Origin of the sequence: Parabacteroides sp. AF19-14, from assembly GCF_003635485.1 — a bacterium.
GTDB classification, from domain to species: Bacteria; Bacteroidota; Bacteroidia; order Bacteroidales; family Tannerellaceae; genus Parabacteroides; species Parabacteroides distasonis.
This window is the reverse complement of the sequence record NZ_QTMJ01000003.1, coordinates 230,686-288,356: the sequence shown is the minus strand read 5'-3', so window position 1 is coordinate 288,356 and position 57,671 is coordinate 230,686. Positions and strand designations below refer to the sequence as shown.

55 protein-coding genes (2 of these 55 only partly in view) are annotated in these 57,671 nt (G+C 47.9%); 21 read left to right on the top strand and 34 right to left on the bottom strand.

The window, feature by feature from the left end; translation table 11 throughout:
• Positions 1 to 315, top strand: the final stretch of a protein-coding gene (bioC, locus tag DWX33_RS04590; RefSeq protein ID WP_122379919.1) for a malonyl-ACP O-methyltransferase BioC. The gene continues 447 nt to the left of window position 1, outside the view; only the last 315 of its 762 coding nucleotides appear in the window; its start codon lies off the left edge, out of view; the stop codon is at positions 313 to 315.
• Positions 316 to 534: 219 nt separating this feature from the next.
• Positions 535 to 1,215 carry a dethiobiotin synthase gene (gene bioD, locus DWX33_RS04585; protein WP_121961814.1) on the top strand — a complete coding sequence of 227 codons (681 nt, stop codon included), beginning with the start codon at positions 535 to 537 and terminating at the stop codon, positions 1,213 to 1,215.
• 7 nt (positions 1,216 to 1,222) lie between these two features.
• Here bioD and DWX33_RS04580 read toward each other — a convergent pair whose 3' ends face one another.
• Positions 1,223 to 1,615 (bottom strand): YkvA family protein, encoded by a 393-nt coding sequence (locus DWX33_RS04580; protein WP_005854762.1) that lies wholly within the window; start codon positions 1,613 to 1,615, stop codon positions 1,223 to 1,225.
• A 237-nt stretch (positions 1,616 to 1,852) separates the two neighbouring features.
• Between DWX33_RS04580 and DWX33_RS04575 the strand changes: the two genes are divergently transcribed.
• Complete coding sequence (locus tag DWX33_RS04575; protein WP_121961815.1) at positions 1,853 to 4,939, top strand: TonB-dependent receptor; 3,087 nt, start codon at positions 1,853 to 1,855, stop codon at positions 4,937 to 4,939.
• Between the two features lie 33 nt (positions 4,940 to 4,972).
• The gene (locus DWX33_RS04570) at positions 4,973 to 6,460 is read left to right on the top strand and encodes a RagB/SusD family nutrient uptake outer membrane protein (protein ID WP_121961816.1); all 1,488 of its coding nucleotides are present in this window, start codon (positions 4,973 to 4,975) and stop codon (positions 6,458 to 6,460) included.
• Positions 6,461 to 6,514: 54 nt separating this feature from the next.
• On the opposite strand, the gene DWX33_RS04565 is transcribed toward DWX33_RS04570, so the two are convergent.
• The 3 genes from DWX33_RS04565 to trxA all read right to left on the bottom strand — a co-directional run bounded on the left by DWX33_RS04565 (position 6,515) and on the right by trxA (position 8,616).
• Positions 6,515 to 7,096 (bottom strand): DUF417 family protein, encoded by a 582-nt coding sequence (locus tag DWX33_RS04565; protein ID WP_005854756.1) that lies wholly within the window; start codon positions 7,094 to 7,096, stop codon positions 6,515 to 6,517.
• Positions 7,097 to 7,189: 93 nt separating this feature from the next.
• Positions 7,190 to 8,026 (bottom strand): helix-turn-helix domain-containing protein, encoded by an 837-nt coding sequence (locus DWX33_RS04560; RefSeq protein ID WP_005864844.1) that lies wholly within the window; start codon positions 8,024 to 8,026, stop codon positions 7,190 to 7,192.
• 119 nt (positions 8,027 to 8,145) lie between these two features.
• Positions 8,146 to 8,616: a thioredoxin gene (trxA, locus tag DWX33_RS04555; RefSeq protein WP_005864842.1), complete on the bottom strand. Its 471-nt coding sequence runs from the start codon at positions 8,614 to 8,616 to the stop codon at positions 8,146 to 8,148.
• 191 nt (positions 8,617 to 8,807) lie between these two features.
• Between trxA and DWX33_RS04550 the strand changes: the two genes are divergently transcribed.
• A complete protein-coding gene (locus DWX33_RS04550) occupies positions 8,808 to 9,860 on the top strand; it encodes a hypothetical protein (protein ID WP_008778167.1) in 1,053 nt (350 codons plus the stop codon).
• A 47-nt stretch (positions 9,861 to 9,907) separates the two neighbouring features.
• Here the strand turns inward: DWX33_RS04550 and DWX33_RS04545 are convergent, their stop codons facing one another.
• The 4 genes from DWX33_RS04545 to DWX33_RS04530 are packed head-to-tail and all read right to left on the bottom strand — an operon-like array spanning position 9,908 to position 12,400.
• Positions 9,908 to 10,813, bottom strand: a complete 906-nt coding sequence (locus DWX33_RS04545; protein ID WP_008773404.1) for an outer membrane beta-barrel protein — start codon at positions 10,811 to 10,813, stop codon at positions 9,908 to 9,910.
• Positions 10,814 to 10,834: 21 nt separating this feature from the next.
• Entirely contained in the window at positions 10,835 to 11,299 is a 465-nt protein-coding gene (locus DWX33_RS04540) for a hypothetical protein (protein ID WP_122144844.1), read from the bottom strand.
• Positions 11,300 to 11,312: 13 nt separating this feature from the next.
• Entirely contained in the window at positions 11,313 to 11,858 is a 546-nt protein-coding gene (locus DWX33_RS04535; protein WP_057326681.1) for a hypothetical protein, read from the bottom strand.
• Positions 11,849 to 12,400 (bottom strand): RNA polymerase sigma factor, encoded by a 552-nt coding sequence (locus DWX33_RS04530; RefSeq protein WP_081024228.1) that lies wholly within the window; start codon positions 12,398 to 12,400, stop codon positions 11,849 to 11,851. Before DWX33_RS04530 ends, DWX33_RS04535 begins: the two co-directional genes overlap by 10 nt.
• A 69-nt stretch (positions 12,401 to 12,469) precedes the next feature.
• On the opposite strand from DWX33_RS04530, the gene DWX33_RS04525 reads away from it, so the two are divergent.
• From DWX33_RS04525 to DWX33_RS04505, 5 genes are all read left to right on the top strand, one after another.
• Positions 12,470 to 12,922 (top strand): PepSY-like domain-containing protein, encoded by a 453-nt coding sequence (locus DWX33_RS04525; RefSeq protein WP_121961817.1) that lies wholly within the window; start codon positions 12,470 to 12,472, stop codon positions 12,920 to 12,922.
• A 77-nt stretch (positions 12,923 to 12,999) separates the two neighbouring features.
• Positions 13,000 to 13,680: a response regulator transcription factor gene (locus DWX33_RS04520; RefSeq protein WP_121961818.1), complete on the top strand. Its 681-nt coding sequence runs from the start codon at positions 13,000 to 13,002 to the stop codon at positions 13,678 to 13,680.
• 2 nt (positions 13,681 to 13,682) lie between these two features.
• A complete protein-coding gene (locus DWX33_RS04515) occupies positions 13,683 to 14,954 on the top strand; it encodes a HAMP domain-containing sensor histidine kinase (RefSeq protein ID WP_008780170.1) in 1,272 nt (423 codons plus the stop codon).
• Between the two features lie 67 nt (positions 14,955 to 15,021).
• The gene (locus DWX33_RS04510) at positions 15,022 to 15,465 is read left to right on the top strand and encodes a PepSY-like domain-containing protein (protein ID WP_005864826.1); all 444 of its coding nucleotides are present in this window, start codon (positions 15,022 to 15,024) and stop codon (positions 15,463 to 15,465) included.
• 49 nt (positions 15,466 to 15,514) lie between these two features.
• On the top strand, positions 15,515 to 16,357 hold the full coding sequence (locus DWX33_RS04505; protein ID WP_005864824.1) for a PepSY-like domain-containing protein: 843 nt from the start codon (positions 15,515 to 15,517) through the stop codon (positions 16,355 to 16,357).
• Positions 16,358 to 16,466: 109 nt separating this feature from the next.
• On the opposite strand, the gene DWX33_RS04500 is transcribed toward DWX33_RS04505, so the two are convergent.
• The 3 genes from DWX33_RS04500 to truA are packed head-to-tail and all read right to left on the bottom strand — an operon-like array spanning position 16,467 to position 18,766.
• Positions 16,467 to 17,096, bottom strand: a complete 630-nt coding sequence (locus tag DWX33_RS04500; RefSeq protein WP_005864822.1) for a DUF3256 family protein — start codon at positions 17,094 to 17,096, stop codon at positions 16,467 to 16,469.
• Between the two features lie 11 nt (positions 17,097 to 17,107).
• The gene (locus DWX33_RS04495; protein ID WP_005854727.1) at positions 17,108 to 18,004 is read right to left on the bottom strand and encodes a DMT family transporter; all 897 of its coding nucleotides are present in this window, start codon (positions 18,002 to 18,004) and stop codon (positions 17,108 to 17,110) included.
• Positions 18,005 to 18,007: 3 nt separating this feature from the next.
• Positions 18,008 to 18,766 carry a tRNA pseudouridine(38-40) synthase TruA gene (gene truA, locus DWX33_RS04490; RefSeq protein WP_122379942.1) on the bottom strand — a complete coding sequence of 253 codons (759 nt, stop codon included), beginning with the start codon at positions 18,764 to 18,766 and terminating at the stop codon, positions 18,008 to 18,010.
• A 130-nt stretch (positions 18,767 to 18,896) separates the two neighbouring features.
• Here truA and DWX33_RS04485 point away from each other — a divergent pair, with 130 nt between their 5' ends.
• The 4 genes from DWX33_RS04485 (at position 18,897) to DWX33_RS04470 (ending at position 25,111) form a co-directional block, all read left to right on the top strand.
• Positions 18,897 to 20,495: an aspartate:alanine exchanger family transporter gene (locus tag DWX33_RS04485; RefSeq protein ID WP_122379918.1), complete on the top strand. Its 1,599-nt coding sequence runs from the start codon at positions 18,897 to 18,899 to the stop codon at positions 20,493 to 20,495.
• Between the two features lie 27 nt (positions 20,496 to 20,522).
• Complete coding sequence (locus DWX33_RS04480; RefSeq protein ID WP_122379917.1) at positions 20,523 to 22,490, top strand: alpha-L-arabinofuranosidase C-terminal domain-containing protein; 1,968 nt, start codon at positions 20,523 to 20,525, stop codon at positions 22,488 to 22,490.
• Positions 22,491 to 22,511: 21 nt separating this feature from the next.
• Positions 22,512 to 22,874 carry an MmcQ/YjbR family DNA-binding protein gene (locus DWX33_RS04475; protein WP_008773413.1) on the top strand — a complete coding sequence of 121 codons (363 nt, stop codon included), beginning with the start codon at positions 22,512 to 22,514 and terminating at the stop codon, positions 22,872 to 22,874.
• A gap of 92 nt (positions 22,875 to 22,966) precedes the next feature.
• The gene (locus DWX33_RS04470) at positions 22,967 to 25,111 is read left to right on the top strand and encodes an HRDC domain-containing protein (protein ID WP_122379916.1); all 2,145 of its coding nucleotides are present in this window, start codon (positions 22,967 to 22,969) and stop codon (positions 25,109 to 25,111) included.
• Here the strand turns inward: DWX33_RS04470 and DWX33_RS04465 are convergent.
• Complete coding sequence (locus DWX33_RS04465; RefSeq protein WP_057326676.1) at positions 25,082 to 26,449, bottom strand: MFS transporter; 1,368 nt, start codon at positions 26,447 to 26,449, stop codon at positions 25,082 to 25,084. The genes DWX33_RS04470 and DWX33_RS04465 overlap by 30 nt on opposite strands.
• Before the next feature lie 6 nt (positions 26,450 to 26,455).
• Positions 26,456 to 27,079: a DUF4923 family protein gene (locus DWX33_RS04460; protein ID WP_008780164.1), complete on the bottom strand. Its 624-nt coding sequence runs from the start codon at positions 27,077 to 27,079 to the stop codon at positions 26,456 to 26,458.
• 89 nt (positions 27,080 to 27,168) lie between these two features.
• On the opposite strand from DWX33_RS04460, the gene DWX33_RS04455 reads away from it, so the two are divergent.
• Positions 27,169 to 29,175, top strand: a complete 2,007-nt coding sequence (locus tag DWX33_RS04455) for a hypothetical protein (protein ID WP_122379915.1) — start codon at positions 27,169 to 27,171, stop codon at positions 29,173 to 29,175.
• Between the two features lie 70 nt (positions 29,176 to 29,245).
• Here the strand turns inward: DWX33_RS04455 and DWX33_RS04450 are convergent, their stop codons facing one another.
• Positions 29,246 to 30,244 carry a class II fructose-bisphosphate aldolase gene (locus DWX33_RS04450; protein WP_005854709.1) on the bottom strand — a complete coding sequence of 333 codons (999 nt, stop codon included), beginning with the start codon at positions 30,242 to 30,244 and terminating at the stop codon, positions 29,246 to 29,248.
• Between the two features lie 223 nt (positions 30,245 to 30,467).
• On the opposite strand from DWX33_RS04450, the gene DWX33_RS04445 reads away from it, so the two are divergent.
• A complete protein-coding gene (locus DWX33_RS04445) occupies positions 30,468 to 30,722 on the top strand; it encodes a type B 50S ribosomal protein L31 (protein WP_005854707.1) in 255 nt (84 codons plus the stop codon).
• Positions 30,723 to 30,811: 89 nt separating this feature from the next.
• Positions 30,812 to 31,909: a phosphotransferase enzyme family protein gene (locus DWX33_RS04440; RefSeq protein WP_005854705.1), complete on the top strand. Its 1,098-nt coding sequence runs from the start codon at positions 30,812 to 30,814 to the stop codon at positions 31,907 to 31,909.
• Positions 31,910 to 31,974: 65 nt separating this feature from the next.
• Here the strand turns inward: DWX33_RS04440 and DWX33_RS04435 are convergent, their stop codons facing one another.
• From DWX33_RS04435 to DWX33_RS04410, 6 genes are all read right to left on the bottom strand, one after another.
• Complete coding sequence (locus tag DWX33_RS04435; RefSeq protein WP_057319801.1) at positions 31,975 to 32,367, bottom strand: Dabb family protein; 393 nt, start codon at positions 32,365 to 32,367, stop codon at positions 31,975 to 31,977.
• Positions 32,368 to 32,680: 313 nt separating this feature from the next.
• Positions 32,681 to 33,982 carry a PAS domain-containing sensor histidine kinase gene (locus DWX33_RS04430; RefSeq protein ID WP_057319800.1) on the bottom strand — a complete coding sequence of 434 codons (1,302 nt, stop codon included), beginning with the start codon at positions 33,980 to 33,982 and terminating at the stop codon, positions 32,681 to 32,683.
• A 12-nt stretch (positions 33,983 to 33,994) separates the two neighbouring features.
• Entirely contained in the window at positions 33,995 to 35,365 is a 1,371-nt protein-coding gene (locus tag DWX33_RS04425; RefSeq protein ID WP_122379914.1) for a sigma-54 dependent transcriptional regulator, read from the bottom strand.
• A 9-nt stretch (positions 35,366 to 35,374) separates the two neighbouring features.
• On the bottom strand, positions 35,375 to 36,859 hold the full coding sequence (locus tag DWX33_RS04420) for a TolC family protein (protein ID WP_048927625.1): 1,485 nt from the start codon (positions 36,857 to 36,859) through the stop codon (positions 35,375 to 35,377).
• Positions 36,860 to 36,984: 125 nt separating this feature from the next.
• The gene (locus tag DWX33_RS04415; protein ID WP_121772327.1) at positions 36,985 to 37,689 is read right to left on the bottom strand and encodes a LytTR family DNA-binding domain-containing protein; all 705 of its coding nucleotides are present in this window, start codon (positions 37,687 to 37,689) and stop codon (positions 36,985 to 36,987) included.
• Between the two features lies 1 nt (position 37,690).
• On the bottom strand, positions 37,691 to 38,731 hold the full coding sequence (locus DWX33_RS04410) for a sensor histidine kinase (protein WP_122379913.1): 1,041 nt from the start codon (positions 38,729 to 38,731) through the stop codon (positions 37,691 to 37,693).
• A 218-nt stretch (positions 38,732 to 38,949) separates the two neighbouring features.
• Between DWX33_RS04410 and DWX33_RS04405 the strand changes: the two genes are divergently transcribed.
• Positions 38,950 to 39,327 (top strand): diacylglycerol kinase family protein, encoded by a 378-nt coding sequence (locus DWX33_RS04405; RefSeq protein WP_005854690.1) that lies wholly within the window; start codon positions 38,950 to 38,952, stop codon positions 39,325 to 39,327.
• Between the two features lie 4 nt (positions 39,328 to 39,331).
• Positions 39,332 to 39,889 (top strand): phosphatase PAP2 family protein, encoded by a 558-nt coding sequence (locus DWX33_RS04400; RefSeq protein ID WP_005854688.1) that lies wholly within the window; start codon positions 39,332 to 39,334, stop codon positions 39,887 to 39,889.
• A 98-nt stretch (positions 39,890 to 39,987) separates the two neighbouring features.
• Here the strand turns inward: DWX33_RS04400 and DWX33_RS04395 are convergent, their stop codons facing one another.
• From DWX33_RS04395 to DWX33_RS04370, 6 genes are all read right to left on the bottom strand, one after another.
• Positions 39,988 to 41,250, bottom strand: a complete 1,263-nt coding sequence (locus DWX33_RS04395; RefSeq protein ID WP_057326916.1) for an ABC transporter permease — start codon at positions 41,248 to 41,250, stop codon at positions 39,988 to 39,990.
• A 43-nt stretch (positions 41,251 to 41,293) separates the two neighbouring features.
• On the bottom strand, positions 41,294 to 42,583 hold the full coding sequence (locus DWX33_RS04390) for an ABC transporter permease (protein ID WP_122379912.1): 1,290 nt from the start codon (positions 42,581 to 42,583) through the stop codon (positions 41,294 to 41,296).
• A 75-nt stretch (positions 42,584 to 42,658) separates the two neighbouring features.
• A complete protein-coding gene (locus DWX33_RS04385; RefSeq protein WP_122379911.1) occupies positions 42,659 to 43,957 on the bottom strand; it encodes an ABC transporter permease in 1,299 nt (432 codons plus the stop codon).
• Between the two features lie 17 nt (positions 43,958 to 43,974).
• On the bottom strand, positions 43,975 to 45,294 hold the full coding sequence (locus tag DWX33_RS04380) for an ABC transporter permease (protein ID WP_122379910.1): 1,320 nt from the start codon (positions 45,292 to 45,294) through the stop codon (positions 43,975 to 43,977).
• Between the two features lie 76 nt (positions 45,295 to 45,370).
• The gene (locus DWX33_RS04375; RefSeq protein ID WP_122379909.1) at positions 45,371 to 46,639 is read right to left on the bottom strand and encodes an ABC transporter permease; all 1,269 of its coding nucleotides are present in this window, start codon (positions 46,637 to 46,639) and stop codon (positions 45,371 to 45,373) included.
• 9 nt (positions 46,640 to 46,648) lie between these two features.
• The gene (locus DWX33_RS04370) at positions 46,649 to 47,950 is read right to left on the bottom strand and encodes an ABC transporter permease (protein WP_122379908.1); all 1,302 of its coding nucleotides are present in this window, start codon (positions 47,948 to 47,950) and stop codon (positions 46,649 to 46,651) included.
• A 141-nt stretch (positions 47,951 to 48,091) separates the two neighbouring features.
• Here DWX33_RS04370 and DWX33_RS04365 point away from each other — a divergent pair, with 141 nt between their 5' ends.
• Positions 48,092 to 48,877 carry a DNA-binding domain-containing protein gene (locus DWX33_RS04365; RefSeq protein ID WP_122379907.1) on the top strand — a complete coding sequence of 262 codons (786 nt, stop codon included), beginning with the start codon at positions 48,092 to 48,094 and terminating at the stop codon, positions 48,875 to 48,877.
• Between the two features lie 167 nt (positions 48,878 to 49,044).
• On the opposite strand, the gene DWX33_RS04360 is transcribed toward DWX33_RS04365, so the two are convergent.
• The 8 genes from DWX33_RS04360 to DWX33_RS04325 form a co-directional block, all read right to left on the bottom strand.
• On the bottom strand, positions 49,045 to 49,710 hold the full coding sequence (locus DWX33_RS04360; RefSeq protein ID WP_005854666.1) for an ABC transporter ATP-binding protein: 666 nt from the start codon (positions 49,708 to 49,710) through the stop codon (positions 49,045 to 49,047).
• A 227-nt stretch (positions 49,711 to 49,937) separates the two neighbouring features.
• Complete coding sequence (locus DWX33_RS04355; protein ID WP_122379941.1) at positions 49,938 to 51,209, bottom strand: ABC transporter permease; 1,272 nt, start codon at positions 51,207 to 51,209, stop codon at positions 49,938 to 49,940.
• Between the two features lie 4 nt (positions 51,210 to 51,213).
• The gene (locus tag DWX33_RS04350) at positions 51,214 to 52,476 is read right to left on the bottom strand and encodes an ABC transporter permease (RefSeq protein ID WP_005864764.1); all 1,263 of its coding nucleotides are present in this window, start codon (positions 52,474 to 52,476) and stop codon (positions 51,214 to 51,216) included.
• Positions 52,477 to 52,674: 198 nt separating this feature from the next.
• Positions 52,675 to 53,025: an addiction module toxin RelE gene (locus tag DWX33_RS04345; protein WP_121961829.1), complete on the bottom strand. Its 351-nt coding sequence runs from the start codon at positions 53,023 to 53,025 to the stop codon at positions 52,675 to 52,677.
• Positions 53,015 to 53,296 (bottom strand): hypothetical protein, encoded by a 282-nt coding sequence (locus DWX33_RS04340; RefSeq protein WP_005854659.1) that lies wholly within the window; start codon positions 53,294 to 53,296, stop codon positions 53,015 to 53,017. Before DWX33_RS04340 ends, DWX33_RS04345 begins: the two co-directional genes overlap by 11 nt.
• Positions 53,297 to 53,346: 50 nt before the next feature.
• On the bottom strand, positions 53,347 to 54,615 hold the full coding sequence (locus tag DWX33_RS04335; protein WP_122379940.1) for an ABC transporter permease: 1,269 nt from the start codon (positions 54,613 to 54,615) through the stop codon (positions 53,347 to 53,349).
• 55 nt (positions 54,616 to 54,670) lie between these two features.
• Entirely contained in the window at positions 54,671 to 55,942 is a 1,272-nt protein-coding gene (locus DWX33_RS04330; RefSeq protein ID WP_122379906.1) for an ABC transporter permease, read from the bottom strand.
• Between the two features lie 11 nt (positions 55,943 to 55,953).
• Positions 55,954 to 57,198, bottom strand: coding sequence for an efflux RND transporter periplasmic adaptor subunit (locus tag DWX33_RS04325; RefSeq protein ID WP_005854652.1), 1,245 nt, complete (start codon positions 57,196 to 57,198; stop codon positions 55,954 to 55,956).
• Between the two features lie 280 nt (positions 57,199 to 57,478).
• On the opposite strand from DWX33_RS04325, the gene DWX33_RS04320 reads away from it, so the two are divergent.
• Positions 57,479 to 57,671 carry the start of a hypothetical protein gene (locus DWX33_RS04320; RefSeq protein WP_005854650.1) on the top strand. 536 nt of this gene lie beyond the right edge of the window, so 193 of the gene's 729 nt are visible here — the first part of the coding sequence; its start codon is at positions 57,479 to 57,481; its stop codon lies off the right edge, out of view.

Here is a 57,671-nt window from a genome sequence, read left to right as displayed (position 1 = left end):
GACAACCTTCACGAGATCAAGGAACTGACCGGAGAAGGGCTCACCTATCCTACCGCCGGACAATTAAGGGAGTGGTTATCCACCTACTTCCGGATCGTCCATGAAGAGGAAGGAAATATCGCCCTGACCTTCCAGCATCCGCTGGAGGTGCTGAGACATCTAAAGTACACGGGTGTCACGGCCAACGCCTCTCGCGTCTGGACACGGGGAAAACAGGAACGTTTCTGCCGGGATTATCAAGAGAGATTCCCCTCGGCGGATGGTGGAGTCACATTAACTTACCGTCCACTCTATATCTTAGTGGTCAAAAGATAAAGGTGAGGTAGATCGCCTCTTCCGAGGTATTGATCCTTTCACCTATATGATATGATCGTATCACAAGGGTGAAACGATCTTTTCACCTAGGTGATACGTTCTTTTCACAAGGGTGAAAAGATCAATAGCACAGAAGAAAAGGAATAAATCTCTTAGAGACAAGGGGGAATATCCATAGAGACAAAAGATTAATCAAGCAACTATTTAAACAACAGAACAATGAGCCATCAAACGAAAGAAAATGTATTATTTATCTCCGGCATAGACACGAACGTCGGAAAGACCGTAGCCACCGGAATGATCGCCAAGGCATTGGCGAAAGCCGGAAAGAAAGTGATCACCCAAAAGATGATACAGACCGGATGCGAGCACGTATCAGAGGATATAGAGGCACACCGCCAAATCCAAGGGATACCCTTTACCGACGAGGATACGCAAGGACTGACTTGTCCTTATATCTTCACCTATCCTTGCTCTCCCCATATGGCGGCGGCGAAAGATGGAAGACGTATCGATTTAGACACGATCACCCAATCCACCCGGCGATTGCGAGAGACCTACGAGTATGTATTACTGGAAGGAGCCGGAGGACTGATGGTGCCGAACGACATGGAATCCCTTACGATCGATTATGTGAAGGAACAGGCGTATCCCCTGATACTAGTCACGTCCGGCAAGCTGGGAAGTATCAATCATACTTTGCTCAGCCTGTACGCCTGCGAACGATACGGCATCGAGGTAAAAGCCATCGTCTATAACCAATATCCAAGCATCGACCCGCTGATCGAGGCGAATACCTTGGAGTATCTAAAGGTCAAATTCCCGGAAATCCCCTTAATCCTCCTTCCGGAAATGAAAAAGGGAAACGAGGAGCTTCCCGATATTCGCCCGTTGCTATAACGCCCTATCAAGCAGGATCAGGAAATAGATCCAGTATTTTCTGATCCGCTTTTCTCCGGATCTCCGGTGTAATGCTATCCTTCACCATTTTCAATACGAAAGTCATCACCGCTACATCGTCCGTGAAGCCGATAATGGGGAGCACACTCTCCGGGATCAAGTCGAAAGGCAGTATAAAGTACCCTAAAGCCCCGATTATATAAGCCTTATGTTGAAGAGGCACCTTTTCATCCTGCAACATATAATACAGCGTGAAGACAGGACGCAATACCGTAGCCCCCACTTTCTTCGCTACCCGCTCTATCTTCTTCCAGAAACTCTTCTCCGAGAAATAAGTCCCATATCTTTGTATCTCATGTACTTCCTCGAAAGGAACATCCTCAATCTTTCTTGTGTCCATAAACGAATCCTATTAAATCATCTTTCACAAAGATAACAAGTAGTGTAGAAAAATTGCACATCAAATGAGGAAATATTACACAATGCCACCTCCACACCCGTATTCAAAGCTTTTCGTAATAATCTCATAAGAAAACAATTATAAAGAAACCTACAGGATTTATCACATCTGGCACGCCTTTTTCAGATAATCCTTTAGTTAGTATAGGTATTAATAAGACGTTTTAAACAAAAAGAGATGAGAAATGTAAAAACATGGGGCATACTATTCCTATGTCTACTTCTATTGCCCGGGGTAGCGTATGCCCAAAAAAGACAGATCGAAGGAACGGTGATTTCCCAAGAGGACAAGGAGCCTCTGATCGGAGCGACCGTTATCGTAAAAGGGAGCCTGTCGGGAGCGGAGACCGATCTCGACGGGCATTTCACGCTGGAAGTTGATCCTGACGCCAAATTCATTATTGTCGATTACATCGGCATGAAGCAGACCCAAGTACCTATCCCGAAAAACGGTATCTTAAACGTGGCTTTACAACCGGAGGCGATGAACCTCGATGAGGTCGTGGTAACCGGTTACGGTAACTTCTCACGTTCTTCCTTTACCGGTTCCGCCAACACTTTACGGGCTGACCTGCTGAAAGAGATGCCGGTGGTTTCCATAGAACAGAAACTACAAGGCATGACCTCCGGTGTCAATATCACGGGAAGCTCCGGGCAACCGGGAGCGAACGCATCCATCCGCATCCGTGGTATGGGCTCGTTCAACGCATCGAACGAACCTTTGTTTGTGATAGACGGAGTTCCCGTCACCTCGGGAAACCTAAGTACCGGAAGCGGTTCGGAGGCCTCCTACATGAACAATGCCAAGACCAACATCATGAGTACGATCAATCCTTCCGATATCGAGAATATCACGGTTATAAAGGATGCCGCCGCCGCCTCCCTTTACGGTTCCCGTGCGGCCAACGGTGTTATCTTGATCACGACCAAACAAGGATCGAAAGGACGTACCCGGGTCACGTTGAACGCTAGCGCCGGATTCTCGGACGCCGCGGTAGACTTCCGCCCGACCCTCAACGGAGAGCAACGCCGGGAACTACTTTATGAAGGCTTGGTTAATTACGCACAAGACCAGATCGCCAAAGATCCCGCATCTTTCACCCAGACTCCGGAAGAGTACGCCAACGCCAATATCGGGGCATACACCTCTGTTCCTGCTTTAGGCTATACCGATTGGAAAGACGTGTTGATGAGACAGGCCGTACATCAAAATTATGAGGCTTCCATTTCCGGCGGTTCCGAGAACACGACGGTCTACAGCTCCTTGGGTTATCAAAAACAAGAGGGTCTGGTGGAGAACTCATCGATGGAACGGTACTCCGGACGCTTTAACGTGCAACAAAAGATCGGCAAACGAGGCGAGGCCGGAGCGAACCTCATGTTCTCGCAAGTGAATCAAGAGATGAACGAGGAACGTACATCCAGTATCAATCCTTTCTATTGCATGGCGGTAGCCACTCCTCCCTCCTACCCGGTATTTAACGAGGATGGTTCCTACGCCAATACCTATCCCGGAACGAACGTAAATCCTTTGCGGGATATGCGTACCGACTATAACCGGGTTCGTATGACCCGTATCTTCGGTACGGCGCACGGTGCGGTAGAGATTATCAAAGGACTTAAATTAAAGGAAGTACTCAGCTATGATTATAGCATCCAAAAGGATGCCCGCTATTTCAACGCATTAAGCGGGGCGGGTCCCAAGAGCGGTAGCGATGCCCAATCGTCCAAAGGTTTTATCGAATACGGGAAATTGATCTCTTCTACCTCGTTGAACTACGTGAAGACATTCGCCAACAAACATCATCTGGATGTACTAGCCGCTTATGAGGCGGAAAGTTTCCAGACGGATAAAGCCGCCGGTGAGAAAAGCAAGATGCCGTCCGACCAATTATTCGAGCCGGACAACGCCGCCGTTATAAACAGTTTCGTATCCTCTACACAGGATTATCGGTTGCTTTCTTATCTAACCCGCTTGAATTATGATTACGACAACCGGTATTATATCGCCGGAAGTTTCCGCCGGGATGGTAGTTCCCGATTGGCGCCGGAACATCGCTGGGGTAATTTCTGGTCGGTCTCAGGCATGTGGCATCTGGGAGCCGAGGATTTCATGAAAGCCGTAAAGCCGGTGTTGAGCGATGTCAAGATCCGTGCCTCTTATGGCGTGAACGGTAATCAGCCGGGATCTTATTACGGTTATATGGGCTTATATAGTTACGGAAAGAACTATATGGATAACCCCGGTTCGTATGAAAGCACACAAGCCAATCCCAATCTAAAATGGGAGAAGAACTATAATATGAACCTCGGACTAGACCTCGCGTTTATCGATCGCATCTTCGTAACGCTCGAGTATTACAATCGTGACACCAAGGATTTGCTTTACAACCGTCCGATCAGCGCCACGACCGGATTCCTGAACTATCTGGGTAATCTGGGGCAGTTAAACAATAAAGGTGTCGAGCTGGAGGTTCGTTCCTTGAATATCTCGAACGCAGATTTTAATTGGACTACGGTATTGAACTTGACACATAACAAGAATAAGATCGTGGCCCTTGATGGTAATCTCGATCAAGTGGTGGAAAGTAGTTGGTTTATCCGGAAAATAGGATTGCCATTCAATACATTCTATGTAAAGGAATTCGCCGGGGTAGATCCCTCGAGCGGAAATGCGCTGTATTATAAAAATACGGAAGACGAGAATGGCAATCTAGACCGCACCTTGACCCAAGATGTCAATGAGGCGCAAGCGGTTCCTTATAAACAAGTAGATCCGAAGATATCCGGAGGCCTTACCAATATCCTTTCTTATAAATGGTTCGACTTGGCCTTTACGCTCTCTTATTCATTGGGCGGCTATTCTTTCGACAAGACCGGTACGTATATCGAGACAGACGGAGCCAGCGAAGGAAACCGCAACCTGCCCATCTATGAGTTAGACCGTTGGCAAAAGCCCGGTGATATCACCGACATTCCCCGTTTCGTATTGGGACGCTCCGACAAAGTGAGCGGTGGTTCCTCTCGCTTCGTACATAGTACGGATCACTTGCGGTTAAAGAACCTGACGTTCGGGTTTACCCTGCCTCATAACTGGACCGATAAAGTCTTGCTGGATAAAGTCCGTGTCTATTTCTCCGGCAGCAACTTGCTGACTTGGGCGAAATGGAAGCAATATGATCCGGAAGTGCCCGTATCCGGCGAGGTATTCTGCGAGACACCGCCCATGCGAACCTTTAGCTTCGGCGTGGAAGTTAATTTCTAAACACAACAATTCATTCGATAAAAAAGAAATACAATGAAATGGTCAATTAAATATATCGTAAGCGCTCTTCCTTTCTTATTCACGGCTTGTTCCGGAGATTGGCTGGATCTGGATCCCTCCACTTCCGTGACCAGCGATAACGCTATTCAGTCACTGGAAGACGCTAAAACCGCATTAAATGGAATCTATCGCATAGCATCCGAGCATAGTTATTATGGAGACAACTACCTCTATTATGCCGACTGCCGTGGCGAAGACGTACAAGCTCGTATTGACAAAGGTCCCGGCAGACGTGTATCTCCGTACTATCTGTTCAACGTAGCCGCCGACGACGCTTTTAATATCACGAGAGTATGGAACCAACCCTATATCGTGATTCATCAAGCGAACAGCTTAATCGAGAAAATAGACAACGGTAACGTCCAAACCTCCGACACGCAAGAAATCGCCCGTATAAAAGCAGAGGCGTTGGCTATGCGTGGCTTAGCCTTATTCGATTTAACCCGCCTCTTTGGCATGCCTTATACACTGGATAATGGGGCGTCCTTGGGTGTGCCCATCGAGATCAAGACGGAGTTGCCGACTCACCAACCGTCTCGCAACACGGTAGCCGAATGCTACAACCAAGTGATCAAAGACCTGACCGAAGCCTTACCCAACCTTGTTACAACCAAATCCGACGGTCACCAAAATGTATGGAGCGTGAAAGCACTTCTATCTCGTATCTATTTATATATGAACGACAACGAGAACGCCCTTAAATACGCTCAAGAAGTAATCAATAACGGAGGTCTTTATACCTTGTTCACGCACGATGAGTATACCTCCGTATGGGGAAAAGACTTCAATTCCGAATCCCTGTTCGAGTTCTACTTTACGCTTACCGAGCCTTCCGGCGGTAGTGGCGGAGAGGGCGCTCCCATGGTATATGCCGATAACGTGAAAGATTGGAACAATTTGGTCTTGACGAAAGATTTCTTGGATTTACTGGGTGAAGACCCGGATGATGTTCGCCATGCCTTATGCCGCTTACCTCAAAAACCGGACGAGGATATCCTTCCAACCGGTTCGACCGGACATCCTAAATATCTGGCGAAGTATCCCGGAAAAACAGGAGATGTATTGACCGGCAATCCGCAAGACAATGACCTATGCATCATCCGTCTGTCCGAGATATACTTAAATGCGGCCGAGGCGGCTTTCAAGCTAGGAAAACGTAGCGAGGCGTTAGGCTACCTGAATCAAATCGTAAGCCGAGCCAACCCCAATAAATCCGTTAGCGACTCCGAGCTTTCCCTAGAGAGAATCCTTAAAGAACGCCGCAAAGAATTGGTTGGCGAAGGACATGCGTTCTTTGATTACATGCGTAACAATATTCCGGTAATCCGCAAGGGCGGTTGGCATTTGCCGCAATTACCTACCGACGTACAGGTGATCAACGCTTCCGATCCCCGGGTAGCACTCCCGATTCCGCAAAGCGAGATCGACGCAAACCCGAATATCGTACAGAATAAACGGTAACCAACAAGAAAAAGGGGAATGGCATTAAAACCATTCCCCTTTTTCTTGTTTCGCTTATTTCTTTTTCAAGATCCGTTGCGCCGAATCCGACAGCACCACGATCGCACCGGCCAGTATCGCCGTATCTTTTATCACCAATCGCCCGGCCCCCGATAATAACGGGAAACCAAATTCCCCGCTGCCAAGATTAGGTACCCAGACCTCCGGAGTCGTGACCAAGAAGGACAACGTCCCGAACGTCATGATTATAGCCAACCCCGCTCCTACCAAACCGATCTTCGGCGAGAAAATGCCGAGGAAAGTCAAGATACCGATCGCCATGATCAAGATTCCCAAGCCACGAGAGAAGCCATACGTGTTATTCTCTTGATGCCACTCATGCTTCGCTTGATCGAACTCACCCTCTTTTAATTTATACGTCTTATATTCGGGAGCGCTTTTCGTATAGAAGAAACTCATGAAAGGGCTGTTCGCCACAAACGGAACGATGCCTTCCGCTTCATAATTCCAGAACTTCAAACCGCCGATCCACACAAATATGATCAAGATCGATATACGGATCAAATTAATACCTAGCTTCTGAGTAGAGGCCGCCACTTGCAAAAACGAGTAAAACAGGTCATTCAACTTTTTCATCTTATTATTTGTTTTATAGTATTGAACTTATACCGCAAAGATCGGTAGAAACACCTATCCCGTAAATGGCGATTTTACCGGATGAGTTAGCAATTATTCCCGTTTCTCTCTTTTCCGGTACTCAGAGACGCTTTCTCCCGTCATTTTCTTGAAAAAACGGCTGAATGTGGCTTGATCCTCGAAGCCCAAGATCTCCGTGATTTCCTTCGCGCTCTTCTGGCTATATAATAGCAATCGTTTGGCCTCAGCCTCAATTCGTTCGTGAATGATCCGTAACGGAGAAGGTAATCCGCAAGTCGTAAAAAGGTTGGATAGGGTTTTTGGGGAGCGATGCAGCATATCCGCATAATCTTGGACCATCTTCTTTTCCTTAAAATGGTTATCTACCAATACATAGAACTGGCGAACCATATCGAACGCCTTTTCCCGTTCCGGGCTTACCGAAAACTTCTCACGTGCGATTCGGGTGCACAAAATAATGAAACGTTTCAGTAAGATACGCAGCATCTCCTCTTGCAAATTATCCTTTATGGCGTACTCACTCGTTAGGCTGTCGGTGATATCGCGCAAAGAGGCAACTTGGGATTCGCTCAATTTCAATTGCATCACATTGGAAGTCCCGTTAAAAAGAAAACCATTACACGACACCTCATTGTCATGTCCGAAAATACAATAGAAGTTACTGTTAAACAGAAGGGTCAAGTACTCGCCATTGATCGCCTTGAACTCGATATGGTGCAAAGGAGTCAAGGGAATAATCTCACCTTTCACTAAGGTAGTCGGTACGTGATCGATCTCCAGTTGCAACGAACCGCTTTGTACCCAAATAAACTTGTAAAGCGTATTATCTTTCTGCAAAGCAAGGTTCGTGTGATACGAATCGGTCAACGCTATATTACCTCTTAAGCGAGTATTAAAAATATATTCCATAGATTTCTTCCGGATTTTAAGACGGATAAAGATAACAATATTATATAAACAAAAAGCGGAAGTTCACTTTATTCCCAGCAAACTTCCGCGTCACTAATCCCCAAAACACACTATACGAGTTATTTCGACTCTAATAAAATATCATCAACCAATTTCTTCAACTCATTCTTCTGCATAGCCCCTTGAACCATACTCGGTTCTTTCTTCATCGGTACAAACAATAAAGAAGGAATACTACGGATACCGAAAACACTCGCTAAATCCGCCTCTTTATCGACATTCACCTTATATATGTTGATTTTACCCTCGTACTCTTTGCTGATCTCATCCAAGATAGGAGACATCATCTTACAAGGGCCACACCAAGTGGCATAGAAATCGATAACCGCAGGTTTATCACCCTCGAACTTCCATGCGTTCGGGTTTGTCTCAAAGTCATACACTTTCTTTACGAAATCTTCTTGTGTTAATTCTGTTACTGTCATTTTATTTTCTGTTTTATTGTTATTATTCTTATTTCCATTACTAGCGTTCGCCATTCCTACCAAAAGACTTGCGAACAATACGGCACCGACCTTAATAAAACCCATCTTGAACCTCCTTTTTATTTATTACTTTGTCTTCTATTTATATTGCAAAGTTCATCTTATTTCCACGATTAAGAAATGGCCATATCGCCGGATAAGTTTGCAATACTTCCCGATCCCCATCAAAAAAGTATAAAATAAGTTTTTTCAAGATAAATGCCGTACCTTTGCGACGTTTTCCCAAAGAACACATTATGAGCAATAAACAATTATTCAACGACCCTGTTCAACGTAAACGATATATTTGCGCTTTATTAATGATCTTATTAATGGTGGGTGTCTCTGAGCTTATGGGAGAGAAAGAGATTATCTTCCCGGAGATGGCGGCGCTCACGATCGGAATGTGGATCGTAGATAAAAAAGTATGGACCGTAAGTCGTCTTAAATTAGTTCTGTTAATGTCGATCGGGGCCATCGTCGGTGTCTGTATCGTACGCTATTCTCCTTTTCCCTTGATCGTAAATCTATGTATCTCGTTCGCGTTCTCGGCGATATGCCTACAAGTCTCCCGGACCACATTGATTCCACAGATATCAGCCTGTATGCTCCCGATCCTTTTAGGGACGGAGAGTTGGGTATATCCGATAGCCGTGACGGTTATGTCGTTGGTGGTCGTTGGCGGACAAAAGTGGATGGAGAAAAATAAGTATAGAAAAGAGATTACCTATACCCCGGTTCAACGAGACCCGAAGAAGAATTGCCTCAAATGGGGAACCTTGCTGGCAACGATACCTCTTATCGCCGCAATTCCCATTCATACCGGTTATTTGTATTGTATCCTTCCCCCGTTAATCGTAACGTACGTGGAATTCTCCACCTCGAAGGCCGGATTCCGAGGACGTCCCTTGGGAACTTTCCTGCTGCTGGCAATAGCGGCTGTCTTAGGAAGTACCTCCCAATTGATCGGACATATTTATTTGCATTTACCGGAGACGGTCGTAGCCCTCTTCCTTTTCATCTGCTTATTTATCCTATTCGAGTGGTGGGGGAAATTTTTCGCTCCGGCCGGGGCGATCGCGTTAGTCCCGATGATCATTTCTCCCCAAGGGCTGATAGGGTATCCATTGCAAGTAATGATAGGTGCTGCCCTGCTCATCTTCATCGCCATGGTTCTTTTTTTAAAATGTTACAAATGGCCTAAATCACATCTGATTTATTGCTTAGTCCCCGCCCCCATACGTACTTCCCATAGATACCGATCCTATTTACGCCAACAAGAAAGAAAAACGATGCCGAACCTTGGTTAACAAGATCCGGCATATCGTACATTCTTTTTCCGTAAAACCTCAACGATCTACAAATGCAACTGCAAGCCGATAGAAACCGGATGCACCTTCGGACCTTTCCCATTTTCAAAGAGGTCGATCGGTGAGTACTTGGCGTAAAGACCGATCCAATCCCAACCGGCTTGAAATAAGAAATCCATAGTTACCGGACGGATATTCATACCGGAATCCATTTTCTCTTTGTGCTTTTTACCGGAAGCGTCATTATATACGATCTTCGAGGAAGAACAAGTCTTGATCACACCGACTACACCCGCAGACAAGAAGAATTCACTCGAACGCTTTTTAGGTTGCCATTCCAATAACAACGGAATGGTCAGACTCGTGATATTCAACTTACTCGCTTTCAACGTAACACCCTCAGGAGCCGGACGTAAAGCCGTAACACCGTCTATCTCCTTGAAATACTCATTCGAATCTATACGGTAACGGCTCCAACGCATACCGGCACCGATCACCACCGCCCAACGATACCGAGAGAACGGGAACGCTTTTTCCAATACATTCAAATTATATTCCAATGAGTTTCCACTACGAAGGGAGACTCCGTCTACATCATTTACATGTAAACTCCCATCCGCGAAGTTCGCGAAGCCCATTCCAAAACCGGCCCAATGCGGATTGAAGTCTTTATCCCAAGTAGGCACAGGGATATTGATAGACTTCACGTGTTTACGGCGTTCATAGCTTTGTCCGTCCCGGTAATGCCCTTCGAAGATCAACTCGTCGTCCACGGAATCACCATCCTCGTCTACCTCATACACCCTGACTTTCATGCGATCGCCATTATCTTTCACCTCGATACGTTTTCTCTCAAGGGTGATAATCGTATCCCCAGCCAAAGGCTCAACCTCAGCGGCCATCAACCCGATTACCGGGAAGCAAGCCATTAAGACTAAAAGTATTCTTTTCATCTTCCTATCTGTTTTGTTTGTTTATAAATCTTTCTTCGTAAATAATAGCGTGATTAAATCATCACTATCCAAATCTCCCTCAATGTACACCAAGGTTATTACCCCTTTCTTGCTGACCTTAAAAAGGACAAAACGGTTGATATCTGCTTCTACGCCCTTCAACTGGTAATAAGCGGAGACTACCCCTCCATCGTCCGTCACCTCTTTGATCTTCCGGGCCCCTTTCTGGTCCGCTTCCAGACATTGGCGGGTAAACCGCAGGGCTTCCGGATCATCTTTGATCGTAATACTCTTATAACGAGTCATGCCATACGTTTCCAACATCTCGTTAGACAACTCCACCATCGTGACATTACGTTTTTTGCCATATCGTTGAAAGACTTCCTGAATCTTCAAGTCTTTCTGTGTCTCGGCAGCCGAGACACTACAAGGCATTAAGCAAAATACCGCCACCAGCAACCATAACATGTATTCGAACCGTCTCATATTTACAGTATTTTTATTCATTATCATCAAATAAAGAACGAAGCTCGTCCAATTGGTTATCTATAATCATACGGTCGGCCTCATCACGATCCACTTCCGGAAAGTACTCGTCCGCAGGTGTGGCCACCTCCTGCAAAGCTTCCAGCGCCATGGAGCGAACTTTATGAATATCCGTATAACAACGACCGTTTATAACGACATAATTATCCGAGCAGAAGCAAGGATCTACCGGATTCAACAGATGGTTAAGCCCCAAAAGCAGCAAGAAACTGGCGGCGATACCGGATACCAAATACAACACGGATCGTAAAGTAAACGTCTTCTTTTCCTCCACCTTTTCCGCATCCAGCATAAAAAGGATATCCTCATCAATCGGAATCAATGCCTCATCCGGCTGTCGCTCCTTCCGGCTCTCTTCCTCCAAATAGGCAAACATAGGCGTATAGACCGCCAACCTGTCCGGAACATTCCCGGAAGTAAAGAAGGCTCGAAGTTCCCGCTCTTCTTCCGAAGAGGTTTCTCCTTCAAAATATCGGTTTAATAACTCGTCTATGTCCATTTCTCTTGTTTATTTAATTGTAAAAACTGTTCCCGTATCTTTTTCCGAGCCCTTGAGAGATTCACCCGGACATTCTCGACCGGTGTAGCCGTGATCTCCGCAATCTCGGCTAACTCATAGCCCTCTACATCCTTCATCCGGATAATGGTTTGCTGCAAAGCGGGCAACTGGGCGATCAAGTGCCGTATGCATTCGGCGGCATCCCTTTGCTCCAGTTGTTCGTCGGGGCTTACCGCATCCGATACCAACGTAACGCTCTCCAACTCCGATCCCTGCGGCTTTCGCAACTTTATCTTATCCAATGAGAGATTTTTCGTAACCTGCATAGCCAGCGCCTCCACGCTATGGTAGGCATCCAGTTTTTCCCGGATATACCAAAGCTTTATGAATGCCTCTTGCACCACATCCTCAGCATCGGCTGTGTCCTCAACCAGTCTTTGGGAGAAATTCAACATCTTCTGCCGGAGAGGTAGTACGGTTATTTTAAACGTCTCAAGTTCCATTTCTATAATCAAGACGACAAAGGAAGAAAAACATATCATGGAAAATTAACTTATTTGGAAAAAACTTTGCCTGTCACCCGCTTGTTTGTAATAGAAAACTTAAACGTCATGAAACTAAAAGTATCATTTACAGCCATTTTATTCATGAGCTACTGCTTATTCCTCACCGTAGGTTGCCAACAAAAGAAACAAGGTTCCGATGACAAATCGGTCCCTCAAGCGATTCAAAAGGTTATCCAGATGAAATATCCAGGGGCGACCATTACCGATTACGATAAAGATGCCGCAGGTGTAGAAGTCGACATCAAGGATAAAGGCGTTAAGAAAGAGGTTCTGCTCGGCAAAAATAACGAGTGGCTAAGCACGAAATTCGATATCCATGCCGAAGATGTTCCCGTAGACATCATGGACAACCTAACAAATTCGGCTTATCATGAATATAAGATAGATGAGGTGACACAAATAGACAAGCCTTCGGGAACATTTTACGTATTCAAACTAGAGCATGAGAACAATGAGGTTCGCCTCACGTTTAACTCAGAGGCCCAATTATTGAAGTAGAACGGTACTGAATCTTTTCTTATTCCAGATTTTTACCAGAATATTTCAGTAGCTTTGTATGATTAACAAGCTAGCCTATGAAAATTCTGGTAGTCGAAGATGAAAACGCATTGAGAGAAGTTATCGTTCGTTCTCTTGAGAAAGAACGATATGTGATAGAGAGCGCTTCCTCTTTCCGGGAAGCTTCTCTTAAAATAAATGATTATGATTACGATTGTATCGTATTAGACATCATGCTTCCGGGAGGTAGCGGCCTTACCCTTTTGAAGGAATTAAAGGCCTTACGCAAGAAAGACAGCATCATCATTATCTCCGCAAAAGACTCTATCGAGGATAAAGTTACAGGATTAGATCTTGGGGCCGATGATTATCTGACCAAGCCTTTCCATCTGGCGGAATTGAACGCCCGCATCAAGAGCGTTATCCGCCGCAAGCAACAAGATGGGGAATTGCAACTGTCTTTAGCGAACCTAACGATATATCCCGATAAACATTCCGTCTATATAAACGGGAAAGAGATCGTATTGAACCGTAAGGAGTTCGATCTGCTCTACTATTTCATATCCAACCCCAACCGTTTGATCAGCAAAGCTACTTTAGCCGAGTCCGTCTGGGGAGATTATATAGACCAAGCCGATAATTTCGACTTCATCTATAGCCAAGTAAAAAACTTGCGAAAGAAATTAAAAGCCGCCGGAGCCATCCCCGAAATAAAGGCGGTCTATGGCTTCGGTTACAAAATGACCGACGAGGAATAAATATGAAGCTAATCCATTACACCCTCCGCAATTTATTTGTCCCCATATTGGTCATTTTCGCCGCTTGGGGATGTGTTTTCTGCCTTATGATTCTACATGAGGTAGAAGACGAGACGAATGACAGCCTTGAGAACTACAAAGAGATTATCATCCGCTCCGCCTTAGCGGACAGCACATTGCTGAAAGATCATGTGGATATCATGACCCGGTACTACATTCGTGAGGTTCCGGAAAGCGAAGCGAAACTAGATAAGGACGAGTTCTACGATACTACGGTATACATAGAGATAGAGCAAGAATACGAACCGGTTCGTGCCTTACGCACTTATTTCATGACAAAAGATCGTAAATTCTACGAACTGACGCTGGAGTTATCCACCTTAGAACAAGAAGATATGATCGAGACGATTATCTGGAGCATGGCCGTCTTATATATCGCATTGATAAGTTGCATCTTATTCGTGATCCATCGAGGATTCAAAAGAAGCTTTAAGCCTTTATATAAGCTATTAAGCTGGCTGAAAAGTTTTCAAGTAGGCAAATATAATCCTCCATTAAACAACCCTACACCCATCGAGGAATTTAAGATATTAAACGAGACCGTTCAAGAAAGCGTCAACCAGAGTGACAAGCTATACAACAAACAAAGACATTTCGTAGAGAATGCCGCCCACGAGTTACAAACTCCATTGGCCGTATGCATGAACAAATTAGAATTATTAAGCGAACATCCAGATTGCACGGAAGATCAACTGAAAGAGATCGCTGGCTTGCATCAAGCGTTGAACGGCATCATCCGGTTGAATAAATCCCTCCTATTACTTTCTCGGATAGATAACAAACAATTCCCCGAGACCCGGGATATTTGCCTAAATCATCTTATCCATAAGATATTAGAAGGAATTAATGACATATACGAAAGAAAAGCTCTCCACTTACGAGTTTCAGAAAAAGAGAGTTTGGTATGCACCATGAATGAATCGCTGGCCACTACGTTAATCACCAATCTCATTAAAAACGCCTATGTCCATAATTACGAGAAAGGGGATATAGGAATCACGATCTCTCGCCGTATGCTTACGATCGCAAATACGGGAATCGACAAAACCCTTGATAAGGAATTATTATTTGCCCGTTTTGCCAGCCAAAGCAAACAACAAGAATCGACGGGCCTTGGGTTGGCCATTGTCAAATCAATAGTCGATCTATATTCGATCCGGATAGATTACCAATACGCAAATGGTATGCATACATTCACATTATTATTCTATTAACGGCCGAAATTCCCAATTTTTTCCAAAATGCATCCTTTTCTTTGCGGTATAATAAAAAACAAGGCATATGAAAAGGATCAATTATTTACTGATAGTCTTATCATTATTATCTGTCATGGCTTGTGCCGGCAACGATAAGATCACGAGTGACACCAACGTATTGCCGGTTTCCAGCCGCCAATTCATATCGGATCATTTTAAGGACATCCCGGTATCGCATATCCAAATAGAGAAAAATCTGATCCGGATTAGCAGTTACGACGTGATCCTCACGGACGGGACCAATGTTGAGTTTAACCATAAAGGAGAATGGAAAGAGATTAAACGGCATGGGCTCCCTATCCCGCAAGCGATCATTCCGGAGGTAATACAAGACCTTATCAAGAAAAACTATTCATCGAATAAGGTTGTTAAAATAGAAAAAGAGATACGGGATTATGAGATAAAGCTAGATAACGGTCTTGAGATGACATTCGACTTAAAAGGGAACTTGATTGATATCGATGACTAATAGACACTCTAAGATAAGTATTAATATATTTTTTAAGAAAATCAATCGTATGAAAACAAAAGCATTCATAATGGCAACTTTGGTTTGCAGCTCATTCGTATTCATGTCATGTGATGACGATGATGACAAATTCACACCTGAGAGTATTGTAACAAAAGCCTTTGACACAAAATATCCGGATGCGCAACGTGTCAGTTGGGAGAACGAGGCAGGCTATGTCAAAGCAGAATTTTACACCGGTTCATATGAGGCTGAAGCGTGGTTTGATCCGCAAGGCAACTGGATGCTGACAGAGACCGATCTTCCTTACAAGGCTTTGCCCCAAACCGTAAAAAACAGTTTCGAGGCAAGCCTATACGCTAAATGGAAGATAGACGATGTAGATATGCTAGAACGTCCGGACGCTGGTACCATTTACGTTCTCGACGTTGAAAATGGCGAGCAAGATGCAGACCTACATTATACGGAAGGCGGTATTCTCATCAAGGAAGTAACCGATGGTAACGGCGACAACGAGCATCGTCCCTCCGTTACCCCCAGCGCTATTAAGGAACTCATTTCAGAGATGTATCCGGGAGCGACAATCCTTGAGATAGATACGGAGGCAAAAGGTACCGAGGTGGATATCCTTCATGAGAATATCCATAAGGAAGTTTGGCTGGATACCCAGAACAAATGGTTATATACAGAGTGGGAAATACGCTCTTCCCAAGTACCCGATATCGTGATGACCGCATTCAAGGCCTCCGCATATGCCTCTTATCGAATCGATGATATCCATGTCATTCAAAAAGCGGAAGGACTCTCTTATGAGTTCGAGCTGGAGCAAGGAGACCGAGATATAACGATTCTTTTTAATGAAGAAGGGATCTTAGTCTCTCCTACCCATTAAAAAAAGACTCTTTATCGCAGTACTACTGCAACCCACGTGCAGTAGTACTGCAAAGCGGGTTGCAGTAAAACCTCATGAACTATATCGGAGTGGATGGATAAGGAAAGAATTACTGAAAATGATATTTCTGCCACGTATAGACTTTCGGTTCACTGAGATACGGCTCTATTTTCTCACGAGCCTCTTGGCTCAGATACTGAGGAGTCGTATAAATGGCGGTCAAAGTCTGATCATCCGGACTCAATCGATATTGAATTAAATCCATATCCAAATGTGAGGCGGCCTCTTGATAGGCTTCGTCTTTCTTATCCATTCCCTGCTTGATATACCAATCGGAAGTTGGCTGCGTGAATAAATCGGATGTTGCCAAAGGCTCCCAATTGGTCGTGAAAAACTCGATACGGCTATCCGGAACCGGGCCGTTTACCGTAGAGATCATACAAACCACGTAGGTATTGTTTACCAAGGGAAGTAATTTCATCTCTACCGTGCTACGCTCCGTAGTCTGTAGCAAAAGGTAATCGTTCGTTAGCTTTTGCAAGGTAGAAAAGCCATTCATCGTATTTTTCAGCCGGGATTCTTTTCCTGAAGTATAAAGATCCACCAAATCCTTTCGCCAAGCGTGCTCCAATTGAGGAATGTATTGGTCTGGCATCGCCGTGAACACACTTGTCATATCTTGTGCGTTCATTCCCAACGCAAAGACACAGATCAACAACGTAACTATAACTCGTCTCATTATCTAATTTTCTATTTTGTCCCCAAATATAGGAATATCATTCCTAACAACACAAGGAATAAGTCGATCGCCTTGTTCTTTAAGTTTTTTTCATGGAAGAAGATGGCTCCCGCCAAGAATGTCACCAATACGTTACTCCGACGTACCATCGATACGATCGAGATCATGGAATCCGGGAATGTCAAAGCATAAAAGTATACCCAATCCGCCACGCATAAGAATACGGAGATAAAGATGATATTCCATCGCCATTGGAAAGGCGTGCTCTTTTTCCGGTTCGGATACCATAGAAACAACAGGATAAATGACATGATAACACATTGATAGACATTAAACCAGACTTGTACCGTCATCACATCCATGCTACGCATCAAATGCTTATCATACAATCCGCTCATCGCCCCGGTCAAGATAGATAGGACCGTGAAGAAGATCCATTTATTATGGGCAAAATGAATCCCCTCTTTCTTCCCCGATGAGGAAAGGAGATAAAAGGAAGCGATAGAAAGCAAGACTCCGACCCATTGAAATAGATTCAGCCGTTCCCCGAACAGAAGCATCGCGCCCAGTAATGTAAGCACGGGCTGGCTGGCCTTGATCGGCCCGGTTATCGTCAGCGGCAAATGTTTCAAGGCAAAATACCCCGATATCCAAGAGGATAAGACGATCACCGCCTTTATCAATACCTTCAGATGGTCCTCTAAAGAGGCACGGGGTACATACACCATCGTCCCGTCCAAGCAATCCGTATAAAAAGAGAGCAAGATGAACGGGACGAAAATCAAACTGCTTATGAGCGTATTGAAGAATAAAACGGGAATAACGGCATTCCCATTTAACGACATTTTCTTATTGACCTCGTAACAACCTAACAAGAAGGCGGAGAGGAAGGCTAGAGCTAACCACATGGTTTAACCCTCCACAGGAAAGAGTTCTTCCGGGTACGTGACGTCTACCAAGAACAGGGCGTGTCCCGGCACGGAGGTTCCGGCCTTGCAACGATCCTTTGCCTCAATCACGTTTCGGAAGCCGTCTATCGTTAAACGTCCTCTTCCGACTTCCAATAAAGTACCAACGATCGCACGCACCATATTACGAAGGAAACGGTCTGCACGGATCGTAAACACCCAAATATCCCCTTCTTGCGTCCAACCCGCATGTTGGATATGGCAATTATTCGTCTTTACATCCGTATGCAACTTACTGAAACTCGTAAAATCGATATAATCGAATAAGACCTTACAAGCCTCGTTCATAGCCCCGAAATCCAAACGACCGGGAAGCTTATAAACCAGCTCATAATTAAACGGGTCTTTCTTTGTCGTAATATAATATTTATAGGTTCGTGAAGTAGCGTCGAAGCGGGCATGCGCCTCCGGTACGACTGGCACGATCTTATAAACGGCAATATCTTTGGGCAGGAGCCTATTCAATTTTTCCGCAAGGAATACCAAATCCCCGATCGGTTCCTCCCAATCAAAATGGGCGATCATCAAGCGGGCATGTACGCCGGCATCGGTACGGCCGGCCCCCACAATAGGTACGGGCTTACGCATTAAGGTGGCCAAGGCCTCCTCTATAGATTGCTGCACCGTCATACCATTCGGCTGGATCTGCCAGCCCCGAAAATTCTTTCCGTTATATCCCAGATATATAAAATATCGTCTCACGCTTATGCTCTTTACTTTATCTTTTCTAAAATGTGGCACAAAGGTACAGAAATCCAGCAAAGCCATTGCCTAAATGGACTAAAAAGTTTAATTTTGCATCATTAATAGCTTCATTTCAAAACAATCTGACATGTTTGAAACATTACTTCAGTCTTCTTATTTTGCCCTGTTCCTGATCATAGCGCTTGGATTCATGCTAGGACGGATACAGATCAAAGGTCTTTCGCTAGACGTATCGGCAGTTATTTTCATCGCCTTGCTATTCGGTCATTTCGGGGTTATCATACCTAAGGAATTAGGGAATATGGGGCTGGTATTATTTATCTTTACCATTGGTATCCAAGCGGGCCCCGGATTTTTCGACTCCTTCCGTTCCAAAGGCAAGACACTCATTATCCTGACGTTATTAATTGTCGGTTCGGCATGCCTGACAGGAATCTTATTCAAGTATATCTTGGATATCGATACCCCGAGTATCGTCGGTCTGATCGCCGGGGCATTGACGAGTACGCCCGGTTTGGCAGTAGCGATCGACTCCACGCAATCATCCGCCGCATCCATCGCCTATGGTATCGCTTATCCGTTCGGCGTAATCGGTGTGATCCTTTTCGTGAAACTATTACCCAAAATACTTCGCAAGGATTTGATAGCCGAGGCTAAAACGCTGGAAACCCAACGGAAAAGCCAATATCCTACGTTACATACCGCCGCATTTAAAGTCACGAATAAAAATATCTGCGGAAAGAGTTTGGCTCAATTGCAGGTACGGGCCATGACCGGAGCGGTAGTCTCCCGTATCAAGCACAACAATGTCATTTCTATGCCAACTCCCCATACCTCACTTCACGAGGGTGATTTATTGAAGGCCGTAGGTAATGACAAAGCCTTGGAGCAACTGACATTATTGTTGGGAGAACGTGTCGAGGGAGATTTACCGTTAAGTGGCGGACAGACTTTGCAATCCTTGTTACTTACCAATAAGAGCATTATCAATAAATCGCTAGGGCATTTAAATTTACAAGGCACTTTCGGTTGTACGGTAACCCGTGTGCGTCGAAGCGGAATCGACCTTTCTCCAGAACCTAATTTAGTGTTGAAGTTTGGAGATAAGTTGATGGTCGCCGGCGAGAAAGAAAGCGTAAATGAACTCGCCCAATTCATTGGCAATGATGAGAAACGTCTTTCGGATACAGACTTTTTCCCGATCGCTATGGGTATCGTATTAGGCGTATTGTTTGGAAAATTAAATATATCCTTCTCGGATTCCTTCTCATTCTCTCCGGGACTAACCGGCGGTATCCTTATGGTTGCCTTGGTATTAAGCGCCATCGGAAAAACAGGTCCGATCATCTGGTCAATGTCCGGTTCCGCTAATAACCTGCTTCGCCAATTGGGATTATTGCTATTCCTCTCCGAGGTCGGGACATCCGCCGGTGTAAATCTGGTTTCCACTTTCCAATCAAGCGGTTTAACTTTATTCGGAGTCGGTATCGCTATAACAATGATCCCTATGATTATAGCCGTATTAGCTGGATATTATTTCTTTAAGATCAACATTCTCGATTTAGTCGGAACAATCGCCGGCGGTATGACCAGTACCCCGGGACTTGCCGCCGCAGATTCTATGACAGACAGCCCAGCCCCAAGCGTAGCTTACGCAACGGTTTATCCGATAGCGATGGTATTCTTGATCTTGTTTATACAGATGATAGCGAATTTGATCGTCTAAATCTTTATTTACTGAAAAACACAGAATATGAGAAGAAAAAACATGAAAAAAACCGCAGCTTTATTCCTCTTAAGTGTAGGTGTAAACTGCATGACCGCACAAGACATCGTACCTGTCCATGAGTTTGACATCGATGTACAGAAAGTAGGTTCGCCTATCCAGTCAACCATGTATGGAATCTTCTTCGAGGATATCAATTTCGGGGCAGATGGAGGATTGTATGCGGAACTAATCAAGAACCGCTCCTTCGAGTTTGAGAATCCATGGGGAGGTTGGGAACCTTTCGGCGATGCAAGCATAGCTGAAAAGAATCCCTGTTTCGACAAAAACCCCCATTACGCACACCTGACTTATGCCGGGCAAATCACCGGAACCGGTCTGGAGAACGAAGGCTTCAAAGGTATCGGTATAAAGGCTAATGAAAATTACGACTTTTCCTTATATGCCCGTACCGAGACCAATAACCCGATCAAACTACGTATCGAATTGGTAAATAGAGATAACGATATTTATGAGACACAACACCTAGAGATAAAAGGAAAAGACTGGAAGAAATATTCCGTTATCTTGTCTCCCAAAGCTACCGAGGCTAAATCACGCCTACGCATCACGATGGAAACGGCAGGCACCTTGGATCTGGAACATATCTCCCTTTTTCCAGAAAAGACATTCAACAATCGCACGAACGGCCTACGCCGCGATCTAGCACAAGCGTTGAAAGATCTAAAGCCGGGAATCTTTCGTTTCCCGGGTGGATGTATCGTTGAGGGTACAACCATCCCCACACGCTACCAATGGAAAAATACGGTAGGCCCCATAGAGAACCGGCCTATCAATATCAACCGGTGGAATTATACATTTCCTCACAAGAAATTCCCGGATTATTATCAATCTTACGGTTTGGGATTCTTTGAGTATTTCCAATTAAGCGAAGATATCGGAGCCGAGCCCTTGCCCGTATTGAATTGCGGGCTGTCATGCCAGTTTGAGAATGAGGGCATGGACCAACATGTACCGGTAGATAAATTACAACCTTATATAGACGATGCCTTGGACTTAATCGAATTCGCCAATGGCCCGGTTACCTCCCAATGGGGCAAAGTGCGTGCAGATATGGGGCATCCGGCTTCTTTTAATCTGAAATTTATCGCTATCGGTAACGAGCAATGGGGACCGTTATATCCCGAACGCCTCGAACCGTTCGTGAAAGCCATCCGAGCCAAATATCCGGAGATCAAAATCATCGGCAGTTCCGGCCCTAATTCGGAAGGAAAAGATTTCGAATATCTATGGCCGGAGATGAAACGCTTAAAAGTAGATCTGGTGGATGAGCATTTCTATCGCTCACCGGAATGGTTCCTACATAGTGCCAAACGATATGATTCGTATGATCGGCAAGGCCCCAAAGTGTTCGCCGGTGAATATGCTTGCCACCCGACTAACCGGGAGAATAGCTTCCTGACCGCATTATGCGAGGCTGCGTTTATGACCGGTCTTGAACGGAATGCCGACGTGGTGGAATTATGTACATACGCCCCTTTATTCGCACATGTCGATGCGTGGCAATGGCGTCCGGACTTAATCTGGTTCGACAACCTAAACATCGTGAAAACTCCTAACTACTATGTACAACAATTATACGGGCACAATGCCGGAACAAACGTATTGCCCCTGACGATGAACAAAGAAGCCGTTACCGGGCAAAGCGAGCTATTCGCCACAGCCGCCCTCGACAAAGGCACAAACGAGCTCATCATCAAAATCGTCAATACCGGCATCCAGAGCAAAAAGATCCAATTAAACCTAAACGGAATCTCATCCGGCAAGCATAAAGGAAAGTTGATGGTCTTACATGCCTCAGACTTAGAAGCGAAGAACACATTGGGTAAACCGGAAACAGTCATACCCATTGAATCAGCGGTGGAACTAGAGGCTCCCGCTACTGAAGTCTCCGTCCAACCATTGAGTTTCTTAGTCTATAGGATATCGCTATAATCTATCATACATACGAATGTTATGAATATTGAAGAGTTTAGGGAATATTGCCTTTCGTTGAAAGGTGTTTATGAAAAAATGCCTTTCACGAATGTTCCTGATCAATACAGTCGGGACGTTCTTTGCTTTTATGTAGGAAGTAAATGGTTCTGCTTCGTAAATATCGAAGTATTCGATTTTTGCTGTATCAAATGTGACCCGAATGAATCGGGAGAGTTGCAAGCTCGATACTCTGGCATAACACCCGGTTGGCATATGAATAAAAAATACTGGATTAGTGTCTATTTTAATCAAGATGTACCCGACAACAAGATCAAAGAGCTTATAAAACAATCCTACGATATCGTATATCAATCTCTTCCTAAAAAGGAAAAAGGGATGTAGATTTTAGCGCAGTTACTCCGTTTATTTTCCATTTGAGAAGGACGTTTGAAAGATTATACGTACATTTGTGAATTCACCTAAACGACTTAAATATGATGCAAACGAATTTACAATTGGACCTTGCCTTCAACTATCTGGAAAATACCGGAACCAACATCTTCCTTACCGGAAAAGCGGGAACAGGAAAGACCACATTCTTGAAAAAACTTAAAGAGACTTCCCCAAAACGGATGATTGTGGTAGCACCTACCGGAGTGGCGGCGATTAACGCGGGAGGGGTAACCATTCACTCCTTCTTTCAGCTACCTTTCGGACCGTATATACCGGGTAGCGAAATGGCCTCCGGGCAAAATAAATCCTATTCTCATAAATTCAGCCGGGATAAGATCAATATCATCCGTAGTATGGACCTGCTCGTTATTGATGAGGTCAGTATGGTACGTGCCGATTTGCTGGACGCTATCAGTGATATGCTACGTCGTTACCGGGATAGGAATAAACCCTTTGGGGGCGTTCAATTATTATTGATCGGAGATTTACAACAATTAGCCCCCGTAGCGAAGGAGGACGAATGGAATTTGTTGAGAGAACATTACGCCTCTCCCTTCTTTTTTGACAGTAAGGCTCTTTCCGAAAGTGATTATCTTTGCATCGAATTAACTCAAGTATATCGCCAAGCGGACAATACGTTCGTACGCTTATTGAACAATATCCGGGAAAACCGCTTCGACGAGAATACGCTACACACCTTAAACCAACGTTATATCCCCAATTTTAAACCAAATGACAAAGCGGGTTATATCACACTGACAACCCATAATTATCAAGCCCAGCAAATCAATAACCGGAAATTGCAAGAATTACCCGGCCCGGCTTATACGTATAAGGCAGAGATCAAGGATGACTTTCCGGCTTACTCCTACCCGACCGACGAGGTATTGGAGCTAAAGCAAGACGCTCAAGTCATGTTCGTAAAAAACGACTCTTCCGGCGAAAGACGATATTATAACGGAAAGATCGGCCGAATTGTCTTCATCAGCCCGAGCAAGATTATCGTATCCGACGAATTAGGAAACGATATCACCGTAGACCGGGAGACATGGACAAACGTGAAATATACGATCGACGAGAACACGAAGGATATCACGGAAACAATCGCCGGCTCTTTCAGCCAATACCCACTGAAAACCGCTTGGGCGATCACGATCCATAAAAGCCAAGGCTTGACTTTCGAGCATGCCATCATCGACGCATCCGCCGCCTTCTCACACGGACAAGTCTACGTTGCCTTGAGCCGTTGCAAGACATTGGAAGGAATGGTATTGAGTAGCCCGATCACTCGAAACGCCATGATTAGCGATGAGAAGATATTAAGTTATACCTCTTCCCTCTCGAAGCGTCAACCGTGTGAAGACCAACTGCGTCAAGCCCAACAACAGTATTATTTGAGATTGGCAACCGAGCTATTCGACTTCAATCCCGTACAACAAAAGTTGCAATATACATCTTACGCGGTATACACCCATCTGCAAAAACTATACCCGGAATTAAGCAACCAATATCCCCGGGTACGGGATTATTTCCGTTCGGATATAGTAGAAGTAGGCGAACGTTTCTGCCAGCAACTCACCCGTATGATCTCCAGCACGAATCTCTATGATACGGACGAGCATATACAAGACCGCATCCGAAAAGGTTGCGCTTACTTTCTGGAAAAGATCGAGACCTATTGCCAACCCTTGATAGAGGCTTCCGACGTGGAGATCGACAATAAAGAGGCCCGTAAGGCATTTACATCCGCATTAAAAGCTTTCAGCGATGAGCTTACGATCAAGGTCGCTACATTAAAAGCCTGCCAAGATGGTTTTCGTCTCATCGACTATCTATCCGCCAAGGCTAAAGCGAACATTGAGGAGTCGGCTGTTGCCAGCAAGCGGAAATCGACACGGAAATCGACGGAAGCGGAAAAGATCCCCGTCTCCACGGATGTCTTACATCCTGAGCTATATGCCCGTTTGAAACAATGGAGATACGAGCTTGCCGTAGAAAAGGAGTTGCCTCCTTACACGATCTTGCAACAGAAAGCCTTAATTGGCGTTTGCAACACTTTGCCCACGAACTCGAAAGAACTGTTGAAGATACCCGGAATCGGCAAAAAGATCATAGAGAACTACGGTGAGACCCTATTAGAAATCGTATCTTCCTACTCACCTTCCACGCATGGGAACGGGCTGTGAGATACGGAGACAACTCACGATAGCGGCGACTAAAGCGAAACCGACCGCTACATACATACAAACCGGCATACTATCGGTCGCAGAGGTAACACTAAAGATCAAAGCGACAAATGTCGTCCCCAGCGTTTGCCCCAGCAGTCGTGCCGTACCTTGCATACCGTTCGCCCCACCACTCCGGGAACGAGGGGCGGCCGATATCATCGTGCTATTATTCGGGGTCTGGAACAGGCCGAAGCCCATACCGCAAAGCATCAATCGCCAAGCGATGTCCATATTGGTGGGTTGCCCCGGCAATAAAGCCAATAGAAGAAGTCCGGTCGCATACACCACCATTCCGATACCGCCTAACAATCCGGGATGATATTTCTCGATCAGCCTCCCGGCTACCGGAGCGGTCAAGATCGTCGCTACCGGCCAAGGAGTCAACAGCAGCCCCGTCTCCACCTCATTTCTTCCGGCTACATTTTGCAAATAAAAGGGTAATGATACCATCGCCAACAACTGTGCCGTAAATGAAGTAATCGAGGATAATACGGACAAAGCGAATATCGGAATCCGCATCAAGTCCAATGGCAATATCGGAACCTCCTGCCGTAGTTGCCTGCGGATAAAAAATGTTCCGATCACCAATAGAAGAAGAACCTGTAAAGCGATCATTCTCCAGTTCTCATGATGGGCGATGCCTTCCAACGAATAAATCAGCAATCCGAAAGTCAAGGCATTCGAGATTCCACCGATCTTATCAAACTTTCGTTTCGGCCCATCCTTGCAAGGATTTTGAGGCAAAAGAAAATAACCCGTTATAATCGCGCAAATCCCTAAAGGTACGTTGATAGCGAACAACCAATTCCAAGAAGCGACTGATAAGATAGCGCCCGCCAACGACGGCCCGGCAGCAATCGATACCGCCACGACCATGGCATTGATACTCATTCCCCGCCCTATATATTGAGGAGGATAAATAATACGAAGTAAAGCGGTCGTCACGCTCATGATAGCCGAGGCTCCGATCCCTTGCAATATTCTCGCGACCGTCAACATGGCGAAAGACGAGGATAAGGCACAGAATAATGACGTTGAGCAGAATATTGTCGTCCCGATCAAGAAAATCCGCTTATATCCATAAATATCTCCCAAAGCAGAGAACGATAAAAGAGACATCGTAATCGTTAGCTGATAAGCGTTGACAATCCAGATCGTGGAGGAAGGGGATGTCCCGAATTCACGGGACAAGGTAGGAAGCGCCACGTTGACAATCGTGCCGTCCAACACGGACATGATTAATGCCAACGCAACCGCTATTACTGCCCAATAGCGCCTCGGTATAAATCGTATCATATTACATTATTTCTTCAAATCGAAACCCAGCATCATGCCATCATATTCACTTGCCAACTTATTGATAGCTTTCAAGGTCGTATTGCTGGATATAGAAGAAACCGTGCTCAAGAACTTCAGTAATTTATCCGCGTTAAAAAGCAATGTCAACTCATTACCAGAAAGGACGACATGGGCGGTAAGCGTAGAAACGGTCAGCTTCTTATTACCCACCGTATACCGTAACGTCACCGTTTTATCTTCCGGACTCACCGAGTAAGTACCTTTCAGGCTTCCCCTTTTCAATGCGCTCGTAAACGTACTATCCGAATTAAAGACATAATTAAATACACCTTCCACGATACCTACTTTCGCGCAATATTCCTTCATTTTCTTCTCTGCCTCGGTAGCCGCCAAGCTTCCCGCTACATTCTTCAAGGCATTATCACCTTCCAGTTGCAGGGCAGGGTTCACATACATCCAAGTTCCCTGTAAATTCTCGAAAGTCACGGCTTTCCCTCCGGTGACAGAAGTCACGGCGTTCTTTACGGCAGATGAATTTAAGATATCTTTCAAGGACTGTCCCTTCATGTTTCCGGGAATCAACAAAAGGCCGCATACGACCATCCACATACATAGTAACTTTTTCATCTCTTTGTTTTTTACTCAATTAGAAAAATCGGCCAAAGATACGAATATTATTCATACATTTGTTTTAAATAACTTTATACAAACATACCATGAGAAAGGAAGTCGTACGTATTTGTATGTTACTGGCCTGCGCCTTTGGCTTTATGCAAGGGCAAGCCAGCATCCAGCCTTCTATCGTAAAAGCTACGATTGACGAGCTAATAGCCAAGGACGCTAAGAATCAAGCAGGAATCACGAAGGGTGTCGAGCAAGTAGCCCGCCTCTGGCAAACCTCCGATGGGGATGAGCAAGCGTTTCAAACCTTCTGCCGGGAGAATTATCTATCCGATCCCGCCGAAAAAGACCAAGTTTTCCTCAAGATCAGCGAGTATCTTGAAGGTATCAATGGCAATTTCAACGAGATGGTACTCTGTCTGCAACGAAATTTGAACCTAGATACCGGACCTCTACACGCCATCGACGAGAAATTCGGGTCCTACAGCCCCAGTTCCCACCTAATGGACGATCTATACGCCAACAAGATCGGCTTCATCATCGCCCTCAACTTTCCCCAACTTACTCTCAAGGAGAAAGAGGCGTTAGGTGATGACCGTAAAGCATGGGCCTACGCCCGTCTGGGCGATATGTTTACGGAACGGATACCGGCGGAAGTAAAGCAAGCCGCCGCAGATACGGAAAGTGACGCAGATATTTACATCGCAGATTATAATATCTATATGGGGCATTTACTAACTCCTAAAGGAAAAACCATTTTCCCCTCCGACATGCGCTTACTTTGCCATTGGAACCTTCGCGACGAGATCAAGGCCAATTATAACAAAGGAAAAGAGGGATTGGAAAAACAACGGATGGTATATGAGGTCATGAAGCGAATCATCTCGCAAGAAATCCCGAAAGAGGTAATCAACTCGGATCGTTACGAATGGAACCCGTACGCCAATACGTTATCCCAAGCTGGAAATGAACTAGAAGGTACCCCTGAAAGCCCGGCCCGCTATCAGAAAATGTTGAATAATTTCAACGCCATGCAGCGTATAGACAAATATACGGGAAACACTTATATAGACCGTAAGTTCACGGAAGATATGGAAATAGATGTCAACGATGTAGAAGCCCTGTTCGATCAGTTCCTTTCCGCCCCCGAACTAAAGGAAGTGGGGAAAATCATCTCCAAACGCCTCGGACGCAAACTGGAAGCCTACGATATATGGTACGATGGCTTCAAGGCCCGTAGCAATCTGGACGAGAACAAGCTAAACGAGCAAACCCGTACCCTGTATCCCGATGCGGTAACGATGGAAAAGAAGCTACCGGAAATCTTACAGAAACTAGGATTCAGCCCCGATCGTGCCCAATATCTGGCGGATAAGATCGCAGTCGATCCCGCCCGTGGTTCCGGTCATGCGTGGGGAGCCTCCATGAAAGGCCAGCGTTCCCGTTTACGTACCCGTATTCCTTCACAAGGGATGGATTACAAAGGATATAATATCGCCATCCATGAGTTTGGGCACAACGTAGAGCAAACGATCTCATTATATGATGTCGATTATTATATGCTCAACGGAGTTCCCAATACGGCTTTCACCGAAGCGCTGGCCTTTGTCTTCCAGAAAAGAGACCTTGAGTTACTGGGCATAAAAGACGAGAATCCGGAAAAAGAAAAGATGGATATCTTGGATAAGATATGGAGCATGTATGAGATTTGCGGTGTTTCCATGCTGGATATCTCCGTATGGAAATGGATGTACGCACATCCTAACGCTACCGCCGGGGAATTGCAGGAGGCCGTGATCCGTCTTTCCAAGGAAATCTGGAATAAGTATTACGCTCCGGTATTCGGCGTGAAAGACGAGACCGTCCTAGCGATTTACTCCCATATGATCGGTTATCCGCTCTACCTTTCCGCCTACGCTTTCGGACAGATTATCGAGTTCCAACTTGAGAACTACCTCAACGGCAAGGATTTCGCGAATGAGGTTAGCCGGATCTTCAAGCAAGGCCGCCTCACCCCGAATGTGTGGATCAAGCAAGCTACCGGCAACGATCTTACCGTAGATCCGATGTTGGAAGCACTCCGTAAGGTATTAAAAGACTAAACTACAGACTAAAAGAAAAGCCATCCCGATACCGAGATGGCTTTCTTTATTTATATCAAGAAACTTCCGATTATAACTTGTCGTTAGAACCAAGAACGTTGATGATCTTGTGTTTGTAAAGTTTCTCCATGTTATCACGAGCCGGGCCCAGATATTTACGAGGATCGAATTCAGCCGGTTTCTCAGCGAAAGTCTTGCGGATAGCGGCAGTCATCGCCAAACGAGAGTCTGAGTCGATATTGATCTTACATACAGAAGATTTAGCAGCCTTACGCAACCACTCTTCAGGAATACCGATAGCAGCCTTCAAAGCGCCACCGAATTTGTTGATAGTCTCAACCTCTTCCTGAGGAACAGAAGAAGAACCGTGAAGAACGATAGGGAATCCCGGAAGTTTCTCCATAACAGCGTCCAAAACATCGAATGCCAATGGAGGAGGAACCATCTTACCTGTAACAGGGTCGATCGTACATTGCTCCGGAGTGAACTTATAAGCACCGTGAGAAGTACCGATTGAGATAGCCAAAGAATCGCAGCCCGTACGAGTAGCGAAGTCGATAACTTCCTCAGGATTGGTATAAGTGTGGTGGTCTGAAGAAACCTCATCCTCAACACCTGCCAATACACCAAGCTCGCCTTCTACAGTTACATCGAATTGATGAGCGTACTCAACAACTTTCTTAGTCAAAGCGATGTTCTCTTCATAAGGAAGGTGAGAACCGTCGATCATTACAGATGAGAAGCCAGAGTCGATACAGCTCTTGCAAGTCTCAAACGTATCACCATGGTCTAAGTGAAGAACGATCTGAGGATTCGGGCAACCTAATTCCTTAGCATATTCAACAGCACCCTGTGCCATGTAACGAAGCAAAGTAGCGTTTGCGTACTGGCGAGCGCCCTTTGAAACTTGCAAAATAACCGGAGATTTTGTCTCTACAGCAGCCTTGATGATAGCCTGCATCTGTTCCATGTTATTGAAGTTGAAAGCAGGAATAGCATATCCGCCCTTGATAGCCTTAGCGAACATTTCTTTTGTGTTCACCAAGCCCAAATCTTTGTAATTTACCATAGTTGTTATTATGTTATTACGTTAATGATTAAAAACTTGCACAAAGATAATCAAGATTCACGACAAATGATGCTTCAAAGCATATAAAATAACACAAAATCAACGCTCTTGAAAAAAATAATACGATTTTCTTTGTTTGTTTGTGGCAAACCCTTACCTTTGCAAGCCAAAATACCGGTTACCAAATATATACAGAGTATAAATTAAAATAGATAATAAAGCAATGAAAAAAGGTATTCATCCTGAAAATTATCGTCCTGTAGTATTTAAGGACATGTCAAACGATGATGTATTCATCACTCGTTCTACTATTAACGCTAAAGAGACGATCGAGATCGACGGCGTAACTTATCCGTTGGTAAAGGTCGAGATCTCTAACACTTCTCACCCGTTCTACACTGGTAAGTCTAAGTTGGTCGATACAGCCGGACGTGTTGATAAGTTCATGAGCCGTTATGGTAACCGTAACAAGAAATAAGATTTCTTTCTTTAAGAAATAAAAAAAGGTCACGATTTGTATCGTGGCCTTTTTTTGTATCTTCGCGGGAGTTAACATAATGAAATATCATGGCAAAAACGAAAGAACAATTACTAAACATCTTGGATCAGTTCCAGTTGGACGAGAAAGTAGTTTCCGCTGAACCATTCGGAAACGGACACATTAATGATACATTGAAAGTGACCAACGAGAAAGGGGAGATCAAATACGTGCTACAGCGTATCAACCATTTAATCTTCACCAATGTGGATATGCTGCAAAATAACATCCATGTGGTTACCACTCATATCCGCAAGAAGCTGGAGGAAAAAGGTGAAACGGATATCGACCGTAAGGTATTAACCTTCTTGCCGACTAAAGACGGGAAAAAATATTATTTCGATGGAGATAGTTATTGGCGGGTATGCCTATTCATCCCTCGCAGCAAAAGCTATGAGGAAGTAACTCCTGAGCTTTCTTATGAGGCTGGCAAAGCGTTCGGTGATTTCCAGACCATGTTGTCCGATATACCCGAGGGTACGCTGGGCGAGACCATCCCGGATTTCCATAATATGGAGTTCCGCTTGCGACAATTCCATGAGGCTGTAGCCGCTAATCCGGCAGGCCGGTTGGAAGAGGTGAAAGATTTGGTAGAGGAGATCGAGAAACGTGCCGAAGCGATGTGCATCCAAGAACGCCTGTACCGTGAGGGCCAATTGAAGAAACGCACGAACCATTGCGATACAAAAGTTAACAATATGATGTTTGACGCTGATAGCGACAAGGTGCTTTGCGTGATCGACTTGGATACCGTAATGCCGGGCTTCGTTCTTTCCGATATCGGCGACTTTATCCGTACCGGAGCCAATACGGGTGCCGAGGACGATGAGAATCTGGATAACGTAAACGTTAACATGGAGATATTCAAAGCCTATACCCGTGGATACATGGAAAAGGCCAAGGCGTTCTTAACTCCTACCGAGATCAAATTGCTACCTTACGGTGGACGCTTATTGACTTATATGCAGACCGTTCGTTTCTTAACCGATTATATCAACGGCGATACCTATTACAAGATCCATAGCCCGAAACATAACTTAATCCGCACAAAAGCTCAATTCAAGCTACTTCAAAGTCTGGAAGCCCATGCGGAAGAGATGGATCAGTTCATGAATCAATGGTTATAATATAAAGTAACTAAGGAATATAAAAACGGGCGGGGTGACTCATTGATTCATCCCGCCCATTCTTTTTATTTCGTCCAATAATCCAACACCGTAACCGCCGATGCCTTCCCTCCTAACACCTTGCCAAATGCTTTATGCGCCGGATGTACCAAATAGGCGTCCCGATCCGCATCCGAATGAAAAGTCAAGAAAAAGCAATGAGTCAAGCCCTGTTGCAATCCCTCCGGACTACAATCTGTTCCCCACTCATATCCTTTGATCAAATCGATTTGAGAAGGCAACTTACTAAAGGCATCCTCAACCTCTTTCACCTGCGCCTCGGACACATCCGGCTTAAAACCGAACATAACGACATGGCGAAGAACTTTCTCCGGCTTTTGAGTATTCGAACAGCCTACCATAGATACCGAGAACGCAATAACCGCAAGGATAGATAATACAGATACTACTTTCTTCATGATATTCAAGATTAGATTTCTATTGCTTTGTTATACGTTGCAAAGATAGTATAAAATCCAGTACAACTTGTCCAAAACCTCCATATCCTTTAGCCCTTTCCATCCTTATCTTTAGACTTTTCCTCAAGAGACATCCATCATCTATCAACTGTTGGACGATCATGCAACGGCTGGTAGAAGATCATGCAACAGTTGGTGGACGATCATGCAACGGCTGTCGCATGATGAACACAAGCAGACAAAAGGGCTAACATCTGTAAGGATACAGCCTAAACCTACAAGGGAAAAACCTAATACTATAAAGGGATTATTTTCAAGCGAACCAAATCTTAAACCTCGTCAATCCATCCGGATAAGAGCGAAGAGAGAATCGGCAATCATGTTTTAACAGCACCTCACGGATAAAGATCAAGCCGATGCCCTGTCCGTTCGGCTTCGTAGAGAAGAACGGGCTGAATAGTTTCGTTTCCGTATCCTTGTCGATGCCCTTGCCCGTATCGGCGATCTCCAAGCAGGTGGGACGCACTGTCGTCCGGATATAGATCTTTCCATCCCGATCGATGGATTCGGCGGCATTCTTGATAATATTGACCAAGACTTGCTCGAATAAGGAATTATCCAAATTCACGACTGGAGATTCCTCGCTCAGATCCATGACAATCTCGATATTCCGGTTCTGGCAAACCGTCTCCATAAAGCGTTTGCAAGCGAACACCACTTGGTTCAATTCTTGCGGACGGCTTTGAGGTTCGGGTATACGCACCACATCAGCGAAATTGGTGATAAAATGGCTCATGCTATAACAACGTTCTATGGAGACCCGCAAAACCTCGCAGACATCCTCCATATCCTCCATCCCACTGAAAGTAGACTCCAGCGTATCCAAGGTAGAGGTGATACCCGCGGTCGTATTATTCACCTCATGAGAGATCATACGTATCACCTTCTCATACGCCTTCTTCTCGGCCTTGAACACCTCTTGGGTCAACGTCTCTATCAAATAAAACTGGTGGTGAAAGCCCCGGTCCACGAATGAAGAATGCGTACATTTATAAATATTAGCGTCGTTCAATCGGACGGTTTGCGCTTGATACATCGGAACCCGTACCAATTCTTCCGCCAAGGGAGAATCTAGTTGGAGAAAACGTTTTCCCACCATATCCTCCGAGCTTTGTGCGCCAAACAATTTACACGCAGCCGGGTTCATGGATAGAATCTCCTCATCCAAGTTCAAGATGATCACTCCCATCGGAGAGGCGTTGACCAGCAAGTCCAAGAAATGGTTTTGCTCCCGGAGGTGCAAACGCTCATTCTTCAACTGCTCCATCATCTTATTAAACACATCGACCACCCGGTCCGCCTCCGTTTGCCCAACCTTTCCCAAGCGGGAACTAAAGTCTTGCTCTTTCAACAACTCCATACCGTTACCGATGATATGCAAGGGCTTTATGATACGGCGATAAAAGACAAATAAATAGATGATCGTAAGCAAGACCAAGGCTTCTACCGCGAAAAACATCCGGATAGAAGACGTATAAAAGACATAATAAGTCACCACCGCCAATATAGTCAACAGCAGCGTCGTCAATATCCAGAATAGTCCTTTCAGCCTCATCCTTGCCTCTTCTTATTTATCGACCGGGATTCCGTATTTCTCTAATCTCCGGTACAAGGCGGCACGACTGATTCCCAGCGCCGTAGCGACATGCGATAAATTACCTCCATGCGCTTCCAAGGAGCGTAAGATGGTTTGCTTCTCCAACTCATCCAAGGTCAAGCCCTCCAAAGAAGACGGAATCGTTGATTTAGAGCCGGATGTATTCATGCAATGAACCTCGAAATCAGCGGCATCCAAAAGCGTCTTACCCGACACAAGGATCGTCCGCTCCACCAAGTTCTTCAACTCACGGATATTACCGAGAAAAGGAAGACGGCTTAAATAGGTCTGGGCATCCGATGAGAACTCCACCCTCGGTAGCCCATTGACCTCCGATTGCTTATCCGCGAAATATCGGGCCAGCAATGGGATATCCTCCCTTCGCTCACGCAAGGCGGGTAAATGCACCGTGATCAAATTGATCCGGTAAAAAAGATCCTCACGGAACGTACGGTCCGCCACCATCGATCGTAAATCCCGGTTCGTAGCGCTTACGACCCGTATATCCACCTTCCGGGGGTGGCTATCCCCCAAGACCTCAAAGGTCTGGTCTTGCAATACCCGAAGTAGCTTTACTTGGCAAGACAGTTCCAAATCGCCGATCTCATCCAAGAAGATCGTACCTTTGTTCGCCATCTCGAAACGTCCTACCCGATCCATGTACGCATCCGTAAAAGCCCCCTTCTTATGTCCGAACATCTCGCTCTCAAAAAGACTCTGGGATAGTCCGCCTAAGTTTACCTTCACGAAAGCCTCTTTCGACCGGGGACTATTCGCATGGATCGCTTCCGCTATCAGCTCTTTACCCGTACCGCTCTCGCCGGTAATCAAAACAGAGGCATTTGTCGGGGCGATACGCGAGACCGTCCCCAATATATCCATCAAAGCGGCACTTTGCCCCACGATCTTATCAAAATGAAATTTATGGTCGGCATCCGAACGGTTCAAGGGAGCGTTTGTCTCCTTCTTCTGCTCGCTCAATTCCAAGGCGGTTCGGATCGATTTCAATAATACCAAGTTATTCCAAGGCTTCGTGATAAAATCGAAGGCTCCGGCTTGCATTCCCTGCACCGCCAAAGAGATCGATCCCCAAGCGGTCATCAAGATCACGGGTACATCGGGACGAAAGATCTTCACCTGTCTCAATAATTGAATCCCCTCCTCGCCCGTGGTAGTCAGCGTGAAGTTCATATCCATCAAGATCAGCTCCGGCGCCGTGGCACGGACCACCTCCAAGGCCTCCTTCGGCCCCGGAACCGCCTCCGGCCGGAAACCCGCACGTTTTAGCAGGAATGTAAGCGAGGAACGAACAGCCGCGTCATCATCTATTATCAGTATCATATAATCAATTTATCGTTTCACGATTTCCTCGAAATCGGCATCTAATGTACGATTATTCAAGAAATCATACAATGTTATACTACGGATGTTATAAAAATAGCGCCAATAATAATACAGTTCTTGGATATGCTTTTGCTTCGCATCATCCTTCGAACTCTGGGCGTCATTCAAGTCTAGGATATCGATCTTTCCGATCATGAAAGTCTCGATCGAGGTCTTGTAGCGCTTTTCCGCCAACGTGTCCACCTCGGCGGCTATCTCCAATTGAGCGGCCTGATTGTTGAAATTCTCCACCAAGAGGAAGATATCTTGATTGAAATCCATTTGCTCCTGACGGATCTTGGAAAGTACGACATCCCGATTCGATTCGGCTACTTTTACCTTACCTTTTCGTTTTCCCCAGTCCAAGATAGGAATCGAAAGCCCGACCTCTACGATCTGGTTATCTTTCAACGGGTTGTAAGCTCCTCGCATGGACACATCCTTACCGGTATAACCCACGGAGGCAAACAGGTTAATACTTCGACGGTTTCCCTTGGCGGTCGCCACATCATAATCCGCTTCCAACTGGCGGCGCATGATATTCTTTGAGAACGAGTTATTTTCTTGAGCCTTCTCCAATACCGCCTGATAATCCATACGGACCCCTTCTATCGCCTCGGGAAGAACAGGCTCGATCACGTCTTGCTCGCTCATCCCTAAAAAGGAACGGAGCTTGAACATCATCGCGTTATAATTGGATTGAGCCTCGGTTAGCTTACCTTTCGCTTGCAAGGCCGACTGTTTCAAACGCATCAACTCGCTCTCCGAGATATGCCCGATCTTACGCTTCGCTACCGCTATGTCATAGAGTTTATTGGCGTTCAGCAAGTTCTGATTACAGATATCCAGATTATCTTCCGCCAACAGTAAGTTGAAATAATTCGTGATGGTAGCGATCGTTACATTCTCCACGTTCTCCATATAAGCGGCCTTAGCCTCTTGGTAACGAACAGGCTCGATACGACGTTTCCATTTTTGGTCATTCACGCCGAAGATCGGTTGCGTCAATGTCAAACTAACAGGTACGCTCATAAACTCGTTGTAAGCGCCACTACCTAGCTGACGGGTAAAATCCAAGGAGGTATTCAAGGCGATCTTACCTCCGGTCAAGGCTATGTTCTGGGCGATAGAGATCTCTCCATTTAAGCCTAAGGCATTGTTTTGCACATAGGTATAAGAACCATCCGATTGCTGGTACTTCGAGTATTGCTTGCTATATGAAGGCAGAGTCCCCGTAAATATCACTTCCGGCAACTGATCCGCCCGATGCGTACGGAATTCCCAATAGGCCGTTCGCAACTCATTGAGCGCCACGGCAGCGTCTACGGATTGAAGCTGTGCGATCTGGATCGCTTGCCGCAGGGTTATTCGAACTTTATTCGTATTGTCTTGGGCACATACTCCCGAAATCCCCGCCCACAGACAACACATCGCTATATAGATCCTTCTCATCTTAGTATAAGTTTTTTTATCCTGCCTAAGGCAAAAGGCATGCCAAAAACATATACTATTGATAATCCGATAAATAGGAATATTTAAAGTGTTCGATAATGAACAGTGTGTTCGTTTTTGGATACTTATCTTTGAATGAGTTGATTATTGACGATCGATTTATAGACCTCTTCCCGTAAAGGGCGCGACACCGGTATTTTATGCTCCCCAATGATTAATAGATTTCCTTCTATCGCTTGTACATAAGAAAGATTTACGATGAAAGAGCGGTGCACTTGCATAAAAATTTGTGCCGGCAACGTTTCCAATATACTCTTCAACCGGAGATGAACGATCTCTTTGGAAGTGAGGGTATGGATAACAATATAGTTCTCCATGCCCTCTATAAATTGAATCTCCTTTAAATAAAGCCTTTTAAGTTGCTTCTCCGTCTTGACAAAGATATAAGCAGGCTCCTCGCTTTTCGATGTAGATTCCATCAACGCATGTGCTTTATTGACCGATTTCAGGAAACGGGAAAAAGAGATCGGTTTCAATAAATAGTCCACCACGTCAAACTCATATCCTCTCAACGCATACCGCTCGTATGCCGAGGTGATAATTACCTTCGGTGTGTTCTGAGCACTCTCCAAGAAGTCCAGTCCAGACATATCCGGCATCTCTATATCCAGAAAAAGCAAATCCGCCTGAACCGAATTCAGCATATTATTGAGTTGTATAGCGTCCTCACATTCTCCGACGATGGTCAGAAAATCAATTTTACCGATGTGTCGCCGAAGTCCTTTTCTGGCGATTGGCTCATCATCCGTTATGATACACTTTATTTCCATATTATTCTGATAAATCAATACATAACTCAACCCTAAAACGGGTATTGTCTTTTTTTATACGTAACTCATGTTTATCCGGGTACAATAGCTCCAACCGTTTTCTCAGATTGTCGATCCCAATGCCTTTCCCCTTTCTTTGTTCCAAGAAATCCGGATTGAAAGTATTGCTTACTCCAAAGCATACCTTTGAATCCTCTTTCCGTATAGATACTTGTATCCGATACGCTCCGCCTATATATTTAAACGCATTCTCCAATAATGGCTGGAAAAGCAACGGGTGTATTTTTTGTCCGGTCAATTCCGGGTCAAAGGACTCCTCGAACTGTAAGCGTTTCGTCATACGAAGTCGCTGGAATTGAATATATGTTCGCAAATAATCAATCTCCTCTTCGATCGTCACTTTCGTATTTATATCATATAATTGATAACGGAGTAAGTCCGAAAGTAACTCTACAGCCTCAATCGCTTCCTCATTTTCCTCATCGATCAAGAAATAGATCGTATTCAAGGCATTAAACAGGAAATGGGGATGGTATTGCATCTTCAGCAGCTTCAATTGCGTTTCCAGCTGATCTACTCTCAGTTTCTCCAATTGAACGATTTTCTCCGAATAGCGTTTGGCTAATATATTATTACGGATCAAGAAATAGTATAGGAGAAAGATCGGCACAGCTACCGCATTGATCATTAACGCCTCTCCCCACCGATAGGTCGTTCCATTTATAGAATAGATCACGATATATAAGCCGATATTGAGCACGACTAAATTAAACAAGACCACCCATAGATATTCCCGGAATACCGGGCGGGACCTCCGCTCTTTATTCCTATCTAAAAAAGTATTAGCCAAGTAATTAAAAAACAAATAAGATAAGCTAACGCCGATCAATATAATAGCAAGGGCCTTGATACGCCCGATCCACGCATCCACTCCCAGTTCCCACATGCGGACACCATAAGCGACATCCGTAACAATCCACAGGCAACAGATCGTCAATATCGCCATTAGCAACGGACTTAGAAAGTTATATTTTATCTTCATATCTGATTTCAAGCCATAAATTTATTCTTTTACTTTGATCTATGCTCGTATCACGGGCACTTTTTTAATCAACGAAGTTATCGTTCCAGATAAAAACCAACAAGTAATCTTGACGAATTGCGGAATATGAAAGGTGAATATCCTGTTTGTTCGTCAGGATATGCGATAAAGGCAAAAAATACCTATATTTGCCCTCCTCAATAAGAGATGCTATAAAAATGAAGAATGACGGTTTCACATTTCGAAAGAGAGCCAGAAGCTTTAAATTCGCTTTCAACGGAATCAAGCTATTGATCACGAAGGAGCATAACGCTTGGATCCATTGTTTCGCGGCAGTTTGTGTACTTATAGCCGGGGTGGTATTCGGACTTTCCCGCATGGAATGGATCGCAGTAACGATCGTGATCGGAGCGGTATTAGCTGCCGAGGCGGTCAATTCATCCATCGAGGCCCTAGCAGATTTGGTCTCCCCTGAGTATAATGAGGCTATCAAGCGAACGAAAGACTTGGCGGCGGGAGCTGTATTATTGATGGCGATAGCGGCAGCGATCGTCGGGTTTATCATTTTTATACCTAAAATAGCAACTATATTTTAAATCTATGAGACATATCCTTTTCGCAATTACAATGCTCATGCTATGCCTGTCCGTTAACGGACAAGAATTGAAGGTGACTGGTAGCCGGAAAGCCGTACGAACCTCGGGAGACGTATTGGTGTTTATCACTCCGGTGGCGAGTCTAGCGACCGTATTGGCAACCCAAGATTGGCAAGGGCTGAAACAAGGCGTATTCACCGGGGTTACGACATTGGGCGTAACCTATGCGCTGAAATACCTAGTGAAGAAAGAGCGGCCCGACTTCAGCGATAATCATTCGTTCCCATCCATGCATACCTCCGTATCCTTCGCGGGAGCCGCTTTTATCCAAAGGCGTTATGGATGGAAATGGGGTATTCCGGCTTATGCGGTATCTACCTACGTGGGTTGGAGCCGGGTCTATGGAAAGAAGCATGATTGGTGGGACGTGGCGGCGGGAGCCGTTATCGGCGCCGGTAGCGCCTATATCTTTACCCGTCCGTTCGCAAAGAAACATAACCTGTCTATCAGCCCGGTAGCGGGAGACGGGCATTATGGGGTATATGCGTCAATGACGTTTTAACTCGCGAATTTTTGCCAAGCACGAAAACAGCCCGGCCATGTATCGCTACAAGACCGGGCTTTCAATTGTGTGTATGTGTGAAATATGTAAGTTAACTCTTATTCATAATGCAGAGCCTCCGCCGGCTCCAAGCGAGCTGTCGAGCGGGCGGGATACCATACGCCACAGATGATCATGAGGACGATCAAGACAAACGTAATCCCTCCGCAAATCGCGAAGCGCAGCCACGTGAACGGAAGCTGATAGGTATCTATCAAATCCATATGGGCGATGTTGAAGCTGATGACTAAGGACGGGATAAACGCCAAGACCAGCAATAGGACACCCTCTCCCACCATGATCGAGTTCAACTGACGGCGGGTAGAGCCTAAGGCCATCCTAAGCCCCATCTCGCCTTTGCGATATTCCGTACGGAACCAGAAGGTACCGATGATGCCGAGGAATATATTCGCCAATAGGAAGCAGGCTACCGCCACACGGGTTTTCACCTCGTTCTCTACGCCGATCGAACGGATATAACCGTTGCGAATATATGACAAGGGCTGTACGTCTAGCAGATAGAGGTTGCCTAGCCGAAGCTGTTCGGCCATATCCTTGCGGAAGCGTGCGGGGAAATCAGCATTATCGACATCCGGACGGACACGTACGCAGAGTCGCACGGCATCTATCATCCCCTCATAGTATCCTTCCTCCATCCGGCTTAGCCGCAGGGCCCTATAGACGTTGGGTTCCGCCTTGGTGTACTCATGACGGCGGATGGGGACGCTGATACCACGGATCGTCTCCTCGATCTCGTCGGTCACATTCCCCCGGTACGCCTTTTGCCCGAGTAGGGAAAGGCCGGGATTCATCGTCTCCACGTCGGCGGAGATTACGATGGAGTTGTTATCCTCGATGGCCCGTTTCAAGGAAGCCGTCTTGCCGTCCTTATCATAGATACGGAACACGTCGAAGAACTCCGGGGTGACGAAAGCATAGCGGCAGGGCACCTGCAATGTATCAATCCGCCAAACGAGGTTACGGCTTCCCATATAATAAGGCATCCCCCCATCCGTAAGGCAAGCCGATTCCACGCCGGGATAGGTGCGGATACGATCCAACGCCGTCAGCAGATGAACACCATCCGGCCGCTCCCGCTTCTCCTTCGGGATATAATCCGGGCTTCTTTCCGAAAGGCTGCTGATCACGATGCTGTACGTATGCCGGATATCGAAGCCCAGAGGAGCCGTATACGTGCGCCCCATCACATACAGGTAGTCCACAAGGAACCAAAGGAAGACCGAGACCAGCAATAACTCAGCCCACAACCAAGCGTTTTGCTTGCGCTGGTTCCAGATCAATTGTAATAAATGTCGTATCATATCTTTCTATTATTTTAGTATAGCTATCATCCAACGCGGGAGATTAATGAACATTCTCGTTGAGAGCCGAGATGATACGCATCCTTGAGGCTCGCCAAGCCGGGATGCCGGCGCTCAGCAGGTTCAACGCAAGACAAGCAAGGAACGCGTAAAGGAAGATCAATGGATTGAACATCATCTCCGCATTGACGAAGGTGCGACCGATACCCATCGATGCCGTGCCCGTATCCAGCAACCAATCGGACAAGAGCAGTACGGAGGCGTATGAGAAAAACAAACCTAACACACCTCCCAGCAAGGTCTGCAACAGATTCTCGTAGAGTACCTGCGTCAGTAATTCCGAGCGTGTCGCCCCGAACGCCTTCCTCACCCCGATCTCCGCCATACGTTTACGCATCCGGCTTTGCGTGATACCGCTCATGTTGATGGCAGGGATCAGCAAAAGGACAAGAACGATGATAACATATTTCATGACCAGTTCCCGTACATTTGGCTCAGAGAAAGCGTCCTCGCGAGCCAAATCGCCCAAATGGGTATCGGGTCCTCCTCCAATTTTCAGCAGGTGCGTGCTTTGTGATTCGTTAAGGCGAGCGATATTCGCCTCGGCCTCGGAGTGGATCGCGTCAAAATCGGCGGACGAACTAGCGAGGATATAACAACGGAAGCCCCCGATGAGACGGTCGGAACTATCATCATACAGGGAATTGTCGGTGGTATAAGGCAGCCAGACATCGCCATAGGCAGACTCGGCCAGCAGGGAGACATCCCGCACGACGGCACGGATGGTATAGGGCACGTAGCTGATCTCGACGGTACGGCCTACAACCTCGGTCGTGCCATAGAGCCGACGTGCCACGGACTCGCTTACCACAGCATCCATGATGCCACTTTGCACTTCTTCCTCGCCATAAGGCTTACCGGAGAGGAAGCGAAAGTTGAAGATGCTCCAGAACGCCGCGTCCGTAAAGGTCACGTCGCACTTGAACTCCACCGTATGATCCGCCACTGCCGCCAAGCGTTGCACGCCATGATAGGCCATGCCCACCTTCTCGGCAGAGCGCAAGGGATAGAAACAATCTTTCACCACCCGGGAAGCGAGAAGGTAGCAGTCGTTATAAGATTCGTTCTCTTTGTAGGAGGCACGGGTATCACTGACGTACATCATCCGGTCCCGATAGTCTTCCGGTGAGTAATTGGCGGTACGCATCTGCCATACGATCACGATCACCATGATCATGCAAATCGCCAAGGCCGTACCAAAGATAGAGACTCCGGAAAGGAGCTTGTTCTCTTTCAATAAGGCCCAGGCTTGTTTCAAATAGATCTTGTACATATTTATTCAATTTAATTATACTATCAGTCGGTGGGAGACGGGGCACGCCCCGTCTCTACAACCGGGTATTATCTGTTATCCGTCATACCGCAGCGCCTCGGCCGGCTCCATCTCGGCGGCCTTGCTGGCGGGGAGCCAGACGGCGAGCAGGATGACGATAGCCAGCAGTATCCATGTCAGGATATTCACCAGCAAGAAACGGAGCGGCAGGATCGCCGGCCAGTAATGCTCCGGCAAGGTCCCTTTGGGGATGTCCAAGAAGCCGACCATCACGAATTGAGCTTCTATCAACAAGGCGAGCGGGGTAGCCATGAGTAACAGACATATGCCCTCACGAGCCATCTGGCTACGTATCTCTTCGCGGGGCGAACCGATCGCCATGCGCAACCCGATCTCTCCCCGGCGCATCCGCACCCGGTACCAGAACGTACCCATCACGCAAAGCAGGATATTCAGTCCCAAGAAGGCCATCAACGCCATACGGACCCGGTAATCGTAGGTAACGCCAAAGGAATAATCGGTATCGGCCTTGATCCGGTCATAGGAAGTCAGGCGTTTCAGGTAGAAGTTCCCCACCCGAAGCTCACGGCTCATCTTCTCCCGGAACGTATCGGCGAAACGAGGACCAGCCACGGCAGGATCGATCCGTATGAAATAATTCATCTCGGGGATCTCCTCCACCGAGGGACGGATCGCGAAGAATGCGGCACCTTGAGGTAAACGATTATCAAAACGCTTGATATCCTCTAAGACACCCTTTACGATATAAGTCGGCCCCTCCTCGTCAAAAGGGTCTTTTACCCCACGTCCTACAGCGGAAGCCTCTCCAAATACCTTTCGCTCCACCATCCGAGTGATTAATATAGCATGGGGGTCTCCCCAATCAAAATCCGATATAGATACCGCACGTCCGTCTTTGGCGTACGAATGGTTGAAGACCGACAGGAAATCCGTGGAAGGATCGATCGTATACCTCATGGCCGCTTCCCGCTTGCTCGTATCGGCCACGTCCGCCAAACCCATGCCGTAATAACAGCCGGTATAAGGCATGGAGTAACAGCCCGAGGCCGCACCCATCGCCTTCACCCCCGGATAATCGCGCAGGCGGTCTTTTATCCGCTCATAATTTTCCAGCATGGCGATCGAGTCGCTCTCGGCGGCTCGATAGTCGGGGGAGGTTTCCGGCAAGAGGCCCATTTCTACCTGCCAGACATTCGCGTAGTCACGTCCGGAGGGGAGACTACGGTTATAGATCTCCACGAAGAAGTAATCCACCATGTACCACGCCAGACAAAAGGCGAGCAGCAACTCCACGCACACCCACACGTTGCTACGCCAGCGGTTCATCAATTGTATCCAAGTCATTTTCCACATATCTTTCTTCCCTCCATTTAAGCGTTCAACGAATCAACGATAGGTCGCCTTGACGCACGCCAAGCGGGCCACAACGCCGACATCAGGTTTAACAGGAAACATACGCACAAAGCGATCAAGAAGACCCACGGGTTTAACAGCATCCCCATGGAAAGCGATACGTCCACGCCATCCGGGGCGGCCTCCGAAAACCCCTTGCCGACCTTGAAGACCCACGAACTGGCGAACGTCACCAGCAGGAAGGAGAACAGCAGTCCCACCAAGCCGCCCAGCAGCGTATACAGGAAGTTCTCTATCAAGACCTGTCCGATCAACGACCCCTTGGGAGCCCCGAAAGCACGCCGCACGCCCAGCTCGCCCAGACGCCGTTCCATGCGGGAATCGGCCATGCCCGAGAGGCTGACGGCGGGGACGAGCAGCAGGAGCAGGAAAATCACCCCATAACGGCTCAAGTCTCCCACGATATCCGGCTCCACGTTCGACCAATACCGGAAGATACTCTCCCAATGGCGATCCGGCTGCCCAAGAAGGGAGAACTCACGTTTGCCATCCACGTCCAACGATTGGTTGAAGCGACGCACGTTATCCGCCACCGCTTCCCGCACCTTGCCGATGTCCGCCTTATCCTTCACGAGCATATAGACCCTCAAGGGCCCCAGCCCGGGCATATGCGCCTCCGAGTATCGGACCCGCTCCTCGAAGTCGGGCGCTTGGGTGTACGGGTACCAGACCTGCGAGAAAACCCGATCCATCAGGAAAGATACGTCGTCCACCACGCCCACCACACGAAATGAGGTAAAGTCGAGGCTCAAGGTCTGCCCCACCGCACTACCTTCTCCATAAAGCCGCTTGGCCAGTGAGCGGGCGATTACCGCCACGGGCATGCCCGACCGGAAATCGGCCTCGGTGAAAGGCTTACCCTCCAAGAAACGGAAGGAGAATACTTTCCAGAACCCATCGTTCACCCCCATCTTCATGACCGGTACCTGCACGGGACTGCCCACCGGCTGCACGAAAGCGGAAGTGGCATCATCATAACGTAACGCCAACGCCTCCAAACCGGGTACACCCACGAGGCACTCTTTCACGAAGCGGGGCGATACCGGGCTACTGCTCGTTCCCCCTTTCTCATTCTTCAGCGTGGCGCTCTTCACGGTCAGCAACCGGTCCCGGTCCATCTCCGGATAAATAGAAGCCATTTTCACGTAAAACACGATGGACAGCACCATCACCAGCGAGATCGCCAACCCCGTCCCCACGATATAGACCGAGCTGAACAGCCGTTCTTGCCGGATCAGGGCCCATGCTTGTTTTAAGTAGATCTTGTACATATTCATTCGATTTAAATATTCTATCAGTCGGTGGGAGACGGGGCATGCCTCGTCTCTACAACCGAGTATTACCTGTTTTCTATTATCCGTCATACCGTAACGCGTCAGCCGGTTCCTGCCGGGCCGCCTTACGGGCCGGGTACCAGATAGCCAAGAAGACGACGAGCGCCAAGACACCCCCTGTCAGCAGGCTAATGGCCGTGAAGCGGATCACGCCGCAGGGCACGATATCGGCCACCGCCAGATTCAGGCAGATCAGCAAGCCCGGCACGGAAGCGATCGTCAGCAGCAACAAGCCCTCGCCGATCATCAGCCCCTCTATACCCTTGCGGGTGGAGCCCATCGCCATACGTAGCCCCAACTCCGAACGGCGACGGCTCACGTGAAACCAGAACGTACCGATCACCGCCAGAAACACGTTCACCAAGAAGAACAATCCCATGGCCGATACCAGCCGATGGGCGCTCGTCCGCTCCGAGTTCTCGAGATAAAAGGCCCGTATCCCTTCGTAGTCCCTCACTTCCGATACCCAGTAATTACCCACCATCAAAGATCTACTCATTTCCTTACGGAACTTGGCGGCGTAGTTGGAGGTAGAGACCTCCGGACGGGTGCGGAACGTGATCTGCACTCGCGTGAGTCCCTTCTCGTCCAACTGGCCCTTGCCGAACATCCCCCGCAAGTCCAGTGGAGAGAAGACACTATGCTGATTCCGGGAATCGTACTCGGAGTTTCGTACCGGCTCCGTAACCGCTATCACGTGACAGGGCACGGTATCGTTGTAATTATAGATCTCGGCCCCGATCACGTCGGTATGGCCGTATAGCTTGCTCGCCAGATCGGCGGAGAGGATCATCTCCCTCCCCTCCCGAAGCCCCGACAGGGTCTGCCCCAGTCTCTCCGGGCTTTCTCCCGTAGCGGAGCGGATGCCGAACACCCGGAAATACCCCGGCGAGACGATCATTGCCCGCACCCGCTGGTTGATCGAGTCTTTCAAGACTCTGCTGCCGATGTTCGAGTCGGTATAAGGCAGCGAATAATACGAGAGCCCTACCACCTCCACGTCGGGATGCCGCTCGATACGCTCCACGATACGCTCGATGTTCCGCACCGGCTCCTCGCTCCCCTCCTCGTAGGCGATGAACGAGGGACTGTCGGACGGCCGTATGGCGAGCGTCACGTTGTACACGTGATCCAGCTTGAAGCCCACCGGCATCCGCGTCAGCATCCCTTGCGCCACGAAGTAGTACATCATGAACCACAGGATCACGAATACGACCAGCAGTTCCACCAGTATCCAGCAGCTTCCTCCCAAACGGGACCTTATCAACTTTAATAGATGTATTACCATAGCCGTATCCTATTTATCGTTCAACGCATCCGTTATACTCACCCGCACGGTACGCCAAGCGGGTATCATCGAAGAGAGCAGGTTCAGCGCCACGCAGACAGCGAACGCGTAGGCGAACACCTCCATATTCAGCAGCATCCCCGGCGAGAGGAAGATATCATTACCCGCCCCGGAGCCCATGCGATACAAACCGGGGGAAAGAAGGATGCCCCGGAATACAAACACCAGCACGTACGAGAACAGCAGTCCCGCCATGCCCCCGGGCAACATCAGCAGCATATTCTCCCAGAAGACCTGCCCCATCAACGTCTTCCGCGACGCCCCGAAGGTCTTGCGTACGCCTAGCTCAGACACCCGGTCTTGCATCCTCGAGGCGTTCAGGCCCGAGAGGTTCAGCGCCGGGACTAGCAGGAAGAGGAAGAGGGCGACGCCCAAGACGATATACGTCTCCGGCCCGAACAACCGCGACAATAACCGGTCGCCGAACGAGCAGGGCGGCTCCACTCTCACCTGTCCCTCCCGCAAGCCGCTGTTGTAGCGTCTTACTCCCTTCTCCAACTCGGCGGAGAGGGCCGGAAGGTCCGAGGCGTCACGCAGCAGGCAGTTGGCGAGCAGCAGTCCCACCGAGCCTTCCCGCTCCTCCAAGGCGGTATCCATGATACTTGCCATCGAGGTGTAGGGTACCCACGCCTCGGCGTAAACGTCGGAAGCGACGGCGGATATATCCTCCACCACGCCGCTAATCGTATATTCTATATCGTTGATCAAGACGGTCTGACCGGCTACCTCGGTACGCCCGAGCAGGCGGCGTGCCAAGGAACGGTCGAGCACCACGCGGGGCATCCCGGAAAGGAACTCGGCACTGGCGAACGGCTTCCCGTCCAAGAAGCTGAAACGGTAGACTTGCCAGAACGCATCATCGCATCCCATCAATTGTACTTTCGGCGACTCATCGCTACCCGGCGCTTGGATGAAGATGTCCCCCACCTCGTAAGGCATGATGGCGGCGTTGGTGGTGACCGCCACTTTCTCGGGTGTCTCGAGGCCGTAGAGGACCTCCTTCACGAACCGGGGCCCGCAACCGCTGTTCAACGAGCCTTTGCCCCCGTTGAACTCATACGATACGTTCGATACGTAGCCCATCCGGTCCCTGCTCACCTCCGGGGCGATATTCGCCGTCCGGATATGATAGACCACCGCTATGGCCATCACCATCGAGATCGCCAAGCCCGTACCGATGATATAAACGGCGGTGAAGAAGCGATTCTGCCCCATCAAGGCCCAAGCTTGTTTAAGGTATACCTTGTACATCGTTCATTATTTGTTAGTTCGTTTTATGGGTATCTGCCACCTGCTTTCCGTAATTATTATACGCTTGGCATGTATTTCCAAATACTATTCATGTTATCTTTCTTATCTTTGCCACTCAATCATTCATTAAACCACGAGATCATGGATAAAGAAATACCTAAGTCGGAGCTGCCCAAGCCGTTTCGCAAGCTGAGCATCCGCGTCAGCAAGAGCCACCTGCCCGGTAACGCGAGCTATAAGGGAAGCGTCGTATGGCAACGTACGCTCAGCATCGATGACATCGCCGCCCGTGTCGTAGACAAACGGAGCGAGTATCGCAAGGAGACGCTCATCACCACCTTCAACCTCCTCAAGCGGGAGATCTACGACGCCATCGAGGAGGGCTACAACGTGGACTTCGGCTTCGGGCGGACGGAACTGACCGTGAACGGGCCTTTCGAGACCCTATACGAGAAGTTCGACCCCGACCGCCATACACTCGCCCCACGCCTGCGCCCCGCACCGCAACTGAAGCAGCGGGTGGGCAACCTCCGGGCCGTGAACGAGACCTACCAGCTAGCTTACAACTCAATGCCCCGCCCCACCTACGTCAGCCTCCGCATCCAGCCCCGCACGTCCGACAGCGACGAGCCTTACAACCAACTCCCCGCAGGCGAGCATCCCTTCATCTCCATCTATGGCGATAGGCTGAAGCTAGCGGGCGACTCTCCCGAGGTGGGCCTTACGCTACGCTCCGTCGAGACCGGCGACGAGCATTTCTACCCCGCCGCCGATATGCTCGTCAACAGCGGGCAGCGGCTCTGCTTCGTCCCCGGCTTCGCTTTCGGGGCAGGCGAGTGGGAAGCCATCGTCTGCACCCAGTTCACCCCGACTTATCACCTTTATAAAGAGCCTCGGTATGGTACGCTGACCTTCACCGTGATATGAGGTATCGAGGCACTACGGGTGATACCTTGCCTCATACGTTTGAGGTATCATACCTCATAGCTTTGAGGTGTCATGCCTCATAGGTTTGACGTATCGTACCTCATAGCTATGAGGCAAGATGTCACCCGTGGTGCCTCACACATGGAGATCCCCCCTATGCGGCTCCCTTACTGCACCTGCCTTCCATCGAAGAAGCGCACGGTGCGGCTGGTTTGCTTGGCCTGCGCCTCGTTGTGGGTTACCATTACGATGGTGCGGCCGTCCTCCTTGTTGAGTTGGTGGAGCAGGTCCATGACCTCGATACCCATCTTGGAGTCCAAGTTACCGGTCGGCTCATCGGCGAGGATGATGTCGGGATTACCTACGATCGCACGGGCGATGGCCACGCGCTGGCATTGACCGCCGGAGAGCTGCGTCGGGAAATGGCGCATACGGTGGCTGAGGCCGACCTTCTCCAGCACGGCCTCGGCCAGCTTGCGGCGCTCCGAGGAGGATACCTTGCGATAGAGCAAGGGAAGCTCCACGTTGTCCAGCACGTTCAGGGAATTGATCAAGTGAAAGCTCTGGAACACGAAACCCAGTTGCTTGTTACGGAAAGCGGCCAACTCCTTGTCGCTCATGCCCACCGTGTTCACGCCGTTGATCTCGACCGTACCGGAGGTAGGCAAGTCCAGCAGGCCCATGATGTTCAATAAGGTGGATTTCCCGCATCCGGAGGGTCCCATAATGCTGAGAAACTCGCCTTGCTGTACCTCTAGGTTCACGTTTTCCAACGCGACTGTCTCTATCTCTTTCGTACGGTAAATCTTCTGTAAATTCGTTAGTTTGATCATGACTGTAATATTTTAATTGTTATTGTTTGACTCTTGTTATTGTTAAACTCTTGCTATCGCTAGGCTTTGCCACCTAAAAGCAAATTACGTGCCAGAAACGTATCTCATTGATTCCATGACATCTCCATAAAAAAGTACTGTCCGTTATCGAACAGTCGATTCATTTCCGAACAGTCGGTTCGTTTCCGGACACGGATGCCCGTGCCATCCGTGCCGTCCGTGTCCGATCATTCCTGCCGCAAGGCGTCCGCCGGATGCATCCGCATGGCCCGGTAAGACGGGAAACTAATTCCCACGACAATCATCGCGGCCATCACCGCATACGAGAAGACGAAGCCGAACAACAGGCGTGAGGCCATGTCGGGCGGTATCTCCGAGCCTTGCGTCACCTCCATATACAGCAGGTTGGCGAAGATGGCGGCGGAGGGGATGAAAGCGATGGTGAGTAGCGCCAAGCCCTCCTTCACCAATTGCCAGAATATGCCCTTGCGGGTGGCTCCCATCGCCATGCGGAGGCCGATCTCGGCGCTCCTTTGTTGCGTGCGGTACCAGAAGGTTCCCACCACGCCGAGCAGGACATTCAGCAGGAAGAAGGCGATGCCCGCCACGTAAAGGCGGACTTGATCCAACCAACGCTCAAGGAACTGGTCCCGGTAATGGGACATCGGGAAAACATCCTTCAAATAGATATTACCCATGCGCAATTGCTGCTCCATCTCCTTCCGGAAATCGGCGGCGAAAGCGGCGCCGTCCGCGCCGGGCTTCACCCGGATGAAGGTGTTCAAGCCCTCTCCGACCCAATCGCCCTCCTCGGCCACCTTGTTCTCGTCCACCAGCTTATAGTAAGCGTAATCATAGCCGGTGAACTCGCAGTAACGTTGTTTCTCGCAGACACCACCGATACGGTAGGCCACGCTATCACGAGAGCCTTGGTCGGTGATATAGATCTCTTGGCGCACGGCCGCCGCAAGATCGCCGAAGAAGCTGTCGGCGACCGTACCCGTCACCACCACTTGGTTGTCACGCAGGGCGTCCACCAACTCCGAGGGGGACCCGCCTTGTGCCGTCTTTACGTCGAACACCTCGAAATAGGTGGGCGATACGTAACGCACGAAGCCATTACGGATCAACGAGTCCTTCCGGAACGTGGCGTATTGGTTCGATCCCCGGTAATGGAAATGCACGCCGGTGGTGAAACAGATTGATTCCACGGAGGGGTTCCGGCGGATGCGATCCATCAAGGTCAGATAATCCCCGCCTCCCCGTTCGCTATGCACGGAGGTCGTGTCATAGTCGGGACTTTCCTCCGGGATCACGCCGAAGCTCACGTGATACGTATGTTCGATATTGAAACCTAATGATCGCGAGTAGAGTTTATACATCACGAACAAGGCGTCCGCCGCATACCAAAGGAAGATAGAGACCACGAGCATTTCCAACCAGATAAACAAGTTCCCCTTGCGCTCGTTCCAGAGTTGTTTTAGAATCATCTTATACATAGCGTCAACCATTTATAGAGTCCGTAATATTCAATCTTGACATTCGCCAAGCCGGGAGGCCGGCGGAAAACAGGTTCAGCACGAGGCAGAACAGGAAGGCGGCGATAAAGACCGCCCCGTTAAACATCCCGGTGGAAAGCCCCGTCTTCCCCAGCGAGGTGACCAGCAACCAGTCCCTCAGCAACAACATGGCGCCGTACGACATCGCCAATCCCAGCAGCCCGCCGAGCAGGGTCAAGACCATGTTCTCGGACAGCACTTGCCAGAGGATGGTGCCTTGCGTGGCCCCGAAAGCCCGGCGTACGCCAAGCTCGGCCATCCGGCGGCGCATCCTCGACAGGGTGATGCCCGATAGGTTCAAGGCCGGAACCAGCAGGAGGATGAAAAGGATGATGCCGTAACGGACGTAGAGGTAGAAGAGGTTCGCCCCGAACTCGCTACCGCCGCCGATCCATTCCTCGATCTGGGTGGAGGGCTGGTGAAGGATATCAGCCTTGACATCCCGGGTCTTGGCGTTGAACTCCTCGACCTTCCGCAGCGCCTCGGTCCTCAACTCCTCCCTCGTGACGCCCGGTTTCAGCAGGACGCAACAGCTATACGAGCCGTTGATGCCCTCTTGGTATCCCCCGTCGTCCCGCACCGTGTAAGGGATCCAGACCTCCGCCCACGCTTTCGAGGCGAACCGGGATACGTCCTTCACGACCCCGCAGATATTGTAGACGATGAAATCGAGCTTCATCTCCCGCCCCACGACTTGGTCCGTGCCGAAAAGGGCCAAGGCCACGCTCTCGCTGATCACGGCGTCGCGGATACCGCTTGTGAAAGCCGCCGGGCTGAAGGGGCCTCCTTGCAGGAAATCGAACTGGAAGATCTTCCAGAAGGCGGTATCCGTATAAGAGATGTAACTCGTCCGGTTCTTAAGCCCGTCCATGGACGAGGCGGTCAACGGCCTGTAGCGATCCATATTGATGGCGGTAACAGCCTCCGCCCCTTTCAGCGGATAGCAGCATTCCTTCACCAAGGGCAGTCCCAACGACGAGTAGGAGATGCGCCGGTTATCATCCTTGCCATTGCTCATGACGGTCGTTATGTAGCAGGTGCGGCCACGGTTTACCTCCGGCTTGAAACTCGCCGTATTCACGACATACAGGATGACGATCACCATGATCATGCAAATGGCCAAGGCGGTACCGAGTATCGAGATCACGCTCAACAGCTTGTTCTCCCCGATCATCCTCAACGCTTGTTTAATGTATTGCTTTATCATAAACCTTTGTATTATAAATTATCTATTACCCGACTAAAACAGTGATTGTTTGTTATCGTCCGACTTTGTGCCCCTACGGAGGCAAATAACGTGCCAAAAACGTAACCGCCTGATTCCTAACATCACCCCGTAAAAAAAGCTGTCCGATAACGAACACTTGATTCGTTATCGGACAGCGATTATGGACAGTTTCAGATTTTATAATTCCCAACGTAAGGATCTCAGCAGTTCATCGATCTCGGCTGCCGAAATGGAGTCACGGTCGGCCTTATCGTAGATCGTGAGGAGAACAACCGTACCCTCATTATCTGCGCAGACAATGGCCTCCGTGTAAGTAATCACTCTCGCCCCATGGCTCTTTCCTTTTCCCTTGGAGGCGATGGCCATGCGTACCTTGCGAACGCCTTTGCCTAAGCTCGTCCCTTGATCGGGGTTCTCGCTCAAAGACTTACCCAAAGCCGATAAATCAGCCTTCAATGAGCTATACTTCTTACAGAGACGTTTGAACTCTTTATCGAAGTCTTGATGGGTTTTTATCCTATACCTCATTGAGCAACTCACTTAAGTCTCTAAACTTATGCCCCACATCCTTGCCCTCACGCAAATCCTTCACGTCTTGCAGGGCATTCCTTAGCCCCGCCAAGATCTCCTCCTTGGTAGGCTCTGCGTAATCGTCTGCCGGCTTCTCTACCGGGGTGGCCTTTCCAAAGGCAGCCATCTTCATACGGCGGACGCTGTCGAGGGCCTTTTTGATCAACTGTTCATCCTCCAAAGACATCACCTCTTGCAGTAACGACATTTTTAATTCTATAGCTGTCATAAGCTTGCTCCTTTCTCATTAATAAATTGACAGACGCAAAGATAGACAATTTATTCGTAATGCAACGCCTCCGCCGGAGCCATCTTTACCGCCTTGCGGACAGGGAACCAGATTCCCATGCAGATCATGCCGGCCATCAGGAGGTAGGAGACGCTGAGGGTTACTAGAAAGCGGAGGATGGAGAGGGGCTCGCGGTAGGAATCCAGCTTATCCAAAAAGGCCATATTGAAGACGAAGACCAGTAGGATCGGCACAGTGATCGCCAAGAGGCCCAGACCTTCCAGATACATGTACTCGCCCAGCCTGCCCCGGCTGGAACCGATCGCCATGCGGAGACCGATCTCGCTACGCCGCCGCTCGGTACGCAACCAGAACGTACCTACGATACCGAAGAATACGTTCACGAGCAGGAAGGCCATCATGGAGAGTTTCTTGCTGTTCTCGTTCTTGGTAAACCGGAGTTGGTCATCACGCTGGTCGGCAAGGAGGGTGACACCGTGGACGAAGGTGTTATTTACCGTCATCCGATCCGCTGTTTTCTCCAAGAAAACGTACATCTCATCCTCGGTCATCGGGCGTTTCGTACGTACCGATAGTTCAGCGCTCCTTACGCCGAAATTCTTCACGAACTCCTGCAATGACTCACCTTTCAATATCGTGAAAGCGCAGTTCTCCGGACGGTCGAAGTCATTGCTACGGAAGGTAGGAAGGACAGCGGCGATCGTGAAAGGCTCGGAAAGGTCGTCATTCTCCGAGATCTGCCGGCCTATGGCGGACTGCCCCCCGAAGAAGAAATCCTCCGCCTCCGCCGTCACGACGAGCGGGCGGTAAGCGTTCTCCACCAGCGGGGTGATGGCACGGCCCTCCTTATCCTTCATACGGAATACATCGAAATAAGAAGGAGATACTTTCAGCTTGTGGTAGTTCTGTCCTACCGCCTTCGAGGTATCAGCGCCCAAGGGAAGGAGCGTACCCCACGAACTTCCGTTTGAATAAGGCATGGACCAATACGTAACACATACTTCCTCGACCTCCTGCTCTTGGCGGATACGTTCCATAAGCTTCAACAAATCCTGTGTCGCATTCGAGTCGTAAAGTGAGTCGGGCACATAACCCGGGGCGTTCGACGAGAGCGTGGAAAGCTTGAAACGCCACGTATTCGAGATATCATATCCCATCGGGGCGTTATAGCAGCGCACATCCACCCATAACTTATCCATCATAAACCAAAGGGCGCACATCACGATAACCAACTCGCCCAGTATCCAGCCGTTGCTCTTGCGCTGGGCCCATATTATTTTAAATATATGCTTAATCATAATTTGATAGTTGATAGTTGACAATTGACAACTCATTGTTCATTATTCATTGGATTCACTCATTCCCCTTTAACGCTTCTACGATCGGTTGCCGTGTCGTACGCCATGCCGGTATCCCGGCGCTTAATATATTCAGCAAGAACGTAAAGATAAGGGCGGAGATAAATAAGCCCGGTTTAATAAGCATAGGCGCCGTAAGGCTCACGTTCTCGCTCAACATGAAAGGCTTCCCTACCACCAGCAACACCATCGAGAGACCGATACCGATCACGCCACCGATCAAGGTCAGCACAAAGTTCTCCGATAATATCTGCATCAAAAGATTCTGCCCCGTAGCCCCGAAAGCCTTACGTAAACCGATCTCTTCTTTCCGCTTCTGCACAGACGATTGGATCACGCCCGTTAAGTTCAGCGCCGGTACCAAGAGCAAGAAGAATAGGAAAGCGCCCGATCCGGCCAAGAAGGTAGGCCAGTCCACCTTTTGAAAAGCGCCGCTTCCCATGGCCGTATCCAACTGGGAAAGTAGCCCGGAAGGGAAACCTACGTTATAATCGGTCTTGCTGTCATTGTAGCGACGGACCTGTTGGTCTAGCTCCGAGCGTATGGCATCGAAGTCGGAAGAGGAACGAGCCAATAAGGCCACGCTGAAATAACCGGCCATATTCTCCCCATACTCCCCATTTACACGGGTCAGGGCCTCATTGCTGCTATAGGGTATCCATACCTGAGCGTAGGAACTCATCAATGAGGAAGGTACGTCACGCACCACACCGCAGACGGTGAAAGTGATAAAATCCATCACGACCTGCCGCCCGACGGCCTGTCCCGTTCCGAACAAATCGGTCGCTACTTGTTCCGACAGCACCATCTTCGGTATACCGGATTGAAAATCAGCCTCGCTAAAGGGGCCTCCTTCCACGAAAGGATGGTCGAATATTTTCCAATGGCCCGCATCCGTATAACAAATCTCATACTCCTTGAAAAGCCGTCTATTGGGCAATGACAAGGAATGGCTATCACTACAATAGCCGGATACGGCCTCTGGTTTCCGCAAGGTATAGAAACATTCCTTCACGACCTCGCTGGACATGCCTCCACGATTACGATCCGATTCTCCGGGGGATTTCGAACCGACCTCCGTACCCCAGACATACATAAACCTAGACCGATTGGACTCAGGGGCATATCCCGTGGATTTAATCTGGAACACCAATACCATCACCAACACCATGGCGATCGCAAGGGCCGTTCCCGAAATAGAGATTACGCTTACGAGCGTATTTTCACGCAGCATTTGAACCGCTTGTTTGATGTACTGCTTATACATAATTCGAATCGTTATTTCAATTTCAGTTTATTCTTTTCCTTGAAGCTTGTCATATCGGAAACGACCACCTCGTCACCCGGTTCCAAGCCATTGACTACTTCTACATACTCAAAGTTGCTGTCTCCCAGCTGTACCTTCCGCTTGATCAATTGGTCTCCGTTGACAACAAACAACTCATACTCTCCTTTCCCGACGTAGAACGAGGCGTTGGAAATACGCAGCACATCGTCCTTGATGGCATTCATCACGTATACATCGGTCTTCAAACCGGAGCGCAAGCGGCGATGATTATCCTCCTCCAACTGTACCGTGAAAGAGATTACACCGTTCTTCGATAAGGGGGTAACATCGCTAACCACCCCATCCAGTTTATCGTTGCCGATCTTTACGACGGCTTTGCTACCGGCGGCGATCCGGTCACCATAGGTATCGGCGATCTCCCCCTCTATTTTGAAATGGGACAAGTCGGAGACGATAGCGACACGACTGCCTTGAGAGACTTGGGCACCTACCTCGTTGTTCACGTAGGTCAGGATCGCCTTGCGGGGAGAGCGTATCTGGGCGTCTTCCAAGGTACGCTTCGTCTCGGCTAGGCTCTTTCGGAAGATGTTCAGGTCGAGTTCTTTCACTTTATAATCGGCATCCGTCAAGGATTTCTCGTTCTCATATTTTTGCTCATCCTCTTTCAGTTTCAAGACGCTAACGTTATAGTCCAGTTCCACTTGACGGACCTTATCGGTCGTTCCGGCGCCTAGGCTATCCAGATAACGCTCGTTGCGCAACTCCACTTCCTTTCGGTTCAGTTCCATGCGAGAGACTTTCAATTGCATCTCCATCTCGGAAAGCTTATTGCGGTTTTGGATACGGAGTTGATCCAATTGGAGGCGTTTCATTTGCTCCTCGTCCAATTGTTTCTTATAATCCGTCTCGGCACTGAGCAAGTCCAGTTTCAAGATCGGAGTACCTACATCCACGGAATCGCCTCCCTTTTTATAAATCTCGACGATACGGGAGTTGATCGGTGAGTTGATGATTTCCTCGAAAGCAGGAACCACCTTGCCTGACGCGCTAACGGAAACCTCGATCACTCCTTTATCTACCGTTGAAAAAACCAAGTCCTTCCGTTGCAGGCTGGTTTGCATGAAACCGATCACCCCGCCTATTAAGACAACGGCAATACCAATCCCCGCCCCCAGCTTTATAAACTGTTTACGCTGCTCCTTCTGCCGAACCTCTTTTGATATCTCTCTGTCCATATTTCGTTTGTTTTTATTTTCCACCCTCCAAAGAGCAAACCCCGTGCCAAAAACGTAAGTGATTGATTTATTGAAGAAATAAAACAAAAGAGATGTCCGATATCGAACACTGTGTCCGCTTTTGTACGAAAACAAAGACATCAGCAATGAGAATCTACAGATATTCAATCATAATTAACATATAAATACTTGATTATCTTTACAAAAAGGACTATTTTTGGGAAAATCCATAATCAAGGAATACCAATCTTATATTATTTACCCTAAATTCTAAAGAGAGATGAAAAAAACAGTAACTTTCGTTTGGAGCATTTTCCTCCTCGTGTTTATATCGATAGATATGAACGCACAATCAATAAAAAGTTGGGATTACCCCATAAAACCAGGAACGGAGGCTTGGCAAGCATTATCCACACATGAGGATATGCTGAAAGCCTGCCAAATTCCGGCAGAGATATTAAAAACGGTATCAA

What these genes read in the sequence shown, in the direction of transcription:
- DWX33_RS04500 (WP_005864822.1), bottom strand. Translation starts at nt 17,096, where the DNA reads ATGAGACGAGTTATAGTTACGTTGTTGATCTGTGTCTTTGCGTTGGGA.
- DWX33_RS04510 (WP_005864826.1), top strand. Translation starts at nt 15,022, where the DNA reads ATGAAAAGGATCAATTATTTACTGATAGTCTTATCATTATTATCTGTC.
- DWX33_RS04470 (WP_122379916.1), top strand. Translation starts at nt 22,967, where the DNA reads ATGATGCAAACGAATTTACAATTGGACCTTGCCTTCAACTATCTGGAA.
- DWX33_RS04455 (WP_122379915.1), top strand. Translation starts at nt 27,169, where the DNA reads ATGAGAAAGGAAGTCGTACGTATTTGTATGTTACTGGCCTGCGCCTTT.
- DWX33_RS04565 (WP_005854756.1), bottom strand. Translation starts at nt 7,096, where the DNA reads ATGAAAAAGTTGAATGACCTGTTTTACTCGTTTTTGCAAGTGGCGGCC.
- DWX33_RS04405 (WP_005854690.1), top strand. Translation starts at nt 38,950, where the DNA reads ATGAAGAATGACGGTTTCACATTTCGAAAGAGAGCCAGAAGCTTTAAA.
- DWX33_RS04385 (WP_122379911.1), bottom strand. Translation starts at nt 43,957, where the DNA reads ATGTGGAAAATGACTTGGATACAATTGATGAACCGCTGGCGTAGCAAC.
- DWX33_RS04475 (WP_008773413.1), top strand. Translation starts at nt 22,512, where the DNA reads ATGAATATTGAAGAGTTTAGGGAATATTGCCTTTCGTTGAAAGGTGTT.
- DWX33_RS04355 (WP_122379941.1), bottom strand. Translation starts at nt 51,209, where the DNA reads ATGTATAAGATGATTCTAAAACAACTCTGGAACGAGCGCAAGGGGAAC.
- DWX33_RS04375 (WP_122379909.1), bottom strand. Translation starts at nt 46,639, where the DNA reads ATGGTAATACATCTATTAAAGTTGATAAGGTCCCGTTTGGGAGGAAGC.
- DWX33_RS04495 (WP_005854727.1), bottom strand. Translation starts at nt 18,004, where the DNA reads ATGTGGTTAGCTCTAGCCTTCCTCTCCGCCTTCTTGTTAGGTTGTTAC.
- DWX33_RS04520 (WP_121961818.1), top strand. Translation starts at nt 13,000, where the DNA reads ATGAAAATTCTGGTAGTCGAAGATGAAAACGCATTGAGAGAAGTTATC.
- DWX33_RS04425 (WP_122379914.1), bottom strand. Translation starts at nt 35,365, where the DNA reads ATGATACTGATAATAGATGATGACGCGGCTGTTCGTTCCTCGCTTACA.
- DWX33_RS04415 (WP_121772327.1), bottom strand. Translation starts at nt 37,689, where the DNA reads ATGGAAATAAAGTGTATCATAACGGATGATGAGCCAATCGCCAGAAAA.
- DWX33_RS04380 (WP_122379910.1), bottom strand. Translation starts at nt 45,294, where the DNA reads ATGAATATGTACAAGATCTACTTAAAACAAGCATGGGCCCTGATCCGG.
- DWX33_RS04365 (WP_122379907.1), top strand. Translation starts at nt 48,092, where the DNA reads ATGGATAAAGAAATACCTAAGTCGGAGCTGCCCAAGCCGTTTCGCAAG.
- DWX33_RS04485 (WP_122379918.1), top strand. Translation starts at nt 18,897, where the DNA reads ATGTTTGAAACATTACTTCAGTCTTCTTATTTTGCCCTGTTCCTGATC.
- DWX33_RS04340 (WP_005854659.1), bottom strand. Translation starts at nt 53,296, where the DNA reads ATGACAGCTATAGAATTAAAAATGTCGTTACTGCAAGAGGTGATGTCT.
- DWX33_RS04335 (WP_122379940.1), bottom strand. Translation starts at nt 54,615, where the DNA reads ATGATTAAGCATATATTTAAAATAATATGGGCCCAGCGCAAGAGCAAC.
- DWX33_RS04445 (WP_005854707.1), top strand. Translation starts at nt 30,468, where the DNA reads ATGAAAAAAGGTATTCATCCTGAAAATTATCGTCCTGTAGTATTTAAG.
- DWX33_RS04515 (WP_008780170.1), top strand. Translation starts at nt 13,683, where the DNA reads ATGAAGCTAATCCATTACACCCTCCGCAATTTATTTGTCCCCATATTG.
- DWX33_RS04325 (WP_005854652.1), bottom strand. Translation starts at nt 57,198, where the DNA reads ATGGACAGAGAGATATCAAAAGAGGTTCGGCAGAAGGAGCAGCGTAAA.
- DWX33_RS04580 (WP_005854762.1), bottom strand. Translation starts at nt 1,615, where the DNA reads ATGGACACAAGAAAGATTGAGGATGTTCCTTTCGAGGAAGTACATGAG.
- DWX33_RS04570 (WP_121961816.1), top strand. Translation starts at nt 4,973, where the DNA reads ATGAAATGGTCAATTAAATATATCGTAAGCGCTCTTCCTTTCTTATTC.
- DWX33_RS04450 (WP_005854709.1), bottom strand. Translation starts at nt 30,244, where the DNA reads ATGGTAAATTACAAAGATTTGGGCTTGGTGAACACAAAAGAAATGTTC.
- DWX33_RS04480 (WP_122379917.1), top strand. Translation starts at nt 20,523, where the DNA reads ATGAGAAGAAAAAACATGAAAAAAACCGCAGCTTTATTCCTCTTAAGT.
- DWX33_RS04540 (WP_122144844.1), bottom strand. Translation starts at nt 11,299, where the DNA reads ATGAGACGGTTCGAATACATGTTATGGTTGCTGGTGGCGGTATTTTGC.
- DWX33_RS04395 (WP_057326916.1), bottom strand. Translation starts at nt 41,250, where the DNA reads ATGATACGACATTTATTACAATTGATCTGGAACCAGCGCAAGCAAAAC.
- DWX33_RS04410 (WP_122379913.1), bottom strand. Translation starts at nt 38,731, where the DNA reads ATGAAGATAAAATATAACTTTCTAAGTCCGTTGCTAATGGCGATATTG.
- DWX33_RS04575 (WP_121961815.1), top strand. Translation starts at nt 1,853, where the DNA reads ATGAGAAATGTAAAAACATGGGGCATACTATTCCTATGTCTACTTCTA.
- DWX33_RS04350 (WP_005864764.1), bottom strand. Translation starts at nt 52,476, where the DNA reads ATGATAAAGCAATACATTAAACAAGCGTTGAGGATGATCGGGGAGAAC.
- DWX33_RS04545 (WP_008773404.1), bottom strand. Translation starts at nt 10,813, where the DNA reads ATGAAAAGAATACTTTTAGTCTTAATGGCTTGCTTCCCGGTAATCGGG.
- bioD (WP_121961814.1), top strand. Translation starts at nt 535, where the DNA reads ATGAGCCATCAAACGAAAGAAAATGTATTATTTATCTCCGGCATAGAC.
- trxA (WP_005864842.1), bottom strand. Translation starts at nt 8,616, where the DNA reads ATGGGTTTTATTAAGGTCGGTGCCGTATTGTTCGCAAGTCTTTTGGTA.
- DWX33_RS04460 (WP_008780164.1), bottom strand. Translation starts at nt 27,079, where the DNA reads ATGAAAAAGTTACTATGTATGTGGATGGTCGTATGCGGCCTTTTGTTG.
- DWX33_RS04550 (WP_008778167.1), top strand. Translation starts at nt 8,808, where the DNA reads ATGAGCAATAAACAATTATTCAACGACCCTGTTCAACGTAAACGATAT.
- DWX33_RS04465 (WP_057326676.1), bottom strand. Translation starts at nt 26,449, where the DNA reads ATGATACGATTTATACCGAGGCGCTATTGGGCAGTAATAGCGGTTGCG.
- DWX33_RS04435 (WP_057319801.1), bottom strand. Translation starts at nt 32,367, where the DNA reads ATGAAGAAAGTAGTATCTGTATTATCTATCCTTGCGGTTATTGCGTTC.
- DWX33_RS04400 (WP_005854688.1), top strand. Translation starts at nt 39,332, where the DNA reads ATGAGACATATCCTTTTCGCAATTACAATGCTCATGCTATGCCTGTCC.
- DWX33_RS04360 (WP_005854666.1), bottom strand. Translation starts at nt 49,710, where the DNA reads ATGATCAAACTAACGAATTTACAGAAGATTTACCGTACGAAAGAGATA.
- DWX33_RS04535 (WP_057326681.1), bottom strand. Translation starts at nt 11,858, where the DNA reads ATGGACATAGACGAGTTATTAAACCGATATTTTGAAGGAGAAACCTCT.
- DWX33_RS04345 (WP_121961829.1), bottom strand. Translation starts at nt 53,025, where the DNA reads ATGAGGTATAGGATAAAAACCCATCAAGACTTCGATAAAGAGTTCAAA.
- DWX33_RS04430 (WP_057319800.1), bottom strand. Translation starts at nt 33,982, where the DNA reads ATGAGGCTGAAAGGACTATTCTGGATATTGACGACGCTGCTGTTGACT.
- DWX33_RS04390 (WP_122379912.1), bottom strand. Translation starts at nt 42,583, where the DNA reads ATGTACAAGATCTATTTGAAACAAGCCTGGGCCTTATTGAAAGAGAAC.
- DWX33_RS04440 (WP_005854705.1), top strand. Translation starts at nt 30,812, where the DNA reads ATGGCAAAAACGAAAGAACAATTACTAAACATCTTGGATCAGTTCCAG.
- DWX33_RS04370 (WP_122379908.1), bottom strand. Translation starts at nt 47,950, where the DNA reads ATGTACAAGGTATACCTTAAACAAGCTTGGGCCTTGATGGGGCAGAAT.
- DWX33_RS04560 (WP_005864844.1), bottom strand. Translation starts at nt 8,026, where the DNA reads ATGGAATATATTTTTAATACTCGCTTAAGAGGTAATATAGCGTTGACC.
- DWX33_RS04330 (WP_122379906.1), bottom strand. Translation starts at nt 55,942, where the DNA reads ATGTATAAGCAGTACATCAAACAAGCGGTTCAAATGCTGCGTGAAAAT.
- DWX33_RS04420 (WP_048927625.1), bottom strand. Translation starts at nt 36,859, where the DNA reads ATGAGAAGGATCTATATAGCGATGTGTTGTCTGTGGGCGGGGATTTCG.
- DWX33_RS04530 (WP_081024228.1), bottom strand. Translation starts at nt 12,400, where the DNA reads ATGATATGTTTTTCTTCCTTTGTCGTCTTGATTATAGAAATGGAACTT.
- DWX33_RS04525 (WP_121961817.1), top strand. Translation starts at nt 12,470, where the DNA reads ATGAAACTAAAAGTATCATTTACAGCCATTTTATTCATGAGCTACTGC.
- DWX33_RS04505 (WP_005864824.1), top strand. Translation starts at nt 15,515, where the DNA reads ATGAAAACAAAAGCATTCATAATGGCAACTTTGGTTTGCAGCTCATTC.